The following is a 46,691-nucleotide window of genomic DNA, read 5'->3' on the forward strand; positions in this document are numbered from 1 at the left end:
GGAGGGGAGGGGCGGGAGGAAGCGTGTCAGGCTGGGAGGAACGAGAAGCGGACCTGGCGGACGGAATTGTCGCCGTTGGTGTCGACCAGGCAGAGCGACTGCCAGGTGCCCAACGCCAGCCGGCCGCCGAGCACCGGCAGCGTGGCGTACGGCGGCACGAACGCCGACAGCACGTGGTCGCGGCCGTGGCCGGGGGAGCCGTGCCGGTGCCGCCAGCGGTCGTCGCTGGGGAGCAGGTCGTCCAGCGCCCGGAGCAGGTCGTCGTCGGAGCCGGAGCCGGTCTCGATGATCGCCAGCCCGGCGGTGGCGTGCGGCACGAAGACGTGCAGCAGGCCGTCGCCCTCGCTGGAGACGAACCCCTGGGCCTCGGCGGTGATGTCCCGGACGGCCGGTCGGGACCCGGTCTGGACGGTGATCACGTCACTGCGCATACGTCGCATTCTGCCCCAGTACCGGCTCAGGAGCCGCCGCCACCGCCACCCCCGCCGGAGTCGCCTCCACCACCGCCGGACCAGCCACCGCCGGAGTCGCCGCCGCCGGACCAGCCACCGCCGGACCAGCCGCCGCCGGACCAGCCGCCGGCGCGGAGGCCTCGTAGCGCTAAGTTACCGGCCAGTACCTGTGTTGCTCATCGCGTCGGGGGGACCTAGACGTGACGACGGGTGCCACCAGGGGGCAGGATGGCGCTAGAGACCTATCCCACACACAACCGAGGGAACGCCTGTGGCTACGGAACGCAAGCGCCCGGTGATCAGCGACGGCCTACCGAGCCAGCTTCCGGACATCGACCCTGAAGAGACCAGCGAATGGGTCGAGTCGCTTGACGGTGTCATCGACGAGCGGGGTGCCAAACGCGCCCGCTACGTCATGCTGCGCCTGCTGGAGCGGGCCCGTGAGCGCCAGGTCGGGGTTCCGCCCCTGACCACCACCGACTACATCAACACGATCACGCCGGAGCGCGAGCCGTGGTTCCCGGGCGACGAGCACGTCGAACGGCGGATCCGGGCCTACGTCCGGTGGAACGCCGCGATGCTGGTGCACCGGGCGCAGCGCCCGGAGATCGGCGTCGGTGGCCACATCTCCACCTTCGCCAGCTCGGCGTCGCTCTACGAGGTGGGCTTCAACCACTTCTTCCGGGGCAAGAACCACCCGGGCGGCGGCGACCACATCTACTACCAGGGTCACGCCTCCCCCGGCATGTACGCGCGGGCGTTCCTGGAGGGGCGGCTCAGCGAGCACCAGCTCGACGGCTTCCGCCAGGAGCTGTCGCACCCCGGCGGCGGGCTGCCGTCGTACCCGCACCCGCGGCTGATGCCGGACTTCTGGGAGTTCCCGACCGTCTCGATGGGCCTCGGCGGGCTGAACGCGATCTACCAGGCCCGGTTCAACCGGTACCTGCAGCACCGCGGCATCAAGGACACGTCGCAGCAGCACGTCTGGGCGTTCCTGGGCGACGGTGAGATGGACGAGCCGGAGACGCTGGGCGCCATCGGCGTGGCCGCCCGCGAGGAGCTGGACAACCTCACCTTCGTGATCAACTGCAACCTCCAGCGGCTGGACGGCCCGGTCCGCGGCAACGGCAAGGTGATGCAGGAGCTGGAGGCGTTCTTCCGGGGCGCCGGCTGGAATGTGATCAAGGTGGTCTGGGGCCGGGAGTGGGACCCGCTGCTCGCCGCGGACACCGACGGTGCGCTGGTGAACCTCATGAACACCACGACCGACGGCGACTACCAGACCTACAAGGCGGAGTCCGGCGCGTACGTGCGGGAGCACTTCTTCGGCCGGGACCCGCGCACGCGCAAGATGGCCGAGCCGCTGAGCGACGACGAGATCTGGAACCTCAAGCGGGGTGGGCACGACTACCGCAAGCTCTACGCGGCCTACAAGGCGGCCACCGAGCACACCGGGCAGCCCACCGTCATCCTGGCGAAGACGATCAAGGGCTGGACGCTCGGCTCGCACTTCGAGGGCCGCAACGCGACCCACCAGATGAAGAAGCTGACGCTGGAGGACCTGAAGACCTTCCGCGACCGCCTCTACCTGGACATTCCGGACTCGGCGCTGGAGGAGAACCCCTACCTGCCGCCGTACTACCACCCGGGCGAGAAGTCCGAGGAGTTGGCGTACCTCAAGGAGCGGCGCGAGCAGCTCGGCGGTTACCTGCCGTCCCGGCGGACCAGCACCAAGCGGCTGACCATCCCCGGCCCGGAGCGGTTCGCCGACGTCAAGCGCGGTTCGGGCAAGCAGAAGGTGGCCACCACCATGGCCTTCGTCCGCCTGCTCAAGGACATCATGAAGGACAAGGAGTTCGGCAAGCGCTGGGTGCCGATCATCCCGGACGAGGCGCGCACCTTCGGCCTCGACTCGATCTTCCCGACCGCGAAGATCTACTCGCCGCACGGCCAGCGCTACACCTCGGTCGACCGCGAGCTGTTCCTGTCGTACAAGGAGTCGACCACCGGGCAGATCCTGCACGAGGGAATCAACGAGGCCGGCTCGGTCGCCTCGTTCACCGCGGCGGGCTCCTCGTACGCCACGCACGACGAGCCGATGATCCCGATGTACATCTTCTACTCGATGTTCGGGTTCCAGCGGACCGCCGACGGGCTGTGGGCTGCGGCGGACCAGATGGCGCGGGGCTTCCTGCTCGGCGCGACCGCGGGGCGCACCACGCTCAACGGTGAGGGCCTCCAGCACGAGGACGGCCACTCGCTGCTGATCGCCGCCACCAACCCGGCGGTGGTCGCGTACGACCCGGCGTTCTCCTTCGAGATCGCGCACATCATGGAGAACGGCCTGCACCGGATGTACGGGGACGCGCAGGAGAACGTCCTCTACTACCTGACGGTCTACAACGAGCCGATCCTCCAGCCGGCCGAGCCGGCCGGGGTGGACGTGGAGGGCCTGCTCAAGGGCATCTACCGCTACTCGCCGGCACCGCAGGTCGACGGCCCGAAGGCCAACGTGCTCGCCTCCGGCACCGGCATGCAGTGGGCGCTCAAGGCCCAGCATCTGCTCGCCCAGGACTGGGGGGTGGCCGCCGACGTCTGGTCGGTGACCTCCTGGACCGAACTGCGCCGCGACGCGGTGGAGTGCGAGGAGTACAACCTGCTCAATCCGGGCGCCGAGGCGAAGGTGCCGTACGTCCAGCACAAGCTGGCCGAGGCGGACGGGCCGAAGGTCGCGGTCAGCGACTGGATGCGCGCGGTGCCGGACCTGATCGCGCGCTGGGTGCCCGGCGACTACACGTCGCTCGGCACCGACGGCTACGGCATGTCGGACACCCGGCACGCTCTGCGGCGGCACTTCCACGTCGACGCCGAGTCGATCGTGGTCGCCACGCTGCGGCAGCTCGCCCGCAGCGGCGCGGTTGCGGCCACCGTGCCGGCCGAGGCCGCCAAGAAGTACGCGATCGACGACGTGAACGCCGCCCCGGTCGGCGAGACCGGCGGCGACAGCTGATCCAGCACGACCCAGGAAGGGCCCGGCGCACGTGCGCCGGGCCCTTTTTGGTGCACCCGCACCCTCGCCCCGGACTCCCGACCGACCGGGCGGACGGCGGGTGAGATGGGGGTGGCGGCGGTCCGGGGTCCCTGGCGGGGACCCGGGGCCACCGCCGGGGCGGGTGACGCCGGGGACTCGGCGGATCAGCCGACGGCGGCCAGGTCGGTCAGCCGGGCCAGCGAGTCCTCCAGGTCCGCGCCGACCCGACGCAGCCCCAGGCGCAGCAGGGCCGCCTTGACCGGGCCGGCCGGCCAGCGGACCACGATGAGCCGCACGATGGTCCCGCCCTCCTCCTCCTCGTCCGGAGTGAGCTGGACGTAGATTTCGGTGCGCGCCTCCGCGCGGGCACCCGCGCCCTTGGCCCGTTCCCGCCAGCCGATCAGAGTCGGCTCCTGATAGGCGATCACCTCGGCCTCGTGCGCCGAGCCGCGCCCCGCCTGGACCAACTGCCGCCGCCCGAAGCCCTCCCCCGAGAGCACTTCGGCCGCGCGGACCCCCGCCAGCCAGGCCGGCAACTGCTCAGCCCGCTGTACGACGTCCCAGACCACTTCCACCGGCGCCGCCACGTGCGCACTGCGTTCAACGAGGATCATTTCCGTCTTCCTCCAGTGAGGACATCCCACGATATCGGCACTCTATGCGCAAATTCGGACTTACCTGGACGGGTTCGGAAAAAGACACGCCGATCAACCATTGCGCATCGCGTCATCCCGACCTATGGCGCATTCATCCGGAGCGCCCTAAAGTCCCGAACACGTTTCACGTTGACCGGGAGGGCGCATGCCGACCGCACCGATGCCCGAGTTCCCCGCCAGCTTCCGCTGGGGCGTCTCCACCTCGGCCCACCAGATCGAGGGCGCCACCACAGCAGACGGACGCGGGCCGTCCATCTGGGACACCTTCGCGCACTCCCCCGGCCGGATCAGCGACGGCAGCAGCGGCGCCGTGGCCTGCGACCACTACCACCGGCGCACCGAGGACGTGGCGCTGCTGGCCGGGCTCGGCGTCTCGGCGTACCGGTTCTCCATCGCCTGGCCCCGGGTGCAGCCCACCGGCACCGGCACGGCCAACGCCGCCGGCCTGGACTTCTACGACCGGCTGGTGGACGAGTTGCTGGCCGCCGGCATCGACCCGGTGGCCACCCTGTACCACTGGGACCTGCCCCAAGCGCTGGAGGACGCCGGCGGCTGGCTGCACCGCGACACCGCCGCCCGGTTCGCCGAGTACGCCGACCTGACCGCCGCCCGGCTCGGCGACCGGGTCCGGCTCTGGATCACGCTGAACGAGCCGTTCATCCACATGAGCCTCGGCTACGGAATGGGCGTGCACGCCCCCGGCCGGGTGCTGCTCTTCGACGCCTTTCCGGTCGCCCACCACCAACTGCTCGGGCACGGTCTCGCGGTCGCCGCGCTGCGGACCCGAACCGCCGGCCCGGTGGCGATCGCCAACAACTACTCCCCGGTGCGGGTGCTCGGCGACGGTGACGCCGACCGGGCCGCCGGTGCCGCGTACGAGGCGCTGCACAACCGGCTCTTCACCGACCCGCTGCTCGGCCGGGGTTACCCGGAACTGCCCGGCTTCGACGCCGGCGTGGTCCACCCCGGCGACCTGGACACGATCGCCGCGCCGATCGACGTGCTCGGGGTCAACTACTACAACCCGACCGGCGTACGCGCCGCCGAGGAGGGATCGCCGCTGCCGTTCGACCTGGTCCCGCTCGAGGGCTACCCGCGCACCGCCTTCGACTGGCCGGTGGCTCCCGACGGGCTGCACGACCTGCTCCGCTGGCTTCGCGACACGTACGGCGACGCGCTGCCACCGATCGAGATCACCGAGAGCGGCTGCGCGTACGACGACGTGCCGGACACCGACGGGCGGGTAGCGGACCCGGACCGGATCACGTACCTCGACGGGCACCTGCGGGCGGTGCGGGCCGCCATCGACGACGGGGTGGACGTACGCGGGTACTTCGTGTGGTCGCTGCTCGACAACTGGGAGTGGGCCGAGGGCTTCACCAAGCGCTTCGGTCTGGTGCACGTCGACTACGCCACTCAGACCCGTACGCCGAAGTCCTCGTACACCTGGCTGCGGGACGTGATCGCGGCCGACCGGCCGGGGTCGGCGCGGTGACCACCCTCGACCCGACCCCGGCGTCGCTGCCGGCCGCGCTCGCCGAGCCGACCGTGCCGGTACGGCGCGGCTGGATCGGCTTGATCTTCGCGGCCAACCTCGGGGTCTGGATGGCGTTCTTCACCCCGATCCAGGTGCTGCTGCCGCAGCAGATCGAGCGGATCGCGCCGGGCGACAAGGAGACCATGCTGGCCGTGGTCACCGGCCTGGGCGCGCTGGCCGCGGTGCTCGCCAACCCGCTCGCCGGCGCGCTGTCCGACCGGACCTGCCTGCGGGTGGCCGGCCGGGAGTTCGGCCGCCGGCACGTCTGGACCGCCGGCGGGGCAGTGCTCGGCGCGGCGGCCCTGGTGCTGCTGGCCCAGCAGCAGACCATCCTCGGGGTCGCCCTCGGCTGGGTCGCCGCACAGGTGTGCTTCAACGCGATGCTGGCCAGCCTCACCGCGGCCGTCCCGGACCGGGTGCCGGTCGTGCAGCGCGGCGGTGTCTCCGGCTGGGTGGGCATCCCGCAGGCGCTCGGGCTGGTACTGGGCGCGGTGCTGGTCACCGCCCTGGTCACCGGCAACGCCGCCGGCTACCTGGCCATCGCCGTGGCCATCCTGCTGCTGTCCCTGCCGTTCGCGCTGTTCACCCCCGACGACCCGCTGCCCCGCGCGCACCGGCCGGCGCTGCGGACACGCGCGCTGCTGGCCTCGATGTGGATCAGCCCGCGCCGGCACCCGGACTTCACCTGGGCCTGGATCACCCGGTTCCTGGTCCAGCTCGGCAACGCCCTGGGCACCCTCTACCTGCTGTACTTCCTCACCGACGGGGTACGCCATCCCGACCCCGAGGGCGGTCTGCTCGTCCTGATCCTGCTCTACACGCTCGGCATGATGTTGACCGCGGTGGTCGCCGGCCGGCTGTCGGACCGGTCCGGGCGGCGCAAGATCTACGTGATCATCTCAGGACTGATCATGGCGGTCGCGGCGCTGCTGCTCGCGGTCGCGCCGGTCTGGCCGATGGCGATCGTCGCCGCGCTGCTGCTCGGCGCCGGGTACGGCGTCTACCTCTCGGTGGACGCCGCGCTGATCACCCAGGTGCTGCCCCGGGCCACCGACCGGGCCAAGGACCTCGGCGTGATCAACATTGCCAACTCGGCGCCACAGGTGCTCGGCCCGGCGCTCTCCGCCCCGCTCGTGGTGCACCTGGGCGGCTACCCGACGCTCTACGCGGTCACCGCCGCGGTCACCGTGGTCGGCAGTGCCCTGGTCGTCAAGATCCGCTCAGTCACCTGACCCTCCGGCGTGTTAGGAAGGGCCCCTTGTACAACACCAGGCGATAAGAAGGGGCCCTTCCTTACCCGTTTGCCGGTCGCCGTAGGCTGGGGGCGTGACGGTACGTGTGCGCTTCGCCCCTTCCCCGACCGGTATGTTCCATGTCGGCGGCGCCCGCTCGGCGCTGCAGAACTGGATCTACGCCAAGCAGCAGGGCGGGGTCTTCGTGCTGCGCATCGAGGACACCGACGTGGCGCGCAACAAGCCCGAGTGGACCGAGGGCATCCTCTCCGCGCTGGACTGGATCGGGATCTCCCGGGGCAGCTACGAGGGCCCGTACTTCCAGTCGGCGAACGCCGGCGAGCACCGGGCCGCCGCCGCGCGCCTGTACGAGTCGGGCCGCGCCTACTACTGCGACTGCACCCGAGAGGACGTGCAGGCCCGCACCGGCTCGCAGTACCAGGGCTACGACGGCTACCACCGCGACCTCGGCCTCGGCCCCGGCCCGGGGCACGCGCTGCGCTTCCGTACGCCCGACGAGGGCGCGACCGTGGTGGTCGACCTGATCCGCGGTGAGCCCACCTTCGAGAACAAGCTCATCGAGGACTTCGTCATCGCCCGGGGCGACGGCTCGCCGGTCTTCCTGCTGGCCAACGTCGTCGACGACATGACCATGGGGATCACCCACGTGATCCGGGCCGAGGAGCACCTGCCCAACACCCCCAAGCAGCAGCTGCTCTGGGAAGCCCTCGGGGTCAAGCCGCCGATCTGGGCGCACGTGCCTGTGGTGGTCAACGAGAAGCGGCAGAAGCTCTCCAAGCGCCGGGACAAGGTCGCCCTGGAGGCGTACCGCGACGAGGGTTACCTCGCCGGCGCGATGCGCAACTACCTCATGCTGCTCGGCTGGGCCCCCTCCGGCGACCGGGAGATCGTTCCCTGGTCGGTCATCGAGGACGAGTTCCGGCTGGAGGAGGTCAACCTCTCCTCGGCGTTCTTCGACGAGAAGAAGCTGCGCGCGTTCAACGGCGAGTACATCCGCGCGCTGCCGGTGGCCGAGTTCATCGACGCCTGCCAGCCGTGGTTGGCCGGCACCGGGACCATCGCGCCGCCGCCGTGGCAGCCCGAGGAGTTCGACGCCGACGCGTTCGCCGCCGTAGCGCCGCTGGCTCAGACCCGGATCGCGGTGCTCAGCGAGATCGTGCCGAACGTCGACTTCCTCTTCCTGGCCTCGCCACTGATGGACGAGGCTGCCTGGACCAAGACCATGAAGGACGGTTCCGCCGACCTGCTGGACGCCGCCATCGCCGCGTTCGATGCGCTGGAGTCCTGGGACGCCGAGTCACTGAAGTCGACGCTGGAGGCGGTCGGCGCCGACCGGGGTCTCAAGCTCGGCAAGACGCAGGCACCCGTCCGGGTCGCCGTCACCGGTCGTACCATCGGCCTGCCGCTGTTCGAGTCGCTGGAGGTGCTCGGCCGCGAGCGCACCCTGACCCGGATGCGCGCCGCCCGCGTCCGCCTGGTCTGACCGCCTCCGCCGCGTAACGCCGCGCCGCTCGACGACGGCGGGGCGGCTTGGGTCGGCGTCGCCCTCCGCACCGAAGTGGCGGCGTCACCTGATGGAGCCGGGCGCACCCTCCTCGCCGCCTTTGCTCTGCTTACTCATCCGCAACAGAAACAGGCACTGAGTGTTGCGTGCGTGTAAGCAGAGCAAAGGTGGCAACGTGGCTGACCGAGGGTCGGCCAGGCATTTGGATCGGGCTCAGCCGCGGGTGGCGCGGCGGCGCAGCAGGAATCCGCTCACCAGGGCGACGATCAGCGCCAGGGCGCCGAGTGCCCAGAGCCACCGGCGGTGATCGGAGTCGGCGCGCTCCTGCGCCAGCGGCACGACCGCCGTCGGGCTGCCGTTCTCCGCGCCGGGTGACGCCGAGGCCGGCCCGGCCGACGGCGAGGCGGCCGCGACGCCCGGCGTCGCGGCAGTGCCACCGCTGACCGATGGCAGGGCGGACGGGCTCGCGGACGGGTCGGCGGCCGTTCCGGTGGTGAGGGTGAAGCGCACCTCGCCCTTCACCGGGTGCCCGTCGCCGGAGGCGACCTGGTAACCGACGATGTAGAGCCCCGCGGCACCGGGCGTGAACGGCACACGCACGCGGCTGCCGGCGAAGGCCGGCAGCCCGCCAGCGACCACATTGTCCGGTCCGGTTACTGTGATCTTCGTCGTAGCCGGGTCCAGCTTGGCCAGGAAACGGAGCTCGACCCGGGTGGGCGCGGTGGCCACCCGGGCGCCGTCGCGCGGATCGCTGCCGGTCAGCGAATTGTGCGCCGCGGCCGGCGTCGCCGGGGCCAGCAACGACACACCGCACGCCACGCCGAGCACCACTGGCACGACCCGCACCACACGTGTAAACCTGCCCCCCATGAACCCCTCCGTAAGGGTACGATCCGCCCGCTGATCAAACGGCTCCTCATTAGTCGAGCAGAGATCGCAGATAGTTCCAATTACTGCTCCACAAGCTGAAAATCATCGACGTTCTGCGACTCTGTGAGAGTGGCCCCGACCACCCGGTCGGTTCCGCCACCGACCAATCGATCCGGACGTCACGGCGAAGCCATCCATCGAACGGGGCGAGGAGGCGGGATGGTCCGACAGATGAGGCGGTGGGTCGCCGTGCTGGCCGGCACGCTGGCGGCGACGCTGCTGTCGCTCGGCACCGCCGGCCCGGCCGCGGCGGCACCGAAGCCGGCACCCGCCGGGGTGGACATCACCGGCCCGGGGCTGTCCGAGCCGCTGCGCCTGCGCGCGGAAACGCAGCCCGCGCACGTGGTCGCGGTCATCGACCAGGTCAACTTCCTCGGCCGCACCGGCCAGCCCAAGGGGCCGAAGGCGGCCACCCTCGGTCCGAAGTACACGGTCGTGGTGCTCGCCGGTGAGACGCCGAAGCAGACGTACGACCTTTATCCCAAGGCGGTCGGCGGTCCGCGGATCTACCGGCCGGCGAAGCAGCCGGACTCCCGCAAGATTGGCGCCGGTTGGTTCCTCGGCCGGCTCAGCATGTCCGAGACGTTGCGCACCGCAGGGGTGCCGCTGGAGCGGCAGTTCGACACGGTCAGCGGCGGCGTGGGCGGCGGCGAGCGGGTGCTCCCGGAGGACACTCTCGACCCGGCCAAGGACATCGACGAGGCGCTCGGCGAGTTGCAGCGACTGCTGCTGCTCAACGTCGCGGTGATGCTGACCATCACGGTCGGCCTCGCGGGGATCGCGCTGCTGATCCGTCGCCGCACCCGCTGACCGCCAGCACGGCCGCACGCTGATCGTCAGGCGGGCGGTCGTGTGGTCAGCACCAGCGGCGCGGTGGACGCTCCCGGCGGGTGGCCCGCTGACGCGGCCGGACCGGGCCGTGCCGGTGGGCGCCGGCCCATCCGGGCATCTCGCTGCGGCACCCCGCGGTGGAGTCGGGCTCGGGCTCCCCGGGCAGCGCCGGCTCGGCGGCCCGCTGACGGGGCACCACGGCGTCGTCGTCGGCCCCGGCAGCGGGCCGGCCGGTGGTCGGCTCCGCCGGGTGTGACGGCACGCCGCCAACCGCCCGGCGGTGCTTGGCAGCCGCCTGCGGGTCGTGGTGCCCCGGCCGGCAGGGCTCGCCCTGGGCGCAGCCGTGCTCGGCCTCCCCGTGCGCCATCCCGGTCTCCTCACGCTCGCACTCACCCGCGGGTGCTCCCCCCGACGTGCCCTGCCACCGTACTGGCCGGGACCGACGGGTCGCGCACGGCGTACCCCGGGGTCAGCGCTTCGGACGACGAGGTAACAGCGTCTCCCAGACCGGGACCCGCCTCGACCGACGACCGGTACCGGCGGCCAGGCCGGACCCGGTCAACGGCTGCGGTGGGCCTCCAGATCGGCGCGGGTGAGCTCCGTCCCCTCGGCCAGCCGGGCGGTGCCGTACGGCTTCGCGGTCTTCCGGACGAAGGCGCAGGGCAGCCCGGTGTGCCGGCCGAGCGCGGTCACCACCGGGATCCCGCCCATCTCCAGCCCGGCCAGCACTTCCGTGTCGGTCGGGACCAGCGGCGCGAGGTGGGCGGCCACCCGGTCCAGCAGGCGGGGATCGGCCTCGAACCGGTACTTGTCGAAGTACTCGTCGGCGGTGCGGCCGGAGCGGAGCACGAACTCGCCGGTCAGCCGGCAGGTGGTGTCGATCTCGCGGGCCAGCGCGGCCATGGTCTCTGCGGGAGTCATGATGATCATTCTCGCCGGATCGGTGCGCGGTGGGCGTACCCCTTTCGGCGCATGCCGGGTCCGGCGGGGTCCTCCTCCGGTCGGAGTCCGACGGTCGGCGGCTGTGGTGGGATCAGGGGTATGCGACCGCCGCCGTGGCTCGGCTCCGGTACCCGCGGCCGGGACCTCGCGCTGGCCGGCGCGTCGCTGGCCGGCGGCCTGGTGCTGTGGACCCTCGGTTGGCAACCGCAGATCCGTCCGCACCCGGACGTGCCGGCCGGCCTGTTCCTGCCGCCGCTGCTGGCCATGTGCGTGGCCGTGGGCCTGCGCCGCGTCGCCCCACGGACCAGCCTGGCCGTCGGCACCGGGGCGGTGGTCGTGGACATCGCGCTCGGCGGCTCGCTGGGGACGATCCTGATCTACACCCAGGTGCTCTACGACGCCTGCGTGTACGGCCCACCACGGCTGTGGCGGTGGCTGCTGCGGGTGACCATCGGGCTGAGCCTGGTCGGCGCGGTGGTCGGCGTGCTCCTCTCCGACCAGTGGAGCGGTGTCGCCGTCGGGGTGCTGGTGGTGCTCGTCGGCCTGTTGCCGGTGCTCACCGGGATCAGCGTGCGGCAGTACCGCGACCAGGCCGCCGCCGAGCGGGCCCGGGCCGAGCAGACCGCCCGGCTGGTCGAGCTGGACCGCTGGCAGGCGGTCAGCGCCGAACGGGCCCGGATGGCCCGGGAGCTGCACGATGTGGTCGCCAACCATCTCAGCGCGGTGGCCATCCACGCCACCGCCGTGCTGTCGGTGCCCGGACTGGACCGCGGCCAGGTCGAGTCGGCGTTGCGGGTGATCCGGGAGAGCAGTGTGCAGGGTCTGACGGAGATGCGGCAGATGATCGAACTGCTGCGCGAGCCGGGTCCCGGCGGCGCGCGCGCACCGGCGGGCGACGGCGGCGCGCTGCCGGAGGCGGCCACCGCGCGGCTCGCCGAGGCGGACCGGTTGGTCGAGCGGATCCGGGCCGCCGGCCTCGCGGTGCGGGTCCGCACCGACGGCACACCCGGTCCGCTGCCGGTGGGGGTGGACCTCGCGGCGTACCGGATCGTGCAGGAGTCCCTGACCAACGCCCTCAAGCACGGCGCGGGCGAGGCGGAGCTGACCATCGCGTACCGGCCGACGGAGGTGGAGCTGACCGTGGAGAACCCGGTGCGCCGGGGCGGCGCCGGGCTGACCGGCGCCGGGGCCGGGCTGATCGGAATGCGGGAACGCGCCACGCTTCTGGCGGGCCGGTTCAGCGCCGGGCCGCACGACGGCCGCTGGCAGGTCCGGGCCGCGCTGCCCACCCGGGAGGACGGGTGACCGGCCCGGCCCGGGCGCCGGACGACGGCGGCGCAGCGGGCGGGCCGACGGGACCGGCGGTCCGGGTGGTGCTGGCGGACGACCAGCCGGCCGTACGAGCCGGGCTGACCCTGATCCTGGCCGGCGCGCCCGGCGTCGAGGTGATCGGCGAGGCGGGCGACGGCGACGAGGCGGTACGGCTGTGCCGGGAGCTGCGTCCGGACGTCGCTGTGCTCGACATCCGGATGCCGCGCCGGGACGGCATCTCCGCGACCCGGGCGATCGTCGCCGAGGGACTCGCCGACGTGCTGGTGCTCACCACCTTCGACCTCGACGAGTACGTCTTCGGGGCGCTGCGCGCCGGAGCGGCCGGTTTTCTGCTCAAGGACACCGACGCCGCGGGGCTGGTCGCGGCGGTGCGGACGGTGGCACGCGGGGACGGGTTCATCGCCCCGGCGGTGACCCGCCGGTTGATCGCGGCCTTCGCGGCCACCGCGCCGGGTGCGTCGGCGGCCACCCGGGCCGCCCTGGACACGCTCACCCCGCGCGAGCGGGACGTGCTCGCCTGTCTCGGCCTGGGCCTGTCCAACCAGCAGATCGCCGACCGGCTGGCGATGGCGGAGAGCACCACCAAGACGCATGTCAGCCGGATCCTGGCAAAGCTGGACCTGCGCAGCCGGGTGCAGGCCGCGATCCTGGCCCAGGAACTGGGCCTGCCCGCTCCCGACCCGCCGCCGTGACCGCGGGCCGGGCCGGCCCGGCATGAAGATCCAGGTCAGCGCGTGTCAGGCTAGGGCGGTGAGTACGCCGGGCGGTGGGGAGCTGACGGCCACGCTGCGTCAGATCGAGCGCGCGGCGGGGGCGCTGGCCACCGCCAGCGTGGCCCGGATGGACGAGACGCTGCCCTGGTTCCGCGCCCTGCCGGCCGACCAGCGCTCCTGGGTGATGCTGGTGGCCCAGGCCGGCGCCCGGTCGCTGGTGCAGTGGCTACGCGACGGCGGCGGCACGGCGGACAGCACCCAGGAGGTCTCCGACGAGGTCTTCGCCGCCGCTCCCGAGGCGCTGGCCCGGTCGATCACCCTCCAGCAGACCGTGGCACTGATCAAGGTGACCATCGACGTGGTCGAGGAGCAGGTGTCGCACCTGGCCGCCGAGGGCGAGGAGCAGCAGCTGCGTGAGGCGGTGCTGCGCTTCTCCCGCGAGATCGCGTTCGCCGCCGCCCGGGTGTACGCGCGGGCCGCCGAGTCACGCGGCGCGTGGGACGCCCGGTTACAGGCCCTGCTGGTCGACGCGCTGCTGCGCGGTGACTCACCGGACGTGCTGGCCAGCCGCGCGGCGGCGCTCGGCTGGACGGACGCGCCTCCGGTGGCGGTGGCGGTCGGCCGCTCCCCCGGCGGGGAGGTCTCCGCGGTGCTGCACGTGGTCTACCGGCAGGCCCGGCGGATCGGGGTGGAGGTGATCGGCGGGGTGCACGGCGACCGGCTGGTGATCGTGCTGGGCGGCGCGGCGGACCCGCTGGGGGCCACCGGCAAGCTGCTGACCGCGTTCGGGGACGGGCCGGTGGTGGTGGGTCCGGCCGTACCCAGTCTGGACGAGGCGACGGAGTCGGCGCGGGCCGCGCTGGCCGGCTTCCGGGCGGCCCCGGCCTGGCCGACGGCGCCCCGGCCGGTGCCGGCCGCCGACCTGCTGCCGGAGCGGGCCCTGGCCGGCGACGCGGAGGCCCGCCGCCGTCTGCGGCACGACGTGTACGCGACCCTGGTGCGCGCCGGTGGCGAGCTGCTGGAGACGCTGGACGCGTTCCTGGCCGCCGGCGGCACACTGGAGAGCGCCGCGCGGGCGCTGTTCGTGCACCCGAACACGGTGCGCTACCGTCTGCGCCGCATCGCGGAGGTGACCGGCTTCTCGCCACTGTCTCCCCGGGACGCGTTCGCCCTCCAGGTGGCGCTGACCGTCGGCCGGCTGGATCCGGTGACCCCGGTGATCCCGCCCGTCCCGACCCAGACAATGACCCCGGCGGCCCGGAAATCCACCCAAACCGGCGACGATCACCGCCGATCTTTGTAGGAACCCTCCAAAGCTTCTAGTGTGGTTTGGTCGAGGCCGGCACAGCGTTACCCACGCGTATCGGGGAGAGTCATAGTCGTGCTCGCCGTACTTAGTCCCGGCCAGGGTTCCCAGAAACCCGGCTTCCTGACCCCCTGGCTCGACCTGACCGGCACCGAGGCGCGACTGCGCTGGTGGTCGGCTCTGGCCGGGGTCGATCTGGTGCACCTGGGCACCGCCGCCGACGCCGACGAGATCAAGGACACCGCCCGCACCCAGCCGCTGCTGGTCGCCGCGGCGCTGCTCGCCGCCGAGCACCTGCCGCTGTACGACGTGACGCTCACCGCCGGGCACAGCGTCGGCGAGCTCGGTGCCGCGACGCTGGCCGGGGTGCTGTCGGCCGAGGCCGCCATCACCCTCGCCGGTGTCCGGGGCCGGGAGATGGCCGCCGCGTGCGCGCTGGAGCCGACCGGGATGGCCGCCGTGCTCGGCGGCGACCCGGACGAGGTACTCGCCGCGATCGCCGCGCACGGGCTGCACCCGGCCAACCGCAACGGCGCCGGGCAGATCGTCGCGGCCGGTTCGCTGGACGGGCTGGACAAGCTCGCCGCCGAGCCGCCGGCGAAGACCCGGATCATCCGGCTCCAGGTGGCCGGCGCGTTCCACACCCCGTACATGGCGCCGGCCGAGACCGCGCTGGCCGCGGTGGCCGCCGGGATCATCCCGGCCGACCCGGCCCGGATCCTGCTGTCGAACCTCGACGGCGCCGCGGTCGACCACGGCCGCGACATGGTGCAGCGCCTGGTCCGCCAGGTCACCGCGCCGGTCCGCTGGGACCTGTGCATGCGCACGCTGGCCGACCTCGGTGTGACCGGCGTGATCGAGCTGCCGCCGGCCGGCACACTGGCCGGGCTGGTCAAGCGGGAGCTGAAGGGCGACGGCGCCCCGGAGATCGTCACCCTGAACACCCCGGACGACCTACCGGCCGCGCGGGACCTGATCGCCCGGCACGGCATGGCGCCCAGCCACGAGCCGACCATGCAGTTCCGCGTGGTGGTGGCACCGTCCGCCGGCACCTTCGCCCCGTCCGCGGAGCTGACCGAGGGCGAGACGATCCGCGCCGGCCAGGTCGTCGGGCACATCGGCACCCGGCAGGGGCCGGTCGAGGTGACCGCGCACCAGGGCGGCGTCCTCACCGAATGGCTCGCCCACCACGACGACCCGGTCGCGCCGGGCCAACCGCTCGCCCGCATCGGAGGTCGCTCATGACTGGCAGTCGCATCGTCTCGATGGGGCACTACCAGCCGTCCCGGGTGGTGACCAACGACGACATCGCCCAGCTCGTGGACACCAACGACGAGTGGATCCGGGACCGGGTCGGCATCGTCACCCGCCGGATCGCCGACAGTGAGACGGTGGCCGACATGGCCGCCGCCGCCGCCGGCAAGGCGCTGGCCAACTCCGGCCTGACCGCCGCCGACATCGACCTGGTCGTGGTCGCCACCTGCACCTCGGTCGACCGCAGCCCCAACGTGGCCTGCCGGGTCGCCGCCAAGCTGGGCATCGCCGCGCCGGGCGCGTACGACGTCAACACCGCCTGCTCGGGCTTCGCCTACGCGCTGGGCACCGTCGACCACGCCATCCGGGCCGGGGCGTCGCGCAACGCGATCGTCATCGGCGCGGAGAAGCTCTCCGACTTCACCGACTGGACCGACCGCTCCACCTGCATCATCTTCGGCGACGGCGCCGGTGCCGCGGTGGTAACCGCGACCGCCGACGACGAGCCGGCCGGGATCGGTCCGGTGGTCTGGGGTTCGGCGCCGGAGAAGAGCGACGCGGTCCGCATCGAGGGCTGGCGCCCGTACATCCAGCAGGAGGGGCAGTCGGTCTTCCGCTGGGCCACCACCGCGCTGGCGCCACTGGCCCTGCAGGCGTGCGAGCGGGCCGGGGTCGATCCGTCGGAGCTCGCCGCGTTCGTGCCGCACCAGGCCAACGCCCGGATCATCGACGGCATCGCCAAGCGGCTCAACATCCCCAACGCGATCATCGCGAAGGACATCGTCGAGTCCGGCAACACCTCCGCGGCGAGCGTACCGCTGGCCCTGTCCAAGCTGGTCGAGCGGCGAGAGGTGCCCTCGGGCGCCCCGGTGCTGCTGTTCGGCTTCGGCGGTGGCCTGACCTACGCCGGTCAGGTCGTCCGCTGCCCCTGATGACCCCCTCGGGCGCACACGCGCCCAGGAGTGGCGGCTGGCGACGCCGGCCGCCGGAGAACCCCCGATGAAAGGAACCAACCGCAATGACCCGTGACGAGATCACCACCGGCCTCGCCGAGATCCTCGAAGAGGTTGCCGGGGTGAACCCGGACGACGTGGCCGAGGGGAAGTCCTTCACCGACGACCTCGACGTCGACTCGCTCTCCATGGTGGAGGTCGTGGTGGCGGCCGAGGAGAAGTTCGGCGTCAAGATCCCGGACAACGAGGTGCAGAACCTCAAGACCGTCGGGGACGCCGTCACCTACATCGCGGCGCAGTCCTGATCATGAGTCGTCCCGACGTCGTCGTCACCGGGCTCGGCGCGACGACCCCGCTTGGCGGGGACGTCGCGTCGACCTGGGACGCAATGCTCGCCGGCCGCTCCGGGGTGAGTGCCCTCACCCAGGAGTGGGCCGCGCAACTGCCGGTCCGGATCGCCGCCCAGCTGGCCGTGGAACCGTCCGAGGTGCTGGACCGGATCCGGTTGCGCCGGCTGGACCGCTCCGAGGCGATCGCGATCATCGCGGCGCAGCAGGCCTGGGCGGACGCCGGCCTGGCCGACTCCGGCCTCGACGGTGAACGCCTGGCGGTCAGCGTCGGCTCCGGCATCGGCGGTGCCACCACCCTGCTCGCCCAGGACGACATCCTGGAGGCGTCCGGGCCGCGGCGGGTCTCCCCGCACACCATCCCGATGCTGATGCCGAACGGTCCGGCCGCCTGGGTCGGGCTGGAGCTGGGCGCCAAGGCCGGCGTGCACTCGGTGGCCAGCGCCTGCGCGACCGGCGCGGAGGCGATCGCGCTCGGCCTGGACATCATCCGCGCCGGCCGGGCCGACGTGGTGGTGGCCGGCGGCACCGAGGCGGTCATCCACGCCCTGCCGATCGCCGGGTTCAGCTCGATGCGGGCCATGTCGACCCGCAACGACGAGCCGGAGCGGGCCTCCCGCCCGTGGGACCGGGGCCGTGACGGCTTCGTCCTCGGCGAGGGCGCCGGCATCGTGGTGCTCGAGCGGGCGGAGCACGCCGCCGCCCGGGGCGCCCGGGTGTACGCGCGCCTCGCCGGCGCCGGGATCACCTCCGACGCGTACGACATCGTGCAGCCGCACGCCGAGGGCGAGGGCGCCATCCGGGCCATCGCCAGGGCGATCGCGGACGCGGACGTGGCCAAGCGGGACATCGTGCACGTCAACGCGCACGCCACGTCGACCCCGGTCGGCGACATGCTGGAGATCGGCGCGCTGCACAAGGCACTCGGCAACCACCCGGTGCTGGCCGCGACCAAGTCGATGACCGGCCACCTGCTCGGTGCGGCCGGCGCGCTGGAGTCGATCGCCACCATCCTGGCCATCCGTGACGGTGTCGTACCTCCGACGATCAACCTCGACGACCCGGACGACGGTCTCACCCTGGAGGTGGCCGCCCACAAGGCGCGCCACATGGAGATCCCGGCCGCGCTGAACAACGCGTTCGGCTTCGGCGGCCACAACGTGGCTCTCGTCTTCACACGGGCCTGAGACCACCGCCTTGGAGGCGCACGTGAGCACCGCCGCCCTCGGTGCGGACAGCCGCACGGTGGACCACCGGGATCCTGAGGTCCGGCTCCGGGCGCTGTTCGACGCCGGCTCGCTGCGCCTGCTGGCCCCCCGGGACAGCTCCGGGGTGCTCTGGGCGCGTGGCGAGATCGAGGGCACGCCCGCCATCGCGTACGCCACCGACGCCACCAGGATGGGCGGCGCGATGGGCACCGACGGGTGCCGGCACGTGGTCGACGCGATCGACACCGCCGTGCGGGAGCGGGTGCCGGTGCTGGGCCTCTGGCACTCCGGCGGCGCCCGGCTGGCCGAGGGCGTGGTCGCGCTCGACGCGGTCGGGCAGGTCTTCGCGGCCATGGTCCGCGCGTCAGGCCGGGTACCACAGATCTCCGTGGTGCTCGGGCCGGCGGCCGGTGGCGCGGCGTACGGGCCGGCGCTGACCGACATCGTGGTGATGAGCGGCGCCGGGCGGATCTTCGTGACCGGGCCCGAGGTGGTCCGCAGCGTCACCGGTGAGCAGGTCGACATGGAGCGCCTGGGCGGCCCCGAGCCGCACGGCCGCCGCTCCGGCGTGGTGCACGTGACCTGCGCCGACGACGCGGCGGCGATGGTCGAGTCGCGCAAGCTCGCCGCGCTGCTCGGCCGCCAGGGCCGGCTCTCCCCCGACGACGTGCCGGCCGCCGACGCGGAGGGGCACGACCTGTCGGCGAAGATGCCGGCCGAGACCAACCGGGCGTACGACGTCAAGCCGGTGGTCAAGGCCCTGCTCGACTCCCCCGGCGTGGAGCTGCACGCCAAGTGGGCGCCGAACGTGGTGACCACGCTGGGCCGGTTCGCCGGCCGGACGGTCGGGGTGATCGCCAACAACCCGCTGCGCCTCGGCGGCTGCCTGGACGCGTCCAGCGCGGAGAAGGCGGCCCGGTTCGTGCGGATGTGCGACTCGCTGGGCGTGCCGCTGATCGTGCTGGTCGACGTGCCCGGCTACCTGCCCGGCCTGGGCCAGGAGTGGGACGGCGTGGTCCGGCGCGGGGCGAAGCTGCTGCACGCGTTCGCCGAGGCGGTGGTGCCGAGGGTGACCCTGGTGACCCGCAAGGCGTACGGCGGCGCGTACATCGCGATGAACTCCCGCTCGCTGGGTGCCACCGCGGTCTTCGCCTGGCCGAACGCGGAGGTCGCGGTGATGGGTGCCAGCGCGGCGGTCAACATCCTGTACCGCAAGAAGCTCGCCGCCGCTCGGGCGGAGGAGCGGGAGACGCTGCGCGCGCAGCTGATCGAGGAGCAGACCCGCACGGCGGGCGGGGTCAACCGGGCGCTGGAGATCGGCGTGGTGGATGACGTGATCAAGCCGGCGGAGACCCGCCGGCGGATCGCCGAGGCGCTGGCCGGCGCCCCGGCCGCCCGCGGCGCGCACGGCAACATCCCGCTGTAGCGGTGCAAGGAAGGGCCCCTTCTTATCGCGTCGCGATAAGAAGGGGCCCTTCCTTGCGGGCCAGGCCGGCCGGGGGCGGCGCGACCGGTTTCCGGCCGGGCGGGTCAAGGCCCTGGGCCGGCCGGGGGTACGGGCCGGCCCGGACCCGCGTCGAGTCAGCGGGGCGCCTGGACCGCCTCCCGGGCCAGGAGCACCGCGCCGAGCAGCGCCGCGTCGGCGGCGAAGCTGGAGAACACGATCTCCGGCCGGTATGGCAGCACCTCGGCAAGCCGGTCGACGATCAGCCCCCGGATCAGCTCGCTGCCGGCCACCCCGCCGACCAGCACCACCCGCTGCGGATCCACCAACAGACAGCAGGTGATCAGATGGCGGGCAAGCTCGTCGACCCTGCCGCGCAACACGTCCCGCACCTCACCGGGCTGGTCGGCCCGGGCAGCGAGCCCGGCCGCACCATCCGGCACGTCCAACTCGGCGGCGAGCTGGTCCAGTGCGCGTCCGGAGAAGACCAACTCGAGCATCCTGCCGGGACGGGCGGCGCCAGCGAGGGCGTACCCGATCTCACCGGCGGCCCCGTGCCGTCCGGCCAGCACGGTGCCGCGCACCGTGACCGCCGCCGCCACTCCCGTGCCGAGCCCGACCACCAGGCCGGGGTCGGCGTCGCGCAGCGCGCCGAGCCGCAGCTCGGCCAGGGCGGCGGCGTTGAGGTCGTTGTCGACCGCGACCGCCGGCACGCCGAGCCGCTCGCGGACCGTGTCGACCAGCCGCAGCCGGTCCCAGCCCGGCACATTCGGCGCCAGGTCGATGCCGTCGGGCCGGACCACCCCGGGCGAGGCGACCCCGACCGCCGCGACCGGGCCGCCGACCTCTCCGAGCAGCCGCCTCGCCACTTCCAGCGCTCGGTCCAGCGCCTGGCGGGCACCCCGGTCGGCGTGCGTCGGCACCCGCTCGCTGGCCAGCAGCCGGCCCGAGCCGTCGGCCACCCCGACCGCCATCTTGGTGCCGCCGAAGTCGATGCCGAGCAGCAGACCGCCGACGTCTCCGGCCCCGGCGGCCTGCTCGGCGCGGTCGGCCAGTCGTACGGTCACCTGGCCGTCACCTCGGCGACCTCGTCCAGCGCGGCGTCGGCCGCCGCGAGACGGTCCCGGACGGCGGCGAGCCGGCCGGCGACGGTATCGAAGGCGCCACGCAGCTCGCCCACCTGGGCGCGCACCGCGTCCGAACCGGGGCCGTCGATCTGGGCCCGGCGCAGCACGAGCTCCGGGCGGACTGCGGCGGCGATCAGGTCGGCGACCGCCGCGTCGTCCAACGGCTCGCTCAGGCCAACCGCGTCGGCGGCGGCGCGCACGTCGCTCTCCGTCCAGGAGTCCGGCGCGCCGCCGCGGACCAGCCGGCCGACCACGGAATGTGCGGCCCGGAACGGCACCCCGTGCAGGGTCAGCGCATCGGCAGCGGCCGTGGTGGTGGCCCCGGAGGCGACAATCTCCTCCCGGGACGGCGGCTCCAGCGGCTCCAGCTCGGCCAGGAAGCCGCCGAGCAGGGCGAAGAAGCGGTCCGTACGGTCGTTGCTGTCCCAGAGCCGGACCTGCACGTCGGTGGTGGCGTTGTTGGAGTCCTCCCACCAGGCCGCGCCGACGTTGTTGAGCACCGATGCGGCGTCCCCAGCGGCAGCGCCGGCCATCGACACCAGATGCTCTAGCACCACCGGGTTGCGCTTCTGCGGCATGATGCTGCTGCCCTGGGTGAAGTCGCCGGGCGTGGCCACCCAGCGCCAGGTCAGCCAGTCCATCAGAGTCCGGGCCAGTCGGGCGCCGGTGGCCAGCGACTGGGCGTTGAGCGTGCCGACCCGCACCAGGTGATCGGCACCGGCCACCGCCTCGTAAGAGTTGGTGACCAGGCCATTGAAGCCGAGCAGCTCCGCCACCCGGGCCGGGGAGATGTCCAGGTCTGTGCCGGCGAAGGCGCAGGAGCCCAGCGGCGAGACGTTCAGCTGGTCGATCAGGTCGGCGTAGGCGATCGCCTCACCCGCCAACGCCTCGGCGTAGCCGGCGAGTGCGTGGCCGATGGTGGTGGGCTGCGCGGGCCGACGGTGCGTGTAGCCGGTGATGACCACGTCGGCGTAGCGGTCCGCGGCGTCCAGAGCGGTCGCACCGGTGGCGAGCACCCGGTTGAGCACGCCGAGCAGTTGGTCACGAAGCAGCATCCGGAACACCCCGGCGTCGAGGTCGTTGCGACTGCGGGCGAGCTGCACGTCGAGCTGGGCGGCCGGGATTCCGCACGCCTCGGCAAGGCGCTTCTCCACCAGGTAGTAGACGTCCTCGAAGCTGCCGTCGTAGATCGGCGCGGGTGCGGTGTCGGCACGCAGCACGGCCAGCCCCCGCAGCAGTCCGGCGCCCCGCTCGGCGGGGATGAGCCCACGCTCGGTCAGCATCACCACGTGGGCCTGACTGGCTCGCACCATCGCCGGAAAGAGGTGTCCGACGTGATGCTCGTAGGTGGGCCGCAGGTGGTGCCGCTGGTAGGTGGTCAGCGCGGAGGTGCTCATGACGGGATCCTTACTTCCTTCCAGGCCGGATGCGGCGGGTCCGCCGCCCCCGGGGCGTCAGCCGGTCAGTCGGTCAGGCCGAGTAGTCGTTCGGCATTTCCGGCGAAGATGGCTCGCAGGTGGTCGTCGGGCATGCCCAACTCGCGACAGACCCGCAGTTGGTCGTCGAGGTAGCGGGTGACGTAGCCCCGAGGGAACCACGACGAGTCGCTGCCGTAGACGATGCGGTTCGGGCCGATGGTCTCGTAGCAGCGGCGGAAAAGGTCCTCCAAGGTGAGCTTGTACGGCATCCACCGCACCCACTGGTTGGAGCCGGACGTGTCGACCAGGATGTTCGGGCAGCCCCACGCGGCGAAGAACAACTCCTGCACGTGTTGCACGCCGAAGTGCGGCACCACGACCGACAGCTCGGGGAAGCGCCGGGCCATCCGGGCCAGCTCGTCCGGGCCGCCGTACCGACCGAAGGTCAGGCCACCGGCGCTGCCGTAGTGCCCGATGTGGATGAGCACCGGCACGCGGAGTCGCTGGGCGGTACCCCAGAGCGGATCCAGCGCGGGGTCGTCGAGCGGACCGCGCAGAAGCGGGGCGAAGAGCTTCAGCCCGCGCAGGCCACGCTCGACCACCGCTCGCTCCAGTTCGGCGGCGGCATCCGGGCCGTACGGGTCGTGATGGGCGAAGCCGAGCAGCAGGTCCGGATGCCGGTCGACGACGTCGGCGACGCTGTCGTTGCCGCCGCCGGTGACGAAGACCGCCTTGCTGATGCGGTGCGTGCGCAACTCCTCGGCCCACCGGTCGGCCTCGTCCTGCCATCGCTCGGCGGGCGGCTCCGGGTCGGGGAAGCTCCACGCCCGACGCCACTGAGCGGCGTACGGCGCGGCACCGGCAGCCCGGACGCTCCGCTCGTGATCACCGCCGGGGTGCATCCCGGCCTCATGCTCACAGGCTCGGATGGTCTCGTCGGCACCGATCCGGAAGTGCAGGTGGAAGTCGACGATCTCGAGTCCACGGTCGCCGCTCATGATGCTCCCCTGATCGGTGCGGTGTCGCCGGGCTGGGTCGGGGCTGTCGGTCGGCCCGCGTCTGATCCAGGCGCCGGCAGCGGGTCGTCACTCGGTGGCGCGGGCAGCGGTGCGGCCACCCAGGCTTCGACGATCTCCCGCAGCCGGCCGCCGGCCAACTCACGGACCCGCCGCCCGGCCTCCTCGCTGGCCAGCGAGATGTGCCCCGACCAGCCTTGCCAGGGGTCCGGACGGGATTCGACCAGCACGTACGGGTGGGTCACCGGCAGTTTCGGCTTCGGCGGCAGGTCGGTGACGGCGTCGAGGCGCACCGCCTCCGGGTCGAAGCCGAGCACACCGGAGGTCTCGTACGCCCCGCCGTGGCCCCGGGCCGGCAGGGCACCGTAGATCTCCGTGGTCTCCGCCGGGCTGACCAGCTGGAACCAGTTCACCAACAGCAGGCTGGTCTGCCGCCGGCCGGAGACCCACTCCATCGCGGCCCGGACGGTGGACATGTTGGCGTCGTGGCCGTTGACGATCAGCAGCCTGGGGAACCCGGCGGCGACGATTCCCTCGATGACGTCGGCGAGGTAGCCGACCGCGATCTCCGGCCGGATCGCCACCGTGCCCGGCCAGGGCCGGGTCTGCCCGGGGCAGGCCGCGTAGGGCACGGCGGGGAAGAGCACTCCCCGGGGTCCGGAGGTGGCGGCGCTCTCGCTGGCGAAGCCCTCGGCCAGGATCAGGTCGGTGCCCAGTGGCAGGTGCGGGCCGTGCCATTCGACGGCGCCGACCGGCAGCACCGCGAAGTCCGCCGCTTCGGCCACGGCCGCCAGCTCACCGCCGGGCACCCGGGCCGCCGGGAGTAGCGCCCCGGTTGCCGGCCACGTGCTCATGCCGTCCACTGCGCCGCCTCCCGGGAGGCCCGCCGACCGGTTTCGAGCCGGCCGGAGACCACCATCACCACGAAGATCAACACGACCTGGAGCATGCCGTACGCGGCAGCGGTGCCGACCTCGAACGAGTACATCCTGTTGTTGATCTCGACCGAGATCGGCGCGGTCTGCGATGTGTAGATCAGCACCGAGGCGACGAACTCGCCAACGCCGTGCACGAAGGCCAGCAGCCCGCCGGCGATCACGCCCGGCAGCATCAGTCGCAGGGTCACCGAGCCGAAGGCGCGCCACCAGGAGGCGCCGAGGTTGCGGGCCGCCTCCTCCAGAGCGGGGTCGATCTGGGCGAGCGTGGCCGCGCTGGACCGGAAAACCAGTGGGAGGAACCGCACGAAGTACGCCAGCGGCATGATCCAGAACGTGCCGATCAGGACCTGACCGAAGCTGAACGCGTTACCAGTGCTGAACGCCGAGATCAGGTTGATCGCCACCACCGTGCCGGGCAGCGCCCAGGCCAGCATCACCGCCACGTCCAGCACGCCGCGCCCGCGGAAGTCGAGCCGGCGCACCGCGTAGGCGATCAGTACGCCGATCACGATGCAGCCGATGGTAGCCAGCAGGCTCATCTGCAACGAGTTGAGGATCGGCTGGAACGCGTTCGGGTCGGAGAAGATCGTGACGAAGTTCTGCATGGTGTACGCCGCGGGCACCACTTCGGTGGTCCACGAGCCGTCGGCGGAGAACGCCACCAGCGCGATGGTCGCCACCGGAGCCAGCAGGACCACGGTGGCCAGCAGCGACGCGCCCAGAGCCAGCCAACGCCCGAGGGGATTGGTGATCTCGCGGCGGTGCGCGGCGACCCCCTTGGACTGGGAGCGGTAGCTGCGCCGCCCCTCGTACCAGCGCATGCCGAGCAGGAACAGCACCGAGACCACACCCAACACGGAGGCGTAGGTGGACGCCATCGGCAGGTCGCCGTTGGTGCGGTTGATGTAGATCTGCATGGTCATTGTCTGGTCCACGCCGAAGAGCAGCGGGGCGGTGTACGACGCCAGCGACGTCATGAAGACCAGCAGCGAGGCGGAGACCAGCGCCGGGGTGAGCATCGGCAGCAGGACCGTCCGCCAGACCCGGACCCGACCGGCGCCCAGATTGTAGGCGGCCTCCTCCACCGACGGGTCCATCCCGGCCAGCGCCGCGGCAGCGGACAGGTAGAAGAACGGGTACATGGTGAAGGTGTGCACCACCAGCACCCCGGCGATGCCGCTGAAGGGCAGCACCGGCTCGGCGGTGCCGAAGATCTGCTGAAGCCCGCGCGGCAGGATGCCGGTCTCGCTGTACAGCAGCTGGAAGGAGATGGCGCCGATCAGCGGTGGCAGCGCCGCCGGCACCAGGATGATCGCCTCGATCAACCGCCGGCCGGGAAACGAGAAGCGCTTGAGCAGGAAGGCCATCGCGACCCCGACGATCCCGCAGAGCAGCACGCTGGCAGCGGAGATGATCAGGGAGGTGACCAGGGATGATCGCGCGACGCCGGAGTTGGTGAAGAAGCTGGTGTAGTTCGCCACCGCGTCGACGCCGACGCTCTCGGCGAAGGTGGCGAACATCGGCTGCACCACGTACCCGAAGAGGATCAGGGCGAGCGGCAGCACCAGCAGGTACGGGAACCAACGCGAGTTCGTCCCGCCGGTGAACCGATCGGTGAAGCGTCGCCGCCGTCCGTCGCCGGCGGGCGCCGGGCTTCCGGTGACCGGTGGGATGGTGGCCGGGCTCGGGGTGGCGGGGATGGTGCTCATGGCCGCACCACCCACATCCGCTCCCGCGGCAGCCGCAGCCCGAGCTGGTCGCCCACCGACAGGCCGGCCGGCGGATCGACGGCGGCCACCTGCACCGCCTCGCCGGCCACGTCGACCAGGAGGTTGGTGGACATGCCGGTGAACTCCAGCTCGGTGACGCGACCGGTGACCACGCCGGGCTCGGTGGCCGAGGTGAGGCCGATGTGCTCGGGGCGTATCGAGACCAGGGCCGTCGCCCCCGTGCCCAACCCGTGATCGGTGGGAGCGGCGACGCTGACCTGGCTGTCGTCGGGCAGCCGCACCGTGACCGTCTCCGGGCCGGCGCCCAGCACCGGCAGACTCAGCACGTTGCTGCGGCCGATGAACCGGGCGACGAAGCTGGTCGCCGGCCGGTGGTAGATCTCCTGCGGGGCGCCGATCTGCCGCACCCGACCGGACTCCATCACCGCGATCCGGTCGGACATCGCCATCGCCTCGGCCTGGTCGTGGGTGACGTAGAGCGAGGTTGTGCCGGCCTCCCGCTGGATTCTCCGGATCTCGACCCGAGTCTCCTCGCGGAGTTTGGCGTCGAGATTGGAGAGCGGCTCGTCGAGCAGCAGGGTCCGCGGCCGGATGACCAGTGCCCGGGCCAGCGCCACCCGCTGCTGCTGGCCACCGGAGAGCTGGTCGATCCGACGCTCGCCGTAGCCGGCAAGGTGGACCTGGGCGAGCGCCTCCTCGACCCGCCGCTTCGACTCGGCCCGGCCGACCTTGCGGATTTTCAGCCCGTACGCGACGTTCTGCGCGACGGACATGTGCGGAAAGAGCGCGTAGTTCTGGAACACCATGCCGGTGTCGCGCTTGTTCGGCGGGCGCCGGGTCACGTCCTGGTCGCCGAACCGGATCCGCCCGGAGCTCGGGAAGTAGAACCCCGCCACCATCCGCAGCGTGGTGGTCTTGCCGCAGCCGCTCGGGCCGAGCAGGGTGAAGAACTCCCCGGCGGCGATCGTGATGTCGACGTCGTCGACGGCCGCGGTGTCGCCGGCGCGCCCGAAGCGCTTGCTCACCGACTCCAGCGTGACATCGATCATGATGTCTCTCCTCAGTCCGGAACCGGGCGTGGCCGGTCGCAGGGGGTGGGGCGGGCCGGGGAGCCGGTCGGACGCGAGTCACCCTCGGCCGTCCAGCGCCGGTACGTCCCCGGGGCGGCGCCGGACCGGGATGGTGCCCGGTCCGGCGCCGATCCGGTCAGCCCTTGTTCTTGATCTCGCCGTTCCAGTGGTTGATCCAGTCGGTCTCGTTCTTACCGACCACGTCCCAGTCGACGTCCATCGGCTTGAGCTGGAGTTGGGCGAGCCACTCCGGCTCCTCGGCGATGTCCACCGCGGGGATCTGGTAGTAGTCCTTGGCCAGGTCGGCGCGGAGCTTGTCGTCGAAGAGGAACTCGATGAACTTCTGGGCGCCGGTGGTGTTGCCGCCCTTGACCGCGGCGAGACCGTCGACCAGCACGGGCGCGCCGGAGGCCGGCATCACGAAGCCGAACGGCATGTTCGACTGGTTGGCCTGGAGCAGGACGTCCTGCAGGTTCCAGGCGCTGAGCAGGCCCTGCTGCCGGGAGAGCTTCAGGTACAGGTCCGCCGGGTTGGCGGCGTACGCGCCGGTGTTGGCGTCGAGCTTCTTGAGCCAGTCGTAGCCCGGCTGGGGGTTGCTGCCGTCGGCGGACTGCCGCTGGATCATCGAGGCGTAGATCGACCGCATGGTGCCGGACGCGGCCACGTCCCGAATGACGATCTTGTCTTTCCACTGCGGCGCGAGCAGGTCGTCCCAGTCCTTCGGGGCCTGCTCGGGGGTGAGCGCCTTGTTGTTGTACATGATGACCTCGGGCAGCAGGATCTCGCCGAACCAGCGACCCTCGGCGTCCTTGTACCGGGCGTCCATCTTGCTGGCGAACGCCGGCTGCCAGGCGGTCAGCAGGTCCTCGGACGCGCCGGCGGCCAGCCCCTGCTGGGTGCCGCCCCACCAGATGTCCGCCTGCGGGTTGGCCTTCTCGGCCCGGACCCGCTCGAGGATCTCCTGGGCGCCGAGGTTGAGGATCTCGACCTTCCCCTTGTACTCGGGGAACTTCGCGGTGAACTGGTCGACCACGAAGGTCGAGACCTTCTTGTCACGGGCCGTGTAGATCGTCAGCTTCTCGACGCTGCCGTCGGCCGCGTCGTCACCACCGCCACAGGCGGCGGTGCCGGCCACCAGGGCAACGGCGAGCGCTCCGGTGAGGAAAAGGCGACGTCTCATGAGTAAGTACCTCCAACGGGGGACGAGGGGAAATCCGGGTGGTTACGAGGAGGGAAGCAGGAGGGGCAGGCCGGCCGCGGCGGCCGACAGCGCGTAGCTGACCGCGCCGTGCAGCACCGCCCGATCGCCGAGCACGGCCCGGCGTACTTCGGTCGCGGCGGGCGCGCCAGCGGTGACGAGGGTCTGGATCCGCTCGACAGCGGAGTCGTCGAGCTGTGCGGCGGCACCGCTGAGCAGAACCCGGCCCGGGTCGATGACGCAGACGCAGGAGACGATCAGCCGGGACCAGGCGGTCAGCAGTTCGTCCAGGAACTCCGCGGCGGCGCCTCCGGTGCGCGCCAACTCCACCAGGGCGCGTACCGGCGCCTCGGGGCGGCGGCCCGGCGCCAACGCGACCACCCGCTCGGCGATGGCATTTTCCGACCAGCGTGCCTCGAACGGGCCGATCCCGTCGTGCCCACGATCCGCGGGGTCCAGCGGCAGGAAACCCACCTCGCCGGCGGCACCACCGGCGCCCCGGCGGACCTGCCCGTCCAGCACCAGACCCGCCCCTATGCCGTCGGCGACGTGCAGCAGCAGCAGGTCGGCGACGTCACTGCCCGCCCCTGCGGCGTGCTCACCCGCGGCCATCAGGTTCACGTCGTTGTCGACCACGACCGGTACGGCCAGCCGCCGTTGGACCATCTCCCCAACCGGCCGCCCCTCCACCAGGCCGACCGACGGGGCGAGCCGGACAGCACCTCCGGAGGAGACGCCAGGCGCCGCGATGGCCACTCCTCGCAACGCTGGCAGGCCATCCCCGGCCAGCTCGGGGATGGAACGGCAGATGGTGTCGACGATGTCACCAGCGAGTCGGACGGCGCGGTGCGCCACCACCGCTCCGTCACTGTCGGCGATCTCGCAGCTGATCCGGGACGGCTCCAGCGAAACGGCCGCGACCAGCTCGGCACGAGGATTGAACTCCAACATCGCGCGGGGACGTCCCGAGCGGGACGCGCCCGGCCCTCGCTCCAGAAGGTAGCCCTCGGCGATCAGCTCGCGGACCAACGGCGTGAGCGTGGCGGGGCTCAACCCGGTCAGCTCGGTCAGCTCGGCACGCGAGAGCAGGCGCACCTGGCGGGCGGTGGAGATCACGGAAAGCCGCTTGATCTCCTTCGACCGCTCCCGGCTCACCGGGCTCGTTGGTGGCGTCACCACGTCAGTCACATTTCCTTCCTACGGCGAACGAACTATGGAGTCAAGTAACGACTGCGTCTCGGCGTTCGGCCAAGACCCCCTTGGAGCAGGAAAAATGCCCATTCGTGCCGAAGGAGATCCAGAGAGTGACCCTCGGCTACAAGGCACTTCGTTTCTTCCGGAAAAGAAGGAAGTCTCTTCGAGGTATTGACGCTCCTCGCCGACGATCTCTAGCGTCACCCGGCGAAGGCCTTCCAGTGTGTACGGAAGTCCCGTACCGCTGTGCACCCCGGTGACGCCCGTCGATCGGGGCCTCACCGCCGCCCGTCCCACCAACGAACCGGACCCGACCCGTCGGCGCGACGCATCCCGCGTCCCCCGCCGGTCGTCGCCGTCCGGACCCCGCGGTTCGGAAGGATCCACATGCGACTCAAGGCATTCCTGCTACCGACGGCGCTCGCGCTGGCCCTGTCCGGGACACCAGCCACCGCGCTCGCCTCCACCGCCCACCCCGCAGCCAGCGGCGCGGTCGACCTCGACGTGCTCTTCGTCAGCGCCCACCCCGACGACGAGGCGGGCAGCCTCGCCACGCTCGGCCAGTGGAAGGAGAAGTACGGTGCCAAGGCCGGCGTCGTCACCATCACCCGGGGCGAGGGCGGCGGCAACGCCGTCGGCCTCGAGGAGGGGCCACCACTCGGCATCATCCGGGAGCGCGAGGAGCGGACCGCGATCGGGCAGGCCGGCGTGCAGAACCTGTACAACCTGGATCGGGTCGACTTCTGGTACACCGCCTCGGCACCGTTGTCGGAGCAGATCTGGGGCCACGACGCGACGCTCGGTCAGATCGTCCGGGTGATCCGGACGACCCGCCCCGAGATCATCATGACCATGAACCCGTCGCCGACCCCGGGTAACCACGGCAATCACCAGCAGGCCGCCAGGTTCGCCGCCGAGGCGTTCCAGGGGGCCGCCGACCCGAAGGCCTTCCCGGAGCAGATCCGCGAGGAAGGGCTCAGCGTGTTCCGGGCGGCGAAGTTCCTGCGTACCGGCGGAACCGGCAGCTCCTCGGCCGGCCCGGCGTGCGCGTCCAGCTTCACCCCGACGGTCCCGACCGACCAGGTCTTCGGCGTTTGGGAGGGCACCCCGAGCAGGACCGGCAAGACCTGGGCGGAAATCGAGGTCGACGCCCGCCGGGAGTACGTGACCCAGGGCTGGGCCGGCACCGCGGCCGCCCCGACCGACCCGGCGAAGATCCGCTGCGACTTCTACACCCTCGTCGACAGCCGGGTGCCGTACGACCCGAAGGACAACTCACCGGAGGCGATCCTGCGCGGGTCAATGCTTCCGTCGGCCAAAGGCGGGCTGCCCAAGGGCACCGAGCTGTACCTGACCACCGACCGCTTCGACGTCGCACCCGGCGAGAGCGTCGAGGTCACCGCGCACGTCAAGGCCGCCGCCAACCGGGCACTGAACCGCCCGACGGTGACGCTGCAGGCGCCGGACGGTTGGTCCGTCTCCGGCGGTACGGGGCTCGGCGTGAGCGTCCCGGCTGGCAGGGATCGGACGGCGACCTTCACCGTCACCGTGCCGAAGGGCGGCGAGACCGGCACGCAGAAGCTGCTCACGGCCACCCTGAACACCAAGGGCCAGGGCTCCGGCAGCACCGACGAGGCCGTCCGGGTCGTCGCCGATGTACGCGGCACCCTGGAGCCGCTGCCCGAGGTCGGCCTCTTCCGTGACTGGGCGAGCGCGGGCGGCTACGGCCAGCTCGACACCCTGATCAAGCCGGTGCTCACCATCGGCTCCGGCAAGACCCGCGACGTCAGGGTCGACCTCCGCAACGTCGGCGAGACCGTACAGAACGGCACGGTCACCCTCGGCCTGCCCGCAGGCTTCACTGCTGACGCCGCCACGAAGAGCTACCACGACCTGGCGGCCGGCGCCACCGGCGCGGTCACCTTCAGTGTCACCAACAGTGACGCCTCGCTCCCCACGGCCAACGAGGGCGGCGAGGGCGGCGACTACGGCATCACCATCACGACCGCCAGCAGCACCGGCAGCACGGTCGAGAGCGGTGCCCTGGAGATCGTGCCGACCAGCGAGGTGCCCCAGGCCGGCGTCGCCCACGCCGTCGACGGAGTAGCCGGCGCAGGTGAGTACCCGGGCGAGGAGCTCGACTTCTCGCGGATCTGGGAGGGCGAGGCGACCACCGTGGCCGACGCGTCAGCCAAGGGCCGGATCGTCTGGACCGCGGACGCGCTCAAGGTGATCGTCACGGTCACCGACGACGTACTCGGCCGGAAGGTGGTGCCGCAGGACTGCAAGCGTCAGCGGCGGACCGACAGCGTCGAGATCATCGTCGACCCGAAGGGCGACTCCTCGGACACCTCGACCGTGTTCAAGGCGGGCATCTTCCCCATCACGGACGACCCGGCCAACGGCAACCCGCCGTGCTGGCAGCGCGACGCCGACAACCGGCAGGGCCCGGGTGGGCAGACCGCTCCAGGAATGACCGTGGTCAGCAAGGTCAGCGAGCCCTACACCGGCTACACGATCGAGACGAGCATCCCGTTCGCGGTGCTGCCCGACGCGGTCGACCCGGCCCGGATGGGCTTCAACGTGCTGGTCTACGACTCGGACACGCAGGATCTCGCCTCCCAGTCTCGACTCGGCTGGTCGACGTTCACCGGCGTACGAGCCGACCCGTACCGCTACGGCCTGGTCACCCTGCCCGGCTACACCCCTGCCCAGCAGGGCCCGAGCACGCCGGTCTTCCCGGACACCTCGGCGCGCAGTGTGCACAGCCCGCAGACGATCGCCCAGTCCGCGATCGACGGTGTGGCGCCGGCGGCGGTGCCTCGGTTGCCGGAGCGGGCACTGCGCCTCACCCGGCAGCGCCGGGTGAACGGCGGGGTCGAGGTCGCCCTGCAGTCCGACCGTACGGGCACGGCGTACCTCTGCACCTGGAACGGCGACCGCGCCCTGGGCAGCCGCACGGTCGAGTTGCGGCCCGGCCAGCCGGTGACCGTGCTGGTCCCGGTCGACGGGGATGAGGCGACGGCCGTGCTGGCCGCGTTCGAGTCAGGTGGCTCGGCCGTCGCCCAGCAGGTCACGATCCGCCGCTGAGGTCATCGGGGAACCCGGGCAGGTGTCGGACGAAGCGTCCGGCACCTGCCCTCCGCCGTGCCGGCGGTAGACGGTCAGGTGGCGCAGGTGGTGGCGGGCAGGCCGGGCACGGTCACCGGGGACCGCCCGCCCGGGCGGGCCTTGCCGGCCAGCACGGCGGCCAACGCGGTCATCGACGCCCGGCTGGAGGAGTAGGTGGCCAGCAGCGTCGGCGACGCCGCCTTGGCCAGCACGTACGGGGTGTCCATGGCGACGGTGACCGCCGCGTCGGCGCGCAGGTCGGCGGTGCCGTCGCCGTAGCCGACCAGGTGCACCACCGTGCCGCCGCTGGGCACCACCTTGACGCCGGCTGCGGTCAGCGCCTCGGTGAGCAGCGACCGGGTGCCGTCCCGGCCGCCGGAGGAGGTGACGGTGATCGGCCCGCGCGCCGCGCCGCCGCAGGCGCCGCGCAGCACGGTGACCGCACCGGCGGCCAGCGCGTCCGCCGCCGCGCGGTGCGCCGGGGCGTTGAGCGTGGACATCTGCGCGGTCGGGAGCGCCGCCAGGCGGAACTTCATGGTCAGCACCCGGGTGACCGCCTCGACCAGTCGGGCCCGGGTCAGCGACCCGCCGCGCAGCGCGGCGAGCAGCCCGTCGTACGCCTGGCCGACGTTCGGGGTCATCAGGATCAGGTCGTTGCCGGCGTTCAACGCCCGGACCGCGGCCTCGCCGGGCGCCCAGCGCTTCGCCGGGGGCATGTTCATGCCGTCGGTGATCACCACGCCGGTGAAGCCGAGCTGGCCGCGCAGCACGTCGGTGAGCAGCTTGTGCGAGAAGGTCGCCGGGGTGCCGGGGTCGATGGTGCGCGCGTCCAGGTGACCGGACATGACGGCCATCGCGCCGGCGCCGATCCCGGCGGTGAACGGTGGCCAGGCGCCGCTCTTCAGCGCCGCCGCGGACTGGGTGAGCACCGGCAGGTCCTGGTGCGAGTCGTCGGCGCTGTGGCCGTGACCCGGGAAGTGTTTCAGGGTGGCGGCGACGCCGCCCGCCTGGAGGCCCCGGACCGCGCCGCCGACCTGCGCCGCTGCCCGCTTCGGGTCCGCGCCGTAGGACCGGGAGCCGATCACCGTGCTGCGGGTGGCCAGCACGTCGGCCACCGGAGCGAAGTCGATGTTGATCCCCATCGCGGCCAGCTCGGTGCCGGCGGCCCGCCAGGCGGCCTCGGTCAGCGCCGGGTCGCCGGCCGCACCGGCGGCGAGGGCGCTGGGCAGCACGGTGACGTCGTCGGTGATCCGGGTGACGACGCCGTACTCCTGGTCGGTGCCGACCAGGAAGGGCGCCGGGCCGGCGGCGAGCCGGCCGGCGGCGGCACGGAGCCCGCCGGTCAGCTCGTGCACCTGCTTCGGGTTGTCGACGTTGGTGGTCTCCTGGTTGCCCTTGGTCGGGTCGTCGGCGCTGAACCCGACCAGGATCAGCCCGCCCAGCCGGTACTTGGCGATCATCTCGGCCGGGGTGTCGACCCCGGCCAGCGCCTGGTTGCCGGCGGCCGAGCCGGGTGAGACCTTCGTAGCCGAGTCGCCGTAGGCGTACGGCATCAGCACCTGGCCGACCAGGTCCTCGTCGGAGAGCGTGGCGACCAGCGCGGCCGCCTGGGCGGCGGGGTCGCCGGTCGGCGTGGTGGCGGGTGTGCTCGGGCCGGCCGAGGTGCCGGCCGGACCGGGCGTCGGCGCGGGACTGTCCCGGGTACCCGAGCAGCCGGACACGAGCAGGGCGGTCAGGGCGGCGACGGCGACGCTGGCGCGGCGCGGGCGAATCGGCACGCCGCCCATCCCACCAGTTCACCCTTATCGGGGCAACTTGACCTTACCGGCCAGCCGCCGCAGACCGCCGCCGCGCCAACGTGCGGGCAGGTGGCCGGGCCGGGGGGCGATCTGGTCAGCCGACCCGGGTGAGCAACGTCACCGGCGCGCCGTCGCCGGCGTACCGGTAGGGCTCCAGGTCATCGTCCCACGCGGTGCCGAGCGCCTTGTCCAGTGCGTGCGCCAGCGCCTCCGGGGCACGGGCGGCGGCCATCAGCGCGCGCAGCCGGTCCTCGCCGAGCTGGATGTCACCGGCCGCGCCGACGGTGGCCCGGAACAGGCCGCGTGCCGGCACGTACATGAAGCGCTCGCCGTCGGCGCCGGGACTCGGTTCCTCGGTCACCTCGAAACGGATCATGGGCCACTGCCGGAGAGCAGCAGCCAGCTCGGCGCCCGTCCCCGGACGACCGGTCCACCCGCACTCGGCCCGGCGAGCGCCGGGGTCGACGGGCTGAGCCGTCCACTGCAGGTTGACCGGCGCGGCTAGGACGCGCGCGATCGCCCACTCGACGTGCGAGCACACGGCGAGCGGGGTCGAGTGGACGTATACGACGCCACGCGTTGGCACGGTGACCTCCCGGAGAGCGAGGTGCGTCTTCCCCTACGACCTCGTCCACCCGAGTGGCTGATGCAACACATGATTACTCCTGTGACGGATGGTGCGCCAGAGAATCGGAAAAAACGCCGGCCGGAATAGCCGGACGGGTGGTCTCCGTTGCCTCTCAGGACACCGCGACGACCAGCCTGATGTCGTGGTCCTGTACAGTTCCATCGGCGGCTTCTGCCGCGCACAACTTCGCGGGCCGACCCGGTGTCGCCCGCACACAGCCCCCGGACGTCCAGTCCTCCCGTACGTCTTGCAAGGAGTACCTCCGTGGCGAGCAACACCTCTAAGACCGCGCGCGCGTCCGTCCGGGCCGGCCAGGCTGGCCAGGGTGGCGCCCTCAGCGTGCTGGGCGAGTTCAAGTACCTCATCCCGCTGAACAGCGGCAAGCACGCCTACGTGCGCAACCTGACCAACGGCAAGACCGTGCACCTGCGCACCGACTCCGAGGCCTTCGTCGAGGAGATCCGGGTGCTGGCCGCGGCCGGCCACGCCGCCAAGATCCGGGCGGAGATCAACAACCTGGCCGTGACCCACCCGGGTGACGGCTGGGAGGCGACCGAGAAGCGCCTGGTCGCGGCCGGCGTCTTCGAGGGCTGAGCCCTCCCCCACCGCGTCATCTGAAAACGCCCGCCGGGAACTCCCGGCGGGCGTTTTCGCGTCCGTACCCGGGTCGGAGTGCCCGGCGGGCTCAGGCCGGGTCCACCAGGGCCACCTCCCCGGTGGCCAGGTCGTAGAGGCCGCCGACGACGGCGACCCGGCCGGCGGCGACCGGCCCGGCCAGCAGGTCGTCGTCGCGCAGGGTCCGCACGGTGCGCCGGACGTGCCGGCGGATCGCCAGCGGGTGCACCGCCGGGTCGTCCAGCCCCGCCTCGATCACCGCCGGGGCGATCTCGTCCACCAGGTGGGACAGCGAGCCGCCGGGCCGCTCCCCGGCGCGCAACGCGTCCACGGCGGCTCCCACCGCGCCGCACCGCTCGTGGCCGAGCACCATGACCAGCGGTACGCCGAGCTGGCCGACCACGTACTCGATGGAGCCGCACACCGCGCGGTCGAGCACGTGCCCACCGGTGCGGATCACGCAGATCGCGCCGAAGGTCTGGTCGAAGATCGCCTCCAGCGGCACCCGCGAGTCGATGCAGCCGAGCACCACCGCGTACGGCTGCTGGTCACCGGAGGCGGCCGCCGCGGCGGCCGTGACGTCGTGACCGTGCACGGGCTGGCCGCTGACGAAGCGCCGGTTACCGGCGAGCAGCTCGGCCAGCGCGGCGCGAGGTGTACCACCGGCCTGTCGCCCCGGCGCCGACGGTCCGCCCGCCGGCGTTCCGGGCGTTGCCCCCGACGACCCCATGCCGTTCAGCTTGGCCCGCCCTGGGCGGCCACGGGCGGGGTCGGGAATGTTCGCCCCGGCGCGATTGGCGTGGTGTCATGACGGGTAGCCGGTGTTACCGCCGGGTATCCCGGTGCGGGTGGTGCCGGGCGGCCCTGGGAGGTGGCGATGCCGGAGCGGTTCGAGGTCGGTCTGCCCGACGGCGTACGGCTGCACGTCGAGGCGGCGGGGCCCGCGGATGCCCAGGTCACCGCTGTCCTGCTGCACGGCTGGACGCTGGACGGGCGCAGCTGGCACCGGCAGGTCGACGCCCTCACCGGCGCGTTTGGCGGCGCAGTGCGGGTGGTGACCTACGACGCGCGGGGGCACGGCCGGTCCAGTTGCATGCCGCTGCCCACGGCCACCCTGGCCCAGCTCGGCGACGACCTTCTCGCGGTGCTCGACGCGGTCGCGCCGACCGGGCGGGTGGTCCTGGTAGGGCACTCGATGGGCGGTATGACGATCATGGAGTACGCGCACCGCCACCCCGGGCACTTCACCGCCCGCACCGCCGGCCTGGTCTTCGTCTCGACCACCGCGCAGGGGCATACGCACACCGTCTACGGGCTCTCCCCCCGGATCGCCCGGCTGATCCGGCTGGCCGAGACGACCGGCGCCGGGGTGCTGGCCCGGTGCGGTTCGTGGCGGGCACCCCGGGCGCTGCTGCGCGCCCTGCAACCGAGCATCCGGTGGATGCTCTTCGGCGACCGCTGCGAGCCGGCCGACATCAGGCTGGTGACCTCGGCGGTGGCTCGCGCCTCGCTGCGCTCGATCGGCGGGTTCCGCGCCTCGATCGGCGCCCAGCACCGGTTGGACACCCTCGCCGCGCTGGCCCACCTGCCGGCGGCCGCCCTGGTCGGCGACCGGGACCGGCTGACCCCGCCGCCGTGCGCCGAGTCGATCGCCGCGGTCCTGCCGGCCACCGAGCTGACCGTCTGCCCGGGTGCCGGGCACATGCTGATGATGGAACGCCCGCAGGAGGTGAACGCCGCGCTGACGGGTGTCCTGAGCCGGGTGCTCGCCGAGCCGGCGCCCCGCGCGAGCGGCGCGGCGCCCGCCGGGACGGGTGTCTGACCACGTTCCCGCACCTCGGGCGCGGGAGGCCGGGCCCGGGGCCGTACCCTTCTGCGGTTGGCTCGCGCGGTTCGCGCCGCTCGCCGGCGACGTCAGGAGGAGCGTGCGTTGACCGACCAGACCGCCCTGGAGCAGGAGATCGCCGTCGAGCAACGGCACCTCGACCGGGTGTACGCCCGACTCGCCGAACTTCGGCGGTCGGCGGTCCGCGCCGAGCGGGACGGCTACCGGATGGCCCGGGTGGGCACCTTCGGCGCGCTCGTCGAGCGCGACGCGATGGTCTTCCACGCCGCGCAGCGACGGCACACCCTCGACGCCGAGCATGAGGGGCTGGTCTTCGGCCGGCTGGACCTGCGGGACCGGCAGGTCCTGCACGTCGGCCGGCTCGGCATCCGCGACGAGGACGCGACCACTCTGGTCGTCGACTGGCGCGCGCCGGCGGCCGCCGCCTTCTACCAGGCCACCCCGGCACAGCCGCTGGGCGTGGTACGCCGGCGCACCATCCAGTCCCGCGGCGAGCGGGTCACCCGGATCGAGGACGACCTGCTCGATCCGACCGCCGCCCCCGAGGGGATGACGGTGGTCGGCGACGGCGCGCTGCTGGCGACCCTGTCCCGGGCCACCGGCCGGGGCATGCGCGACATCGTGGCGACGATCCAGCGTGAGCAGGACGAGGCGATCCGCTCGCCCAGCTCCGGGGTGACGATCGTCGCCGGCGGACCGGGCACCGGCAAGACCGCGGTGGCCCTGCACCGGGCCGCCTACCTGCTGTACTCCGAGCGCAGCCGGTACGCCGGCGGCGGCATCCTGGTGGTCGGCCCGTCCTCGGTCTTCGTCGAGTACATCGCCTCGGTGCTGCCCTCGCTCGGCGAGGACACCGCGACGCTGCACTCGCTGGGAACCCTCTTCCCGGGAATGACCGCCACCCGCACCGACCCGCCCGAGGTGGCGGCGGTGAAGGGTTCGCTGCGGATGCGCCGGGTGCTGGAGCGGGCGGTCCGGGACGCGGTGCCGGGCGGGCCGGGCGAGCTGCGGTTGCTCTACCGGGGAACGCTGCTGCGGCTGGACCGGGCCGAGCTGGACGGGATCCGGGACCGCGTGCTGCACCGGGGCGCCCGGCGCAACGAGGTGCGCCGGGCCGGCTTCGACGGTGTCTTCGCCGCCCTCTGGGCGCAGGCCCGGCGGTTGGGCATCGGTCGGCTGCCGGAGCAGCCGGCCTTCGAGGCGGAGATCGCCGAGCGGCCGGAGTTCCGGGAGTTTCTCAAGGCGTGGTGGCCACGGCTGCACCCCCGGCACGTGCTCGGCTGGCTGGCCCGGCCGGACCGTCTGCGCCGGTACGCCGGTGGCATCCTCTCCACCGCCGAGATCCGGCTGCTCAGCGCGGCGTACCAGGACCTGGACGCGGCCGGCTTGACCATCGCCGACGTGGCGCTGCTGGACGAGCTGGACGCGCTGCTCGGCAAGCCTGCGCAGCCGGCCCGGGCCCGGCGTGACCCGTTCCAGCTCGCTGGCGGGGTCCGTGAGCTGAGCAGCTTCGGCGACCGGCAGCGGGCCGCGCGGGCGGCGGCCCGGGAACGGCCGGCGGACTACCGGGAGTACGCGCACGTGGTGGTGGACGAGGCGCAGGACGTCTCGCCGATGCAGTGGCGCATGGTCGGCCGGCGTGGCCGGCTGGCCTCCTGGACGGTGGTGGGTGACCCGGCACAGACCGCGTGGACCGGCGACCCGGAGGAGCTGAGCCGGGCCCGGGACCAGGCGCTGGGCCGGCGCAAGCGGCACGACTTCACGCTGACCACCAACTATCGCAACTCGGCGGAGATCTTCGCGGTGGCGGCGGCGGAGATCCGCCGGCTCTACCCCGACCTGCCGCTGCCGACCGCCGTCCGCTCCACCGGGGTCGATCCGGTCGAGCTTGTGGTGCCCGCCGCGGGCCTGCGGACCGCGACCGTGGAGGCGGCCACCGGCCTGCTGGCCGAGGTGGAGGGCACGGTCGGGGTGATCACGCCGGTCCCCCGCCGCGACGAGGTCGCCGGTTGGCTGGGCGCACTCGGTGCGCCGCGACTGCAGGTGGTGACCAGCCTGGAGGCGAAGGGCCTGGAGTACGACGGGGTGGTGCTGGTCGCCCCGAGCGAGATCCGGGCGGATCCGGGCGCCGGGGTGCGCACCCTCTATGTCGCGCTGTCCCGGGCCACCCAGCGCCTCACCACCATCGACCCGACCGGCTGACCTGCGAAGCGAGCCCCGTCGGACGGATGCCCTGCCGTAGACTTGCATACATAGCGATGTGAGCATACGTTTGACCGGGTCCGGACCGACGGCGGAGGGTGGTCTCGTGGGCGCAGGTCATGACCACCACCACGGGTCGGTCGCCAACTCCGCGCACCAGCACCGGGGGCGGCTCTGGGCAGCGTTCGGGCTGCTCGCCACCCTGATGGTGGTCGAGGCGGTGGCCGCGTTCCACACCGGCTCGCTGGCCCTGCTCTCCGACGCCGGGCACATGTTCACCGACGTGCTCGGCATCGGGATGGCGCTCGCCGCGATCACCGCCACCCGGCAGGCCACCGGCGACCCGCAACGCACCTTCGGGCTCTACCGACTCGAGGTGCTCGCCGCGCTGGCCAACGCCGTCCTGCTCTCCGGCGTCGCGGTCTACGTGGTGATCGAGGCGATCCGCCGGTTCGGCGACCCGCACGAGGTGCTGGCCGGTCCGATGCTCGCCGTGGCCGTGCTCGGCCTGCTCGCCAACCTGGCCGCCTTCGCCCTGCTCCGCGCGGGGGCCCGGGAGAGCATCAACCTTCAGGGCGCCTACCTGGAGGTGCTCGGCGACCTGCTCGGCTCGCTCGGCGTCATCGGCGCGGCGCTGCTCATCCAGCTCACCGACTGGTGGTGGGCCGACCCACTGGTCGCCGTCGCCATCGGCGTGTTCATCCTGCCGCGCACCTGGCGGCTGGGACGGGCCGCGGTCCGCATCCTGGTGCAGGCCGCCCCGGAACACCTCCAGGTGACCGCCGTGCATGACCGGCTGGCCGCGGTGCCCGGCGTGGTCGAGGTGCACGACCTGCACGTCTGGACGCTCACCTCGGGCATGGAGGTGGCGTCCGCACACCTGACCATGGCGCCGGGCGCGGATGTCGGCGTGGTGCTCGCCGCGGCGCGCACCGCCCTGCACGAGGACTTCCGGATCGAGCACGCGACGTTGCAGATCGAACCCGGCGCGGCCCCCGGAGCCTGTGGATCGGTCGAATGGTAGCGGCATTTCGGGAGTTTCACTCGGATTGGCCGGAATTTACCGTGACGACGCACGCACCGTCCGTCACATCGGCTGCATCGGCCCCACCGGCACCGGTAGGCTCGGTCCCGGCCTCCACCCGGCGGCGCCCTCCCGGCGCCGGTGGCGGCCGCCGCCTAATCGCCCGAGCGGGCGAACCGGGGAACCATGTTCCTGGGGTGCATCCGCGTCAGCGGTAGGGATCTTCCGTCCCGAACCCGTCAGCTAACCCGGTCGGCGGCTGACGGAAGGACATGCGTAGTGGTACCAGCACGACCACCCGCCGCCCGACTGGCGGCCCTGATCGTCGCGATGTTCGCCCTCGGCGTCGCGATCCCGGCCGGCGCCGCCTCGGCCGCTCCCCCGACCGGCCTGCGGGCCGCCGCGGCACCCGACGGCGACGAAGAGGGCGGCACCCCCGCGCTGCGGGCCCAACTGGAGGCGGCCAGCAAGGGATACCTGGACGCGAAGCGCGCCCTGGACACCTCCGTACAGCGGCAGCAACAGCTCGCCACCCAACTGAAGACCACCGAGACCGAGCTGACGGCGCGCAGCGGCAAGGTCGACGAGATCGCCGGACTGGCCTACCGCACCGGCCGGCTCGGCACGGTGTCGGCGCTGCTCAACAGCAACACCCCCGAGGGCTTCATGGACCGGGCCGTCACGCTGGACGCGGTCGCCGCCAACGAGGACCGGGCGCTGCGCGACCTCGCCGCCACCAGGGACGAGGTCAACCGCACCCGCGTCGCCCTGGACGGCGAGATCCGTGAACAGCGCAAGCAGGTGACGGTCATGGCCAAGCGCAAAGAGCAGGCCGAACGGGCCCTGACCGTGGCCACCACCAAGCCCCGGACGACCGCCGACACCGGCTCCAACCGGGGCACCTCCGCCGCCAACGCCAAGGCCGCGCCGCGCAACTCCGACGGCTCCTGGCCGTCGGAGTCGTGCAGCGTCAACGACCCCACCCCGGCCACCGGCTGCATCACCCCGCGCACCCTGCACGCGCTCAACCAGGCCAAGGCCGCGGGCTTCACCCGGTACGTCTCCTGCCACCGCAACGGCGGCTCCGGCGAACACCCGAAGGGTCGGGCCTGCGACTTCGCCGCGCAGAAGAGCGGCTTCGGCGGCGACGCCACCGGCGGCGACAAGACGTACGGCAACAACCTGGCCGCGTACTTCATCCGCAACGCCGACCGGCTCGCCGTGCTCTACGTGATCTGGTACAGGCAGATCTGGCTGCCCAGCAGCGGGTGGAAGTCGTACAGCGGGGCGGGCGGCGACCCGTCCAGCGACCACACCAACCACGTGCACCTGTCGGTGTACTGACCCGGGGGCGGTGCCCCGTCTCGCGGGGCACCGTCCCGCCCGGGTACGTCAGCGGACGTACCCGGGATGTCGCCGGCGGTCGGACGTCCGGGCCGGGCCCGGCGGGCAGCATCCTGGTATGCGTCGCATCCCGCCCACCGCCCGCAAGGCCCTGCTCACCCTGCACCTGGTCACCTCGCTCGGCTGGCTCGGCGCCGACCTGACGCTGCTCACGCTCGGCGTCGCGGCACAGCGCGGCGCCGACCCGGCCGTCGTCTACCCGGTCGCCGCGCTGGTCGGCACCGTGCTGTTCGCGCCGTTGAGCGTGCTCGTCTGGCTGGTCGGCGTGGCCAGCGCGCTGCTCACCCCGTGGGGCCTGCTGCGCTACCGCTGGGTGCTGGCCAAACTCGTGATCACCACGGTGATGGTCGGGCTGGTGCTGTTCCTGCTCACCCCGAACCTGCGGCACGCCGGCGCGCTGGGCGCCGCCCTGCCCGCCCGGGACCGCGCCGACCTGGTGATCGCACCGGCCGTGTCGACCAGTCTGATGATCATCGTGACGGTGCTGTCCACGTACAAGCCGTGGGGGCGACGGTCGGCCGCGCGGCCCACCGTCGCGGGCCGGACCGGCCATGATCGCGCTGCAACCAGGATCTAGTGGCCTCCCCGCGCGAGCAGGCCACTACATCCAGGATCGAGCGTGACCTTGCCGCGGGCCAGGCGCGGGCGCGGGCTCAGCTGGCGGGTGGGGAGCCGGTCGTGCGGTCCAGGGCTGCGCCGAGTCGGGTGGCCAGAGCCAGGTGGGCCGCCCTGGCCTGGCGGAACGCGTACCGGAACAGCGGGGCCGGCGCGGTCAGGGTGATCTCGACGTCGACCCGGACCAGGCCGTCCGGCTCGCCGCGCAGCCGCGTGTGGTTGCGCACCGTGGTGGCCGGCCACTGGCGGGCCACCATGACGATCTCGTCGTCCCCGCTGATCAGCACGTCCGCCTGGTAGGTGGTCCGGAAGCGGAACGGGCCGGCCACCAGCCGGTCGCTGATCACGTAGCTGGCCTGGGCGCCGGGCCGGAGCGGCAGCCGGCGGACCCGGACGATCAGGGGGTGCAGCTCGCCCTGCCGCGTCAGGTCGCTCAGCAGCGCCGCCGCCTCGCGGGGCGTGCAGCGGGCCTGGACGGTGTAGCTGAAGGTTTCGCTCCTGAGCACACCGTCTCCCGCCGTCGTCGGTCGCACGATCGTCCCGTACCCCGGTCGGGCTGGCAACGCCCGGACGGACACGGACCGTTGCCTCGGCATTCACACCCCGTTCCCACTACGGTCGGCTGATGGGGAACCACCGGCCGTGACGGGCAAGGGAGGGCGTGAGCATGAACGGGTACGACCGGTGAGCGGGCACGTGATGGTCTTTGCGCCCACGCCGCAGCTGACGGTGACGGTGGACCAGCCGAGCGACCAGCCCGAGCTGCACCTGCACCCGGGCGGGCAGGGCGTCTGGCAGGCCCGCATGGTGATGTCGCTCGGGATCGACGTGGTGCTCTGCACCGCGCTCGGCGGCGAGATCGGCCAGGTGCTGGAACCGCTGCTCGTCAGCGAGGGAGTGGACCTCAAGGTGGTGGTCCGTGACTCCGGCAGCGGCGGGTACGTGCACGACCGCCGGGACGGGTCCCGGCAGGAGATCGCCGACGTGCCCGGGCAGCCACTGAGCCGGCACGAGCTCGACGAGTTGTACAACCTGGCCCTCGGCGAGGGGCTGCGAGCGTCGGTGAGCGTGCTCAGTGGACCCAACGAGCCGTGGCTCGTTCCGGCCGACCTGTACCGGCGCTTCGCCGCCGATCTCGGTGCCAACGGCGGCCGGGTGGTGGTCGACCTCTCCGGCGATCACCTCGGCGCGGTGCTGGACAGCGGGGTGTTCTTCCTCAAGGTGAGCCATGAGGAACTGATCCGCGACGGCCGCGCCCGCAACGAGGAGAGCGCGGAGCTGACCCGGGCGATGTACGAGCTGCACGCCGCCGGCGCCGAGACGGTGGTGGTGAGCCGGGCCGACGAGCCGGCGCTGGCGCTCATCGACGGGGAGTTGTTCGAGGTGGAGATGCCCCGGTTGCAGGCGGCCGACCCGCGCGGCGCGGGCGACTCGATGACCGCCGGGGTGGCCGCCGTGGTGGCCGGCGGCGGAGACATCCGGACCGCCATCCGGACCGGCGCCGCCGCCGGGGCGCTGAACGTGACCCGGCACGGGCTGGGCACCGGGCGGTTGGACTCGATCACCGGTCTGGTGGAGCGGGTCCGGCTGGTCCCGGCGGACAGCCGACAGCAGGAGCGGACCACCCCCGACGAACTGGCCGAGCGGGCGGTCGAGCGATGACGCTGCGCGTGCTGGTCACCAACGACGACGGGATCGCCGCACCGGGCATCCAGGCGCTGGCCTGGGCCGCGGCGCAGCGGGGCCTGGACGTGGTGGTCGCCGCGCCACTGGAGGAGGCGAGTGGCACCAGCGCCGCCATGAGCGCGGTGGAGCAGGACGGGCGGGTGGTGGTGCACGACCACCCGTTGCCGGATCTGGCGGGCGTGCCGGCGTACGGGGTCGGTGGCTCCCCCGGCTTCATCACTCTGATCGCGCTGCACGGCGCGTTCGGCCCGCCGCCGTCGGTGGTGCTCTCCGGCATCAACCGGGGTGCCAACGCCGGCCGCGCCGTACTGCACTCCGGAACCGTCGGGGCCGCGTTCACCGCCGCCACGAACGGCTGCCGGGCGATGGCGGTCTCGCTGGACGTGCTCTCCGCGGGCGAGGCGACGGCCGCCAGCGGTGGCGCCGCGGTGGACGCCGCCGCCCGGGTACGCGACGTCGAGCGCAACTGGAGCACCGCCGCGCGGGTCGCCCTGGACCTGCTCCCCCGGCTGACCGCCGCGCCGATCGAGAGCGTGCTCAACGTGAACGCCCCGGACCTGCCGCACGGGCGACTGCGCGGGGTGCGCCGCGGCACGCTGGCCAGTTTCGGTCAGGTGCAGATGACGGTGGCCGAATCGGGGCACGGCTTCGTGCGCACCTCGCTGGAGGAACCGGGGCAGGCCGCGCAGCCCGGCACGGACGTGGCGTTGCTGGCTGCGGGGTACGCGTCCGTGACGGCCATCCGCGCGGTCACCGAGATGACCGACGTCGACCTGAGCGGCCTGGACGAACAGCCCTGACCGGCGTGGGCCGGGGCGTCCAGCGCTCAGGCGCCGGGAAGCACCTCGGGAGTGGCGGTGCCGGCGAAATATGGCTCGGGGGCACCGAAGAGGCCGAGCAGGCCGGTCACCCAGAGCTGCCGGTGCACGAACCGGCTCGGCTCGGTGACCACCAGCTTGACGCCGCTGACCTCGGCGGTCTGGAAGCCGGCCACCATCGCGCTGATACCGACCGAGTCGATGAAGGTGACCAGCCTCATGTTCAGCTCGATGCGTACGGGGCGGCCCTTGGCCAGCACCTCCGCGACCGCCTCGCGCACCTCGTACGCTGTGTCGACGTCGATCTCGCCGCGCGGGGCGATTTCCACGACTCCACCGGACAGAATCGACTTCACGATCGACAGGCTCACGCGAGCACCTCCACCCGCCCGTCCCCCGGGCGCCTCATCAGTACGCGGGCCGCGACCGACAGTATTCCTTTGACGGCCTCGGTCGCCACCCCTCGGGATGAGCAATTCGCGGATCCGGGCACAGAAAGTCGCCCATATCCGGACTTTTCGTTATCTGATCACTCAGTGCTTTTCGTTATCTGATCACTCAACCGTCGGTCGGAACCGACGCGTCGCCGGACCAGGGTAGCGGTCCCGGCCCGGCGCGCCCGACAACCGGCGCACGAACCGCGCTCGCCCCGTGTGGCACCGGCGTGTCGCGCCTCGTCGATCGACCGTGTCCCGGACGGGTGGTTGCCGACGCCGCCTAGCATCGGCCAGGGAACCCACCGTTACGGAGAGGACCTTCGATGATCAAGAAACTGGCCGGGCTGGCCGGCGTCGGTGCCCTGCTCGCCCTCGTACTGGCCTGCGGCTTCGGTGGCGGAGGCGATGACGACGACGATGACGACGACGACTTCGCCCGGGGCGTCTCCGTGGTGGTGCTGCGCTGACCTGTCCGGCGAGCCGGGCCGGCCGGGTTTGCGCCTGGCCGGCGCGGGGCACTGCGGGGTAGGCGAATCGTGACGCGCTGGACAGACGCCGAAGTCCGAAGTGGCCGCCGGCTTCGGCACCCGAGGAGGTAACCACGATGTTCGGAACCAACCTGCTGGACCGCCGCAGCAAGCCGGAGCGGATCGCGGACCAGGCGTGGGAGCACCTGGTCTCCGCCGTCAGTTCCGCGGGAGACAGTGTCCGGGGCACCGCCCGCTCCGCCCGACGCGGCAGCAGTGACCTCGCCGATGGTGCGGGCGACCTGGTGGGCTCCGCCGCCGACGAGGCGCGGCGCCGAGCCTCGCTGGCCTTCGACGCGCTCGCCGGCCGCCAGCCGGCGCTGCCCTGGACGCTGCTGATCGGCGCCGCGCTGGTCGGCGCCGCGGTCGGCTGGGCCGTCGGCTCCGCCGCCCGGGCTGCCGGCAGCCGGGACGACCGTGCGATGGACGACGTCGAGTTCGTCGACGTAGACCGCCCCAACTCCCCCGTCGGCCTGAACGACTGATCCACCCGCCACCCCCGGGCCCCGCTCGACCCACCGGTCGACCGGGGCCCGCTCCTTCCTCCCACCCTCCCCCACCGCCGCGCGCCCCGCCTCGTACGCCCCCCGGCCCC

The 46,691-nt window shown here is 72.6% G+C and carries 42 protein-coding genes and 1 riboswitch; of the genes, 24 read left to right on the plus strand and 18 right to left on the minus strand.

Going from position 1 to position 46,691, the window contains the following annotated elements; all coding sequences use genetic code 11:
- Positions 1–26: 26 nt before the first annotated feature.
- Entirely contained in the window at positions 27–431 is a 405-nt protein-coding gene (locus KBX63_RS31620; protein ID WP_210917623.1) for a secondary thiamine-phosphate synthase enzyme YjbQ, read from the minus strand.
- A 292-nt stretch (positions 432–723) separates the two neighbouring features.
- On the opposite strand from KBX63_RS31620, the gene aceE reads away from it, so the two are divergent.
- The gene (aceE, locus tag KBX63_RS31625; RefSeq protein ID WP_210917626.1) at positions 724–3,462 is read left to right on the plus strand and encodes a pyruvate dehydrogenase (acetyl-transferring), homodimeric type; all 2,739 of its coding nucleotides are present in this window, start codon (positions 724–726) and stop codon (positions 3,460–3,462) included.
- Between the two features lie 185 nt (positions 3,463–3,647).
- Here aceE and KBX63_RS31630 read toward each other — a convergent pair whose 3' ends face one another.
- Complete coding sequence (locus KBX63_RS31630; RefSeq protein WP_074313361.1) at positions 3,648–4,097, minus strand: SRPBCC domain-containing protein; 450 nt, start codon at positions 4,095–4,097, stop codon at positions 3,648–3,650.
- 187 nt (positions 4,098–4,284) lie between these two features.
- Here KBX63_RS31630 and KBX63_RS31635 point away from each other — a divergent pair, with 187 nt between their 5' ends.
- From KBX63_RS31635 to gltX, 3 genes are all read left to right on the plus strand, one after another.
- A complete protein-coding gene (locus tag KBX63_RS31635; protein ID WP_210917629.1) occupies positions 4,285–5,634 on the plus strand; it encodes a GH1 family beta-glucosidase in 1,350 nt (449 codons plus the stop codon).
- The gene (locus KBX63_RS31640) at positions 5,631–6,908 is read left to right on the plus strand and encodes an MFS transporter (RefSeq protein ID WP_210917632.1); all 1,278 of its coding nucleotides are present in this window, start codon (positions 5,631–5,633) and stop codon (positions 6,906–6,908) included. The genes KBX63_RS31635 and KBX63_RS31640 overlap by 4 nt, the downstream gene beginning before the upstream one ends.
- Positions 6,909–7,002: 94 nt before the next feature.
- Entirely contained in the window at positions 7,003–8,412 is a 1,410-nt protein-coding gene (gene gltX / locus KBX63_RS31645; RefSeq protein ID WP_307871911.1) for a glutamate--tRNA ligase, read from the plus strand.
- A 234-nt stretch (positions 8,413–8,646) separates the two neighbouring features.
- Here the strand turns inward: gltX and KBX63_RS31650 are convergent, their stop codons facing one another.
- Positions 8,647–9,279: a copper resistance protein CopC gene (locus KBX63_RS31650; RefSeq protein ID WP_307871913.1), complete on the minus strand. Its 633-nt coding sequence runs from the start codon at positions 9,277–9,279 to the stop codon at positions 8,647–8,649.
- 243 nt (positions 9,280–9,522) lie between these two features.
- Here KBX63_RS31650 and KBX63_RS31655 point away from each other — a divergent pair, with 243 nt between their 5' ends.
- Entirely contained in the window at positions 9,523–10,173 is a 651-nt protein-coding gene (locus KBX63_RS31655; protein ID WP_210917636.1) for a hypothetical protein, read from the plus strand.
- 46 nt (positions 10,174–10,219) lie between these two features.
- Here the strand turns inward: KBX63_RS31655 and KBX63_RS31660 are convergent, their stop codons facing one another.
- Positions 10,220–10,561 carry a hypothetical protein gene (locus KBX63_RS31660; RefSeq protein ID WP_210917638.1) on the minus strand — a complete coding sequence of 114 codons (342 nt, stop codon included), beginning with the start codon at positions 10,559–10,561 and terminating at the stop codon, positions 10,220–10,222.
- Positions 10,562–10,752: 191 nt separating this feature from the next.
- A complete protein-coding gene (locus tag KBX63_RS31665; protein WP_247663745.1) occupies positions 10,753–11,115 on the minus strand; it encodes an orotate phosphoribosyltransferase in 363 nt (120 codons plus the stop codon).
- A 120-nt stretch (positions 11,116–11,235) separates the two neighbouring features.
- On the opposite strand from KBX63_RS31665, the gene KBX63_RS31670 reads away from it, so the two are divergent.
- From KBX63_RS31670 to KBX63_RS31705, 8 genes are all read left to right on the plus strand, one after another.
- Positions 11,236–12,441 carry a sensor histidine kinase gene (locus KBX63_RS31670; RefSeq protein WP_210917641.1) on the plus strand — a complete coding sequence of 402 codons (1,206 nt, stop codon included), beginning with the start codon at positions 11,236–11,238 and terminating at the stop codon, positions 12,439–12,441.
- Positions 12,438–13,160: a response regulator transcription factor gene (locus KBX63_RS31675; RefSeq protein WP_210917643.1), complete on the plus strand. Its 723-nt coding sequence runs from the start codon at positions 12,438–12,440 to the stop codon at positions 13,158–13,160. Before KBX63_RS31670 ends, KBX63_RS31675 begins: the two co-directional genes overlap by 4 nt.
- A gap of 22 nt (positions 13,161–13,182) precedes the next feature.
- A complete protein-coding gene (locus KBX63_RS31680; protein WP_247663746.1) occupies positions 13,183–14,484 on the plus strand; it encodes a helix-turn-helix domain-containing protein in 1,302 nt (433 codons plus the stop codon).
- Between the two features lie 78 nt (positions 14,485–14,562).
- Complete coding sequence (locus KBX63_RS31685) at positions 14,563–15,732, plus strand: acyltransferase domain-containing protein (RefSeq protein WP_210917648.1); 1,170 nt, start codon at positions 14,563–14,565, stop codon at positions 15,730–15,732.
- Complete coding sequence (locus KBX63_RS31690) at positions 15,729–16,673, plus strand: beta-ketoacyl-ACP synthase III (protein ID WP_210917650.1); 945 nt, start codon at positions 15,729–15,731, stop codon at positions 16,671–16,673. The genes KBX63_RS31685 and KBX63_RS31690 overlap by 4 nt, the downstream gene beginning before the upstream one ends.
- Positions 16,674–16,759: 86 nt before the next feature.
- A complete protein-coding gene (locus KBX63_RS31695) occupies positions 16,760–16,999 on the plus strand; it encodes an acyl carrier protein (protein WP_074313380.1) in 240 nt (79 codons plus the stop codon).
- A 2-nt stretch (positions 17,000–17,001) separates the two neighbouring features.
- A complete protein-coding gene (gene fabF / locus KBX63_RS31700) occupies positions 17,002–18,228 on the plus strand; it encodes a beta-ketoacyl-ACP synthase II (RefSeq protein WP_210917653.1) in 1,227 nt (408 codons plus the stop codon).
- A 22-nt stretch (positions 18,229–18,250) separates the two neighbouring features.
- Positions 18,251–19,675, plus strand: a complete 1,425-nt coding sequence (locus KBX63_RS31705; RefSeq protein WP_210917655.1) for an acyl-CoA carboxylase subunit beta — start codon at positions 18,251–18,253, stop codon at positions 19,673–19,675.
- Between the two features lie 155 nt (positions 19,676–19,830).
- Here the strand turns inward: KBX63_RS31705 and KBX63_RS31710 are convergent, their stop codons facing one another.
- The 8 genes from KBX63_RS31710 to KBX63_RS31745 form a co-directional block, all read right to left on the minus strand.
- Positions 19,831–20,760: an ROK family protein gene (locus KBX63_RS31710; protein WP_307871914.1), complete on the minus strand. Its 930-nt coding sequence runs from the start codon at positions 20,758–20,760 to the stop codon at positions 19,831–19,833.
- Entirely contained in the window at positions 20,757–22,217 is a 1,461-nt protein-coding gene (locus KBX63_RS31715) for an argininosuccinate lyase (protein WP_210917658.1), read from the minus strand. Before KBX63_RS31715 ends, KBX63_RS31710 begins: the two co-directional genes overlap by 4 nt.
- 65 nt (positions 22,218–22,282) lie before the next feature.
- Positions 22,283–23,236, minus strand: coding sequence for an amidohydrolase family protein (locus KBX63_RS31720; RefSeq protein ID WP_210917661.1), 954 nt, complete (start codon positions 23,234–23,236; stop codon positions 22,283–22,285).
- Positions 23,233–24,108, minus strand: coding sequence for a creatininase family protein (locus tag KBX63_RS31725; protein WP_210917663.1), 876 nt, complete (start codon positions 24,106–24,108; stop codon positions 23,233–23,235). The genes KBX63_RS31720 and KBX63_RS31725 overlap by 4 nt, the downstream gene beginning before the upstream one ends.
- A complete protein-coding gene (locus KBX63_RS31730; RefSeq protein WP_210917665.1) occupies positions 24,105–25,901 on the minus strand; it encodes an iron ABC transporter permease in 1,797 nt (598 codons plus the stop codon). Before KBX63_RS31730 ends, KBX63_RS31725 begins: the two co-directional genes overlap by 4 nt.
- On the minus strand, positions 25,898–26,971 hold the full coding sequence (locus KBX63_RS31735; RefSeq protein WP_210917668.1) for an ABC transporter ATP-binding protein: 1,074 nt from the start codon (positions 26,969–26,971) through the stop codon (positions 25,898–25,900). The genes KBX63_RS31730 and KBX63_RS31735 overlap by 4 nt, the downstream gene beginning before the upstream one ends.
- A 157-nt stretch (positions 26,972–27,128) precedes the next feature.
- Positions 27,129–28,172 (minus strand): extracellular solute-binding protein, encoded by a 1,044-nt coding sequence (locus KBX63_RS31740; RefSeq protein WP_210917671.1) that lies wholly within the window; start codon positions 28,170–28,172, stop codon positions 27,129–27,131.
- A 42-nt stretch (positions 28,173–28,214) separates the two neighbouring features.
- Positions 28,215–29,378 carry an ROK family protein gene (locus KBX63_RS31745; protein WP_210917684.1) on the minus strand — a complete coding sequence of 388 codons (1,164 nt, stop codon included), beginning with the start codon at positions 29,376–29,378 and terminating at the stop codon, positions 28,215–28,217.
- A 393-nt stretch (positions 29,379–29,771) separates the two neighbouring features.
- Here KBX63_RS31745 and KBX63_RS31750 point away from each other — a divergent pair, with 393 nt between their 5' ends.
- Positions 29,772–32,474: a sugar-binding protein gene (locus tag KBX63_RS31750; RefSeq protein ID WP_210917687.1), complete on the plus strand. Its 2,703-nt coding sequence runs from the start codon at positions 29,772–29,774 to the stop codon at positions 32,472–32,474.
- A 74-nt stretch (positions 32,475–32,548) separates the two neighbouring features.
- On the opposite strand, the gene KBX63_RS31755 is transcribed toward KBX63_RS31750, so the two are convergent.
- Positions 32,549–34,282: a glycoside hydrolase family 3 protein gene (locus KBX63_RS31755; protein WP_210917689.1), complete on the minus strand. Its 1,734-nt coding sequence runs from the start codon at positions 34,280–34,282 to the stop codon at positions 32,549–32,551.
- Between the two features lie 106 nt (positions 34,283–34,388).
- Complete coding sequence (locus KBX63_RS31760; RefSeq protein WP_210917691.1) at positions 34,389–34,880, minus strand: DUF3145 domain-containing protein; 492 nt, start codon at positions 34,878–34,880, stop codon at positions 34,389–34,391.
- 306 nt (positions 34,881–35,186) lie between these two features.
- Between KBX63_RS31760 and KBX63_RS31765 the strand changes: the two genes are divergently transcribed.
- Positions 35,187–35,516 (plus strand): hypothetical protein, encoded by a 330-nt coding sequence (locus tag KBX63_RS31765; RefSeq protein WP_210917694.1) that lies wholly within the window; start codon positions 35,187–35,189, stop codon positions 35,514–35,516.
- Between the two features lie 91 nt (positions 35,517–35,607).
- On the opposite strand, the gene KBX63_RS31770 is transcribed toward KBX63_RS31765, so the two are convergent.
- Positions 35,608–36,267, minus strand: a complete 660-nt coding sequence (locus tag KBX63_RS31770; protein WP_247663748.1) for a carbonic anhydrase — start codon at positions 36,265–36,267, stop codon at positions 35,608–35,610.
- 147 nt (positions 36,268–36,414) lie between these two features.
- Here KBX63_RS31770 and KBX63_RS31775 point away from each other — a divergent pair, with 147 nt between their 5' ends.
- The 5 genes from KBX63_RS31775 to KBX63_RS31795 all read left to right on the plus strand — a co-directional run bounded on the left by KBX63_RS31775 (position 36,415) and on the right by KBX63_RS31795 (position 42,590).
- Complete coding sequence (locus KBX63_RS31775) at positions 36,415–37,359, plus strand: alpha/beta fold hydrolase (protein WP_210917697.1); 945 nt, start codon at positions 36,415–36,417, stop codon at positions 37,357–37,359.
- A gap of 108 nt (positions 37,360–37,467) precedes the next feature.
- Positions 37,468–39,585 (plus strand): AAA family ATPase, encoded by a 2,118-nt coding sequence (locus tag KBX63_RS31780; protein ID WP_210917698.1) that lies wholly within the window; start codon positions 37,468–37,470, stop codon positions 39,583–39,585.
- 106 nt (positions 39,586–39,691) lie between these two features.
- The gene (locus KBX63_RS31785; RefSeq protein ID WP_210917699.1) at positions 39,692–40,609 is read left to right on the plus strand and encodes a cation diffusion facilitator family transporter; all 918 of its coding nucleotides are present in this window, start codon (positions 39,692–39,694) and stop codon (positions 40,607–40,609) included.
- Positions 40,610–40,751: 142 nt separating this feature from the next.
- A riboswitch (cyclic di-AMP (ydaO/yuaA leader) is annotated at positions 40,752–40,883 on the plus strand.
- A gap of 56 nt (positions 40,884–40,939) precedes the next feature.
- Positions 40,940–41,953, plus strand: coding sequence for a hypothetical protein (locus KBX63_RS31790; RefSeq protein ID WP_210917715.1), 1,014 nt, complete (start codon positions 40,940–40,942; stop codon positions 41,951–41,953).
- Positions 41,954–42,071: 118 nt separating this feature from the next.
- Positions 42,072–42,590, plus strand: a complete 519-nt coding sequence (locus KBX63_RS31795) for a hypothetical protein (RefSeq protein ID WP_210917700.1) — start codon at positions 42,072–42,074, stop codon at positions 42,588–42,590.
- A gap of 76 nt (positions 42,591–42,666) precedes the next feature.
- Here KBX63_RS31795 and KBX63_RS31800 read toward each other — a convergent pair whose 3' ends face one another.
- Positions 42,667–43,134, minus strand: a complete 468-nt coding sequence (locus KBX63_RS31800; protein WP_210917701.1) for an SRPBCC family protein — start codon at positions 43,132–43,134, stop codon at positions 42,667–42,669.
- 178 nt (positions 43,135–43,312) lie between these two features.
- Between KBX63_RS31800 and KBX63_RS31805 the strand changes: the two genes are divergently transcribed.
- Positions 43,313–44,290 (plus strand): PfkB family carbohydrate kinase, encoded by a 978-nt coding sequence (locus tag KBX63_RS31805; protein WP_307871915.1) that lies wholly within the window; start codon positions 43,313–43,315, stop codon positions 44,288–44,290.
- Positions 44,287–45,114, plus strand: a complete 828-nt coding sequence (gene surE, locus KBX63_RS31810) for a 5'/3'-nucleotidase SurE (protein ID WP_210917704.1) — start codon at positions 44,287–44,289, stop codon at positions 45,112–45,114. The genes KBX63_RS31805 and surE overlap by 4 nt, the downstream gene beginning before the upstream one ends.
- Positions 45,115–45,140: 26 nt before the next feature.
- On the opposite strand, the gene KBX63_RS31815 is transcribed toward surE, so the two are convergent.
- Positions 45,141–45,503: an STAS domain-containing protein gene (locus KBX63_RS31815; protein WP_210917706.1), complete on the minus strand. Its 363-nt coding sequence runs from the start codon at positions 45,501–45,503 to the stop codon at positions 45,141–45,143.
- Between the two features lie 389 nt (positions 45,504–45,892).
- Between KBX63_RS31815 and KBX63_RS31820 the strand changes: the two genes are divergently transcribed.
- Positions 45,893–46,036 (plus strand): hypothetical protein, encoded by a 144-nt coding sequence (locus KBX63_RS31820; protein ID WP_210917709.1) that lies wholly within the window; start codon positions 45,893–45,895, stop codon positions 46,034–46,036.
- 137 nt (positions 46,037–46,173) lie between these two features.
- Positions 46,174–46,581, plus strand: a complete 408-nt coding sequence (locus tag KBX63_RS31825) for a hypothetical protein (RefSeq protein ID WP_210917711.1) — start codon at positions 46,174–46,176, stop codon at positions 46,579–46,581.
- Positions 46,582–46,691: the final 110 nt, after the last annotated feature.

It is taken from the genome of Micromonospora sp. U21, from assembly GCF_018070045.1.
Classification (GTDB): domain Bacteria; phylum Actinomycetota; class Actinomycetes; order Mycobacteriales; family Micromonosporaceae; genus Micromonospora.

Coding starts and splice junctions, on each gene's coding strand:
- KBX63_RS31820 (WP_210917709.1), top strand. CDS start 45,893: ATGATCAAGAAACTGGCCGGGCTGGCCGGCGTCGGTGCCCTGCTCGCC.
- KBX63_RS31750 (WP_210917687.1), top strand. CDS start 29,772: ATGCGACTCAAGGCATTCCTGCTACCGACGGCGCTCGCGCTGGCCCTG.
- KBX63_RS31635 (WP_210917629.1), top strand. CDS start 4,285: ATGCCGACCGCACCGATGCCCGAGTTCCCCGCCAGCTTCCGCTGGGGC.
- KBX63_RS31660 (WP_210917638.1), bottom strand. CDS start 10,561: ATGGCGCACGGGGAGGCCGAGCACGGCTGCGCCCAGGGCGAGCCCTGC.
- KBX63_RS31690 (WP_210917650.1), top strand. CDS start 15,729: ATGACTGGCAGTCGCATCGTCTCGATGGGGCACTACCAGCCGTCCCGG.
- KBX63_RS31755 (WP_210917689.1), bottom strand. CDS start 34,282: ATGGGCGGCGTGCCGATTCGCCCGCGCCGCGCCAGCGTCGCCGTCGCC.
- KBX63_RS31695 (WP_074313380.1), top strand. CDS start 16,760: ATGACCCGTGACGAGATCACCACCGGCCTCGCCGAGATCCTCGAAGAG.
- KBX63_RS31720 (WP_210917661.1), bottom strand. CDS start 23,236: ATGAGCGGCGACCGTGGACTCGAGATCGTCGACTTCCACCTGCACTTC.
- fabF (WP_210917653.1), top strand. CDS start 17,002: ATGAGTCGTCCCGACGTCGTCGTCACCGGGCTCGGCGCGACGACCCCG.
- KBX63_RS31630 (WP_074313361.1), bottom strand. CDS start 4,097: ATGATCCTCGTTGAACGCAGTGCGCACGTGGCGGCGCCGGTGGAAGTG.
- KBX63_RS31680 (WP_247663746.1), top strand. CDS start 13,183: ATGAAGATCCAGGTCAGCGCGTGTCAGGCTAGGGCGGTGAGTACGCCG.
- surE (WP_210917704.1), top strand. CDS start 44,287: ATGACGCTGCGCGTGCTGGTCACCAACGACGACGGGATCGCCGCACCG.
- KBX63_RS31655 (WP_210917636.1), top strand. CDS start 9,523: ATGGTCCGACAGATGAGGCGGTGGGTCGCCGTGCTGGCCGGCACGCTG.
- KBX63_RS31770 (WP_247663748.1), bottom strand. CDS start 36,267: ATGGGGTCGTCGGGGGCAACGCCCGGAACGCCGGCGGGCGGACCGTCG.
- KBX63_RS31715 (WP_210917658.1), bottom strand. CDS start 22,217: ATGAGCACCTCCGCGCTGACCACCTACCAGCGGCACCACCTGCGGCCC.
- KBX63_RS31725 (WP_210917663.1), bottom strand. CDS start 24,108: ATGAGCACGTGGCCGGCAACCGGGGCGCTACTCCCGGCGGCCCGGGTG.
- KBX63_RS31775 (WP_210917697.1), top strand. CDS start 36,415: ATGCCGGAGCGGTTCGAGGTCGGTCTGCCCGACGGCGTACGGCTGCAC.
- KBX63_RS31620 (WP_210917623.1), bottom strand. CDS start 431: ATGCGCAGTGACGTGATCACCGTCCAGACCGGGTCCCGACCGGCCGTC.
- KBX63_RS31795 (WP_210917700.1), top strand. CDS start 42,072: ATGCGTCGCATCCCGCCCACCGCCCGCAAGGCCCTGCTCACCCTGCAC.
- KBX63_RS31740 (WP_210917671.1), bottom strand. CDS start 28,172: ATGAGACGTCGCCTTTTCCTCACCGGAGCGCTCGCCGTTGCCCTGGTG.
- KBX63_RS31730 (WP_210917665.1), bottom strand. CDS start 25,901: ATGAGCACCATCCCCGCCACCCCGAGCCCGGCCACCATCCCACCGGTC.
- KBX63_RS31665 (WP_247663745.1), bottom strand. CDS start 11,115: ATGACTCCCGCAGAGACCATGGCCGCGCTGGCCCGCGAGATCGACACC.
- KBX63_RS31825 (WP_210917711.1), top strand. CDS start 46,174: ATGTTCGGAACCAACCTGCTGGACCGCCGCAGCAAGCCGGAGCGGATC.
- KBX63_RS31735 (WP_210917668.1), bottom strand. CDS start 26,971: ATGATCGATGTCACGCTGGAGTCGGTGAGCAAGCGCTTCGGGCGCGCC.
- KBX63_RS31790 (WP_210917715.1), top strand. CDS start 40,940: ATGTTCGCCCTCGGCGTCGCGATCCCGGCCGGCGCCGCCTCGGCCGCT.
- KBX63_RS31670 (WP_210917641.1), top strand. CDS start 11,236: ATGCGACCGCCGCCGTGGCTCGGCTCCGGTACCCGCGGCCGGGACCTC.